50 protein-coding genes (2 of these 50 cut by a window edge) are annotated in these 57,671 nt (G+C 61.2%); 21 read left to right on the top strand and 29 right to left on the bottom strand.

What is annotated here, in order from left to right:
* The 5 genes from dnaB to OKW98_RS26535 all read left to right on the top strand — a co-directional run.
* A protein-coding gene (gene dnaB / locus OKW98_RS26555) for a replicative DNA helicase (RefSeq protein ID WP_237251995.1) crosses the window boundary here: on the top strand, window positions 1-154 show its end. It extends 1,244 nt beyond the left edge of the window; only the last 154 of its 1,398 coding nucleotides appear in the window; its start codon lies off the left edge, out of view; the stop codon is at window positions 152-154.
* 168 nt (window positions 155-322) lie between these two features.
* Window positions 323-2,641 carry a YgiQ family radical SAM protein gene (locus OKW98_RS26550; protein ID WP_265387346.1) on the top strand — a complete coding sequence of 773 codons (2,319 nt, stop codon included), beginning with the start codon at window positions 323-325 and terminating at the stop codon, window positions 2,639-2,641.
* Between the two features lie 246 nt (window positions 2,642-2,887).
* Entirely contained in the window at window positions 2,888-6,181 is a 3,294-nt protein-coding gene (locus OKW98_RS26545; protein ID WP_265387345.1) for a DUF2126 domain-containing protein, read from the top strand.
* 137 nt (window positions 6,182-6,318) lie between these two features.
* Entirely contained in the window at window positions 6,319-8,820 is a 2,502-nt protein-coding gene (locus OKW98_RS26540) for a circularly permuted type 2 ATP-grasp protein (RefSeq protein ID WP_265387344.1), read from the top strand.
* Window positions 8,820-9,716: a transglutaminase family protein gene (locus OKW98_RS26535; RefSeq protein WP_265387343.1), complete on the top strand. Its 897-nt coding sequence runs from the start codon at window positions 8,820-8,822 to the stop codon at window positions 9,714-9,716. The genes OKW98_RS26540 and OKW98_RS26535 overlap by 1 nt, the downstream gene beginning before the upstream one ends.
* Window positions 9,717-9,860: 144 nt before the next feature.
* On the opposite strand, the gene OKW98_RS26530 is transcribed toward OKW98_RS26535, so the two are convergent.
* On the bottom strand, window positions 9,861-10,091 hold the full coding sequence (locus OKW98_RS26530; protein WP_265387342.1) for a hypothetical protein: 231 nt from the start codon (window positions 10,089-10,091) through the stop codon (window positions 9,861-9,863).
* A gap of 425 nt (window positions 10,092-10,516) precedes the next feature.
* On the opposite strand from OKW98_RS26530, the gene azu reads away from it, so the two are divergent.
* Window positions 10,517-10,963, top strand: coding sequence for an azurin (gene azu / locus OKW98_RS26525; RefSeq protein WP_265387341.1), 447 nt, complete (start codon window positions 10,517-10,519; stop codon window positions 10,961-10,963).
* Window positions 10,964-10,966: 3 nt separating this feature from the next.
* Here the strand turns inward: azu and OKW98_RS26520 are convergent, their stop codons facing one another.
* The 4 genes from OKW98_RS26520 to OKW98_RS26505 form a co-directional block, all read right to left on the bottom strand.
* A complete protein-coding gene (locus tag OKW98_RS26520) occupies window positions 10,967-11,992 on the bottom strand; it encodes a DUF1338 domain-containing protein (protein WP_265387340.1) in 1,026 nt (341 codons plus the stop codon).
* A 292-nt stretch (window positions 11,993-12,284) separates the two neighbouring features.
* Window positions 12,285-13,112, bottom strand: a complete 828-nt coding sequence (gene nadE / locus OKW98_RS26515; protein WP_265387339.1) for an ammonia-dependent NAD(+) synthetase — start codon at window positions 13,110-13,112, stop codon at window positions 12,285-12,287.
* Between the two features lie 60 nt (window positions 13,113-13,172).
* Window positions 13,173-14,372: a nicotinate phosphoribosyltransferase gene (gene pncB, locus OKW98_RS26510; RefSeq protein ID WP_265387338.1), complete on the bottom strand. Its 1,200-nt coding sequence runs from the start codon at window positions 14,370-14,372 to the stop codon at window positions 13,173-13,175.
* 330 nt (window positions 14,373-14,702) lie between these two features.
* Entirely contained in the window at window positions 14,703-15,608 is a 906-nt protein-coding gene (locus tag OKW98_RS26505; RefSeq protein WP_265387337.1) for a LysR family transcriptional regulator, read from the bottom strand.
* A gap of 156 nt (window positions 15,609-15,764) precedes the next feature.
* Between OKW98_RS26505 and OKW98_RS26500 the strand changes: the two genes are divergently transcribed.
* The 8 genes from OKW98_RS26500 to OKW98_RS26465 all read left to right on the top strand — a co-directional run bounded on the left by OKW98_RS26500 (window position 15,765) and on the right by OKW98_RS26465 (window position 25,757).
* A complete protein-coding gene (locus OKW98_RS26500; RefSeq protein ID WP_265387336.1) occupies window positions 15,765-17,255 on the top strand; it encodes an aldehyde dehydrogenase family protein in 1,491 nt (496 codons plus the stop codon).
* 201 nt (window positions 17,256-17,456) lie between these two features.
* Window positions 17,457-18,740 carry an NAD(P)/FAD-dependent oxidoreductase gene (locus OKW98_RS26495; RefSeq protein WP_265387335.1) on the top strand — a complete coding sequence of 428 codons (1,284 nt, stop codon included), beginning with the start codon at window positions 17,457-17,459 and terminating at the stop codon, window positions 18,738-18,740.
* 356 nt (window positions 18,741-19,096) lie between these two features.
* Entirely contained in the window at window positions 19,097-20,230 is a 1,134-nt protein-coding gene (locus OKW98_RS26490) for an ABC transporter substrate-binding protein (RefSeq protein WP_265387334.1), read from the top strand.
* 185 nt (window positions 20,231-20,415) lie between these two features.
* Complete coding sequence (locus OKW98_RS26485; RefSeq protein ID WP_037015668.1) at window positions 20,416-21,330, top strand: ABC transporter permease subunit; 915 nt, start codon at window positions 20,416-20,418, stop codon at window positions 21,328-21,330.
* Between the two features lie 2 nt (window positions 21,331-21,332).
* Complete coding sequence (gene livM, locus OKW98_RS26480) at window positions 21,333-22,628, top strand: high-affinity branched-chain amino acid ABC transporter permease LivM (RefSeq protein WP_265387333.1); 1,296 nt, start codon at window positions 21,333-21,335, stop codon at window positions 22,626-22,628.
* A complete protein-coding gene (locus OKW98_RS26475) occupies window positions 22,628-23,503 on the top strand; it encodes an ABC transporter ATP-binding protein (RefSeq protein WP_133774501.1) in 876 nt (291 codons plus the stop codon). The genes livM and OKW98_RS26475 overlap by 1 nt, the downstream gene beginning before the upstream one ends.
* A complete protein-coding gene (locus tag OKW98_RS26470) occupies window positions 23,500-24,216 on the top strand; it encodes an ABC transporter ATP-binding protein (protein WP_065987777.1) in 717 nt (238 codons plus the stop codon). The genes OKW98_RS26475 and OKW98_RS26470 overlap by 4 nt, the downstream gene beginning before the upstream one ends.
* A 770-nt stretch (window positions 24,217-24,986) precedes the next feature.
* Window positions 24,987-25,757: an SDR family oxidoreductase gene (locus tag OKW98_RS26465; RefSeq protein ID WP_108119041.1), complete on the top strand. Its 771-nt coding sequence runs from the start codon at window positions 24,987-24,989 to the stop codon at window positions 25,755-25,757.
* A 279-nt stretch (window positions 25,758-26,036) separates the two neighbouring features.
* Here the strand turns inward: OKW98_RS26465 and OKW98_RS26460 are convergent, their stop codons facing one another.
* The 7 genes from OKW98_RS26460 to OKW98_RS26430 all read right to left on the bottom strand — a co-directional run bounded on the left by OKW98_RS26460 (window position 26,037) and on the right by OKW98_RS26430 (window position 31,349).
* Window positions 26,037-27,173, bottom strand: coding sequence for an AGE family epimerase/isomerase (locus OKW98_RS26460; protein ID WP_265387332.1), 1,137 nt, complete (start codon window positions 27,171-27,173; stop codon window positions 26,037-26,039).
* Window positions 27,174-27,399: 226 nt separating this feature from the next.
* Window positions 27,400-27,972, bottom strand: a complete 573-nt coding sequence (locus tag OKW98_RS26455) for a HupE/UreJ family protein (RefSeq protein WP_265387331.1) — start codon at window positions 27,970-27,972, stop codon at window positions 27,400-27,402.
* 49 nt (window positions 27,973-28,021) lie between these two features.
* A complete protein-coding gene (gene ureG / locus OKW98_RS26450; protein ID WP_074891382.1) occupies window positions 28,022-28,636 on the bottom strand; it encodes an urease accessory protein UreG in 615 nt (204 codons plus the stop codon).
* A 58-nt stretch (window positions 28,637-28,694) separates the two neighbouring features.
* Window positions 28,695-29,369: an urease accessory protein UreF gene (locus OKW98_RS26445; protein WP_265387330.1), complete on the bottom strand. Its 675-nt coding sequence runs from the start codon at window positions 29,367-29,369 to the stop codon at window positions 28,695-28,697.
* The gene (gene ureE, locus OKW98_RS26440; protein ID WP_265387329.1) at window positions 29,366-29,866 is read right to left on the bottom strand and encodes an urease accessory protein UreE; all 501 of its coding nucleotides are present in this window, start codon (window positions 29,864-29,866) and stop codon (window positions 29,366-29,368) included. The genes OKW98_RS26445 and ureE overlap by 4 nt, the downstream gene beginning before the upstream one ends.
* Before the next feature lie 380 nt (window positions 29,867-30,246).
* Window positions 30,247-30,879, bottom strand: a complete 633-nt coding sequence (locus OKW98_RS26435; RefSeq protein WP_192171470.1) for a TetR family transcriptional regulator — start codon at window positions 30,877-30,879, stop codon at window positions 30,247-30,249.
* Between the two features lie 248 nt (window positions 30,880-31,127).
* Window positions 31,128-31,349, bottom strand: coding sequence for a hypothetical protein (locus tag OKW98_RS26430; RefSeq protein ID WP_265387328.1), 222 nt, complete (start codon window positions 31,347-31,349; stop codon window positions 31,128-31,130).
* Window positions 31,350-31,665: 316 nt separating this feature from the next.
* Between OKW98_RS26430 and OKW98_RS26425 the strand changes: the two genes are divergently transcribed.
* Window positions 31,666-33,735 (top strand): AsmA family protein, encoded by a 2,070-nt coding sequence (locus OKW98_RS26425; RefSeq protein ID WP_265387327.1) that lies wholly within the window; start codon window positions 31,666-31,668, stop codon window positions 33,733-33,735.
* A gap of 216 nt (window positions 33,736-33,951) precedes the next feature.
* Here the strand turns inward: OKW98_RS26425 and OKW98_RS26420 are convergent, their stop codons facing one another.
* Entirely contained in the window at window positions 33,952-34,485 is a 534-nt protein-coding gene (locus OKW98_RS26420) for a ferritin-like domain-containing protein (RefSeq protein ID WP_265387326.1), read from the bottom strand.
* 317 nt (window positions 34,486-34,802) lie between these two features.
* On the bottom strand, window positions 34,803-35,141 hold the full coding sequence (gene osmE, locus OKW98_RS26415; RefSeq protein WP_265387325.1) for an osmotically-inducible lipoprotein OsmE: 339 nt from the start codon (window positions 35,139-35,141) through the stop codon (window positions 34,803-34,805).
* A gap of 186 nt (window positions 35,142-35,327) precedes the next feature.
* Here osmE and OKW98_RS26410 point away from each other — a divergent pair, with 186 nt between their 5' ends.
* Together OKW98_RS26410 and OKW98_RS26405 are read left to right on the top strand one after the other, a co-directional pair.
* Window positions 35,328-36,218: an esterase/lipase family protein gene (locus OKW98_RS26410; RefSeq protein ID WP_265387324.1), complete on the top strand. Its 891-nt coding sequence runs from the start codon at window positions 35,328-35,330 to the stop codon at window positions 36,216-36,218.
* Between the two features lie 58 nt (window positions 36,219-36,276).
* A complete protein-coding gene (locus OKW98_RS26405; RefSeq protein WP_265387323.1) occupies window positions 36,277-36,513 on the top strand; it encodes a hypothetical protein in 237 nt (78 codons plus the stop codon).
* A 23-nt stretch (window positions 36,514-36,536) separates the two neighbouring features.
* On the opposite strand, the gene OKW98_RS26400 is transcribed toward OKW98_RS26405, so the two are convergent.
* On the bottom strand, window positions 36,537-37,421 hold the full coding sequence (locus OKW98_RS26400; RefSeq protein ID WP_265387322.1) for a DMT family transporter: 885 nt from the start codon (window positions 37,419-37,421) through the stop codon (window positions 36,537-36,539).
* A 151-nt stretch (window positions 37,422-37,572) separates the two neighbouring features.
* Between OKW98_RS26400 and OKW98_RS26395 the strand changes: the two genes are divergently transcribed.
* Complete coding sequence (locus tag OKW98_RS26395; RefSeq protein ID WP_265387321.1) at window positions 37,573-37,863, top strand: PsiF family protein; 291 nt, start codon at window positions 37,573-37,575, stop codon at window positions 37,861-37,863.
* Window positions 37,864-38,051: 188 nt separating this feature from the next.
* Window positions 38,052-39,062 carry an AI-2E family transporter gene (locus tag OKW98_RS26390; protein ID WP_122625647.1) on the top strand — a complete coding sequence of 337 codons (1,011 nt, stop codon included), beginning with the start codon at window positions 38,052-38,054 and terminating at the stop codon, window positions 39,060-39,062.
* Window positions 39,063-39,903: 841 nt separating this feature from the next.
* On the opposite strand, the gene OKW98_RS26385 is transcribed toward OKW98_RS26390, so the two are convergent.
* Window positions 39,904-41,169 (bottom strand): Hsp70 family protein, encoded by a 1,266-nt coding sequence (locus OKW98_RS26385; protein WP_265387320.1) that lies wholly within the window; start codon window positions 41,167-41,169, stop codon window positions 39,904-39,906.
* 294 nt (window positions 41,170-41,463) lie between these two features.
* Between OKW98_RS26385 and cbpA the strand changes: the two genes are divergently transcribed.
* Both cbpA and OKW98_RS26375 read left to right on the top strand, forming a co-directional pair.
* The gene (cbpA, locus tag OKW98_RS26380; protein WP_265387319.1) at window positions 41,464-42,429 is read left to right on the top strand and encodes a curved DNA-binding protein; all 966 of its coding nucleotides are present in this window, start codon (window positions 41,464-41,466) and stop codon (window positions 42,427-42,429) included.
* Window positions 42,430-42,431: 2 nt separating this feature from the next.
* Window positions 42,432-42,728 (top strand): chaperone modulator CbpM, encoded by a 297-nt coding sequence (locus tag OKW98_RS26375; RefSeq protein WP_265387318.1) that lies wholly within the window; start codon window positions 42,432-42,434, stop codon window positions 42,726-42,728.
* A 232-nt stretch (window positions 42,729-42,960) separates the two neighbouring features.
* Here the strand turns inward: OKW98_RS26375 and OKW98_RS26370 are convergent, their stop codons facing one another.
* The 13 genes from OKW98_RS26370 to OKW98_RS26310 form a co-directional block, all read right to left on the bottom strand.
* Complete coding sequence (locus OKW98_RS26370; protein WP_265387317.1) at window positions 42,961-44,094, bottom strand: sensor histidine kinase; 1,134 nt, start codon at window positions 44,092-44,094, stop codon at window positions 42,961-42,963.
* Between the two features lie 247 nt (window positions 44,095-44,341).
* The gene (gene ureC, locus OKW98_RS26365) at window positions 44,342-46,042 is read right to left on the bottom strand and encodes an urease subunit alpha (protein WP_265387316.1); all 1,701 of its coding nucleotides are present in this window, start codon (window positions 46,040-46,042) and stop codon (window positions 44,342-44,344) included.
* A 141-nt stretch (window positions 46,043-46,183) separates the two neighbouring features.
* Entirely contained in the window at window positions 46,184-46,489 is a 306-nt protein-coding gene (locus OKW98_RS26360) for an urease subunit beta (protein ID WP_065987755.1), read from the bottom strand.
* Window positions 46,486-47,022, bottom strand: a complete 537-nt coding sequence (locus OKW98_RS26355; protein ID WP_265387315.1) for a GNAT family N-acetyltransferase — start codon at window positions 47,020-47,022, stop codon at window positions 46,486-46,488. The genes OKW98_RS26360 and OKW98_RS26355 overlap by 4 nt, the downstream gene beginning before the upstream one ends.
* Window positions 47,023-47,048: 26 nt before the next feature.
* Window positions 47,049-47,600: a GNAT family N-acetyltransferase gene (locus tag OKW98_RS26350; RefSeq protein ID WP_265387314.1), complete on the bottom strand. Its 552-nt coding sequence runs from the start codon at window positions 47,598-47,600 to the stop codon at window positions 47,049-47,051.
* Window positions 47,601-47,659: 59 nt separating this feature from the next.
* A complete protein-coding gene (locus OKW98_RS26345) occupies window positions 47,660-47,962 on the bottom strand; it encodes an urease subunit gamma (protein WP_020293711.1) in 303 nt (100 codons plus the stop codon).
* Window positions 47,963-48,158: 196 nt separating this feature from the next.
* Window positions 48,159-49,004, bottom strand: coding sequence for an urease accessory protein UreD (locus tag OKW98_RS26340; RefSeq protein WP_265387313.1), 846 nt, complete (start codon window positions 49,002-49,004; stop codon window positions 48,159-48,161).
* A gap of 49 nt (window positions 49,005-49,053) precedes the next feature.
* The gene (gene urtE / locus OKW98_RS26335; protein WP_265387312.1) at window positions 49,054-49,752 is read right to left on the bottom strand and encodes an urea ABC transporter ATP-binding subunit UrtE; all 699 of its coding nucleotides are present in this window, start codon (window positions 49,750-49,752) and stop codon (window positions 49,054-49,056) included.
* Between the two features lie 143 nt (window positions 49,753-49,895).
* Window positions 49,896-50,750: an urea ABC transporter ATP-binding protein UrtD gene (gene urtD / locus OKW98_RS26330; protein WP_265387311.1), complete on the bottom strand. Its 855-nt coding sequence runs from the start codon at window positions 50,748-50,750 to the stop codon at window positions 49,896-49,898.
* Entirely contained in the window at window positions 50,747-51,826 is a 1,080-nt protein-coding gene (gene urtC / locus OKW98_RS26325) for an urea ABC transporter permease subunit UrtC (protein ID WP_265387310.1), read from the bottom strand. The genes urtD and urtC overlap by 4 nt, the downstream gene beginning before the upstream one ends.
* Complete coding sequence (urtB, locus tag OKW98_RS26320) at window positions 51,826-53,415, bottom strand: urea ABC transporter permease subunit UrtB (protein ID WP_265387309.1); 1,590 nt, start codon at window positions 53,413-53,415, stop codon at window positions 51,826-51,828. Before urtB ends, urtC begins: the two co-directional genes overlap by 1 nt.
* A gap of 184 nt (window positions 53,416-53,599) precedes the next feature.
* Window positions 53,600-54,865, bottom strand: coding sequence for an urea ABC transporter substrate-binding protein (gene urtA / locus OKW98_RS26315; protein ID WP_265387308.1), 1,266 nt, complete (start codon window positions 54,863-54,865; stop codon window positions 53,600-53,602).
* Between the two features lie 250 nt (window positions 54,866-55,115).
* A protein-coding gene (locus tag OKW98_RS26310; RefSeq protein WP_265387307.1) for a dermonecrotic toxin domain-containing protein crosses the window boundary here: on the bottom strand, window positions 55,116-57,671 show its 3' portion. 927 nt of this gene lie beyond the right edge of the window; only the last 2,556 of its 3,483 coding nucleotides appear in the window; its start codon lies off the right edge, out of view; its stop codon occupies window positions 55,116-55,118.

The raw sequence follows: 57,671 nt of genomic DNA, 5'->3' as shown, positions 1-57,671 counted from the left end.
TCACCCCGAGACCGAACACAAAGGCATCGCCGAAATCATCATCGGCAAGCAGCGGAACGGCCCGATCGGGTTTATCCGACTGGCGTTCATCGGCAAGTACACCCGCTTCGAGAACCTCGCGCCGGGTAGTTACAACTTTGATGATGATGAATAAGTAGGGCTCTTGATCGTGACTCTGATGCTGGAAGGGCGCCAGAGTCGAGAGTCATGCCGATCACTTATCCGACTACTGTCGTCGGATTTGATCAAAATTTGTGCTATTCTCCGCGACCGCGAATTTCCACGCGAAAATCGCCCCCTGACACGAACATTGGTCATCGATATGCAAGCAGCCAAGCCGTTATTTGACTATCCGAAGTATTGGGCCGAATGTTTCGGACCAGCGCCTTTCCTGCCGATGAGCCGGGAAGAAATGGATCAGCTTGGCTGGGATTCCTGCGACATCATCATTGTCACGGGTGATGCCTACGTCGATCACCCTTCGTTTGGCATGGCAATCATCGGCCGGCTGCTGGAGTCCCAAGGCTTCCGCGTCGGGATCATTGCGCAGCCTGACTGGAAGTCAAAAGACGACTTCATGAAGCTCGGCGAGCCGAACCTGTTCTTCGGCGTCGCGGCCGGCAACATGGATTCGATGATCAACCGTTACACCGCTGACAAAAAGATTCGCTCCGACGATGCGTACACGCCGGGCGGCATGGCGGGCAAGCGCCCGGACCGTGCGAGTCTGGTCTACAGTCAGCGCTGCAAGGAAGCCTACAAGAACGTGCCGATCGTTCTGGGTGGCATCGAAGCATCGCTGCGCCGCATCGCTCACTACGACTACTGGCAGGACAAGGTTCGCAACTCGATCCTGATCGACGCCTGCGCCGATATCCTGCTGTACGGCAACGCCGAGCGGGCCATCGTCGAAGTGGCCACCCGCCTGTCCTATGGCGAGACGATCGAAAGCATCACTGACGTGCGCGGCACGGCATTTATTCGTCGTGACACGCCGGAAGGCTGGTACGAAGTCGACTCCACCCGTATCGACCGTCCAGGCAAGATCGACAAGATCATCAACCCGTACGTGAACACTCAAGACACCCAGGCCTGTGCCATCGAGCAGGAAAAGGGTGACGTCGAGGATCCGAACGAAGCGAAGGTCGTACAGATTCTGGCGAGCCCGCGCATGACCCGCGACAAGACGGTCATCCGTCTGCCGTCGATGGAGAAAGTGCGCGCCGACGCGGTGCTCTATGCCCACGCCAACCGCGTCTTGCACCTTGAGACCAACCCGGGCAACGCCCGCGCGCTGGTTCAGAAGCACGGCGATGTGGATGTCTGGTTCAACGCGCCGCCCATTCCCATGACCACCGAAGAAATGGACTACGTGTTCGGCATGCCCTACGCACGTGTTCCGCACCCGGTGTACGGCAAGGAGAAGATCCCGGCCTACGACATGATCCGTTTCTCGGTGAACATCATGCGCGGCTGCTTCGGCGGCTGTACGTTCTGCTCGATCACCGAGCATGAAGGCCGGATCATCCAGAACCGTTCCCACGAATCGATCATCCGCGAGATCGAAGAAATCCGTGACAAGGTCCCAGGCTTCACCGGCGTGATTTCCGACCTCGGCGGGCCGACGGCGAACATGTATCGCATCGCCTGCAAGAGCCCGGAAATCGAATCGGCGTGCCGTAAGCCGTCGTGCGTGTTCCCTGGCATCTGCCCGAACCTGAACACCGATCACTCGGCGTTGATTCAGCTGTACCGCAGCGCCCGTGAACTGCCCGGCGTAAAGAAAATTCTGATTGCCTCCGGTCTGCGTTACGACCTGGCGGTTGAATCGCCCGAGTACGTCAAGGAGCTGGTAACCCACCACGTCGGCGGTTACCTGAAGATTGCGCCTGAGCATACCGAAGAAGGTCCGCTCAATCAGATGATGAAGCCGGGCATTGGCAGCTATGACAAATTCAAGCGCATGTTCGAGAAGTACTCCAAGGAAGCGGGCAAAGAGCAGTACCTGATTCCTTACTTCATCGCGGCCCACCCGGGCACGACCGACGAAGACATGATGAACCTCGCGCTGTGGCTCAAGGGCAACGGCTTCCGTGCGGACCAGGTGCAGGCGTTCTATCCGTCGCCGATGGCCAGTGCGACGGCCATGTACCACTCCGGCAAAAACCCGTTGCGCAAGGTCACGTACAAGAGCGATTCGGTCACTATCGTCAAGAGCGAAGAGCAGCGCCGTCTGCACAAGGCGTTCCTGCGCTACCACGATGCGAAGGGCTGGCCGATGCTGCGTGAAGCGCTGGAGCGTATGGGCCGTGCCGATCTGATCGGGCCGGGCAAGCATCAGCTGATTCCGCTACACCAGCCGGAAACCGACACCTATCAGAGCGCGCGCCGCAAGAACTCGACGCCGGCCGGTAGCCACAAGGTTGCCAAGACCACCAAGATCCTGACGCAGCACACCGGCCTGCCTCAGCGTGCAAGTGACGGCAGCAAGCCTTGGGACAAGCGTGAAGAGGCCAAGGCTGCGGCGGCTGCTCGTAACAGGGACGCCGCCAAGGAGCGCGCTGATGCCGCCAAGGGTGGCAAAGGTGGCAAAGGCGGCAAAAGTAACAAGCCTTCGCGCCAGCCGGTGTTTCCACGGTAAGGCTCCCGCGCAACGCTTCTTCGCTCCAACAAAACGCCAGCTTTCGAGCTGGCGTTTTGCATTGCGGTGCAAATAACCCCATCCGCCTCATTTCCGTGCGACCCTTGCACCATTCGTTGAAGCTGGCGCGATTTTGGTGCTGTGCCTGGCTGAACAAGCTGCCTCTACGCCGGAGGCGCCTGATTTGCCGGGGTGGCATAAGTCTTGCGCAGCTCCGTTACCGTCCAGGCTCGCAGGAGGCACGCCGTGTCGATTCACATTGCCTTGCACCACGTTACGCATTACCGCTACGAACGCGCGGTAGAGCTGGGTCCGCAGATCGTCCGCTTGCGCCCGGCGGCCCATAGCCGCACGCGCGTGTTGTCGTACTCGCTGAAAGTCCTCCCCGAAAACCACTTCATCAACTGGCAGCAGGACCCGCAGGGTAATTACCTGGCGCGGTTGGTGTTCCCTGAAAAGACCAACGAGCTGCGCATCGAAGTGGACCTGGTCGCCGAGATGGCGGTCTTCAATCCGTTCGACTTCTTCCTTGAGCCCTACGCCGAGAAGATCCCGTTCACCTATGCCCGCGAAGAGCATCACGAGCTGCAGCCCTATCTGGAAAAGCTGCCGCTGACCCCAAGATTTAAGGCCTATCTGGACAGCATAGACCGCACGCCGATTCCGGCCATCGACTTTCTGGTGGGTCTCAACCAGCGTCTGGCCAATGACATCGGTTACCTGATTCGCATGGAGCCGGGCATTCAGACGCCGGAATACACCCTCGAAAACGCTTCCGGTTCCTGCCGTGATTCGGCCTGGCTGCTGGTGCAGCTGCTGCGTCACCTGGGCCTGGCCGCGCGGTTTGTGTCCGGCTATTTGATTCAGCTCAAGGCCGATGTGAAAGCGCTGGACGGACCGTCCGGCACCGACGTCGATTTCACCGATCTGCACGCCTGGTGCGAGGTGTATCTGCCGGGTGCTGGCTGGGTGGGCCTTGACGCGACGTCCGGCTTGTTTGCCGGTGAGGGTCACATTCCGCTGGCGTGCAGTCCCGAGCCTTCTTCGGCGGCGCCCATCAGCGGGCTGGTCGAACCCTGCAACACCGAGTTCAGCCACGAGATGTCGGTGGAGCGTATCTGGGAGGCGCCGCGCGTCACCAAGCCCTACACCGAAGAGCAGTGGCAGGACATTCAGGCGCTGGGACGCCAGATCGACAGCGATCTGATCGCCCACGACGTGCGCCTGACCATGGGCGGCGAGCCGACCTTTGTGTCCATCGACGACCGTGACGGCGATGAATGGAACACCGCCGCGCTGGGTCCGAAGAAGCGCCTGCTGTCTGCCGACCTGTACCAGCGCATGCGGGACCATTACGCGCCCCAAGGCATCGTTCATTTCGGTCAGGGCAAGTGGTACCCCGGTGAGCAGTTGCCGCGCTGGTCGCTTAACTGCTTCTGGCGTAAGGACGGGCAACCGGTGTGGCGCAACAATGCGCTGGTCGCTGACGAAACCCGGGACTATGGCGCCGACAGCGAGATGGCGGGCGCTTTTCTGCGCAGCGTTGCCGAGCGGCTGAAGCTACCGACGCGCTACGTCTTCCCCGCGTACGAAGACCGTTTCTACTACCTGTGGCGCGAGGGCGCGCTGCCCAAAAACGTCAGCGCCGAAGCTTCACGTCTTGAGGACCCCCTTGAGCGCGCCCGTCTGCGCAAAGTGTTTTCCCAAGGCCTGGACACGATCATTGGCCACGTGCTGCCGCTGGCGCGAACCGCCGCCGACGATCACTGGCAGAGCGGCCGCTGGTACCTGCGCGATGAGCATTGCCGTCTGGTGCCGGGTGATTCTGCCCTTGGGTATCGCTTGCCGCTGGCTTCGCAGCCGTGGGTCAAGGCGGCGGAATACCCGTACATCCACCCGACCGACCACAACCAGGCATTTGCCGAGTTGCCCGATCGCGACGAGGTTCAGTCGCGACTGGACAGCCTGTCGGAGCAGGGCGATCCGAGCGTCGACCACGAACCCGAGATCGACGAGTCAGCCGATTGGTTGACCCGCACTGCGCTCAGCGCGGAGGCGCGGGGCGGGCGGTTGTATCTGTTCATGCCGCCGCTGCAATCCCTTGAGGCCTATCTGGAATTGGTCGCCGCCATCGAAGCGACGGCCGAGGACATGCGCTGTCCGGTGTTGCTGGAAGGTTACGAGCCGCCGAGCGATCCGCGTCTGGCGAACTTCCGCATCACCCCGGATCCTGGTGTGATTGAAGTGAACGTGCAGCCGTCGTCCACCTGGGATGAGCTGGTCGAACGCACCGAGTTTCTCTACGAACAGGCGCGCCTGACCCGGCTGACCACCGAGAAATTCATGATCGACGGGCGCCACACCGGCACCGGCGGCGGCAACCATTTTGTTCTCGGCGGCGCCACGCCGGGCGACTCGCCCTTCCTGCGTCGGCCGGACCTGCTGCGCAGCCTGTTGAGCTACTGGCATAACCACCCGTCGCTGTCCTACTTGTTCTCTGGATTGTTCGTAGGCCCGACCTCGCAGGCACCAAGGGTCGACGAAGCCCGCAATGACTCGCTGTACGAACTGGAAATCGCTTTTTCGCAAATGCCCGAGCCGGGCGAAGAATGCGCGCCGTGGCTGGTGGACCGGCTGCTGCGCAACCTGCTGATCGACGTAACGGGTAACACCCACCGCGCGGAATTCTGCATCGACAAGCTGTACTCGCCCGACGGCGCCACTGGCCGGCTGGGCCTGCTGGAGCTGCGCGCGTTCGAGATGCCGCCGCACGCGCGCATGAGCCTCGCGCAACAGCTGTTGCTGCGGGCCCTTGTCGCGCGTTTCTGGCGCGAGCCCTATGCACCGGCGAAACTGGCGCGCTGGGGCACCGAGCTGCATGACCGCTTCATGCTGCCGCACTTCATCGAGCAGGATTTCGCCGACGTCATCGCCGAGCTCAATGACGCGGGTTACCCCGTGCGCGCCGAGTGGTTCGCGGCGCATCTGGAGTTTCGCTTTCCAAAGGTTGGCGATTACACCGTCAGAGGCATCGAGCTGGAACTGCGTCAGGCGCTGGAGCCGTGGCACGTGCTGGGCGAGGAGGGTGCAGCGGGTGGCGCGGTTCGCTACGTGGACTCGTCACTCGAGCGCTTGCAGTTGAAAGTCACGGGTCTGCCGCCGCAGCGTTACATGCTCACCTGCAACGGCGTGCCGGTGCCTCTGCGACCGACCGGGCGCGTGGGCGAGTTCGTCGCGGGGGTGCGTTACCGCGCCTGGCAGCCGACCAACGCCTTGCAGCCGACGATCCCGGTGCATGCGCCGCTGGTCTTCGACATCCTCGACACCTGGATGCAGCGCTCACTGGGGGGCTGCGAGTATCATGTCGCCCATCCCGGCGGGCGCAATTACGAAACCCTGCCGGTGAACGCCAATGAAGCGGAAAGCCGACGTCTGGCGCGGTTCTTCCGGGTCGGCCACAGCCCCGGCAAACTGGAGGTTCCAGCGCTGACCCTCAACGATGAATTGCCGATGACCCTGGACCTGCGCCTGCATCGGTAACCGCGCCGGCGACCTGACGTGGGGTCAGGTCGCCGTGCCGCCCGTTTAAAACATGGAAAGCGCCCCTGCGTGTCATGTTGTCTGCGCTAGTCTAAGCGCTGTTGATTCGAGTCCTTTTGTTGTCTGCCGAGCCTTCCATGCCTGACCTGCTTGACCACTATCCGCTCACCCCGGGTACCTATCACGAGATGCTCGATGCCAGCGGCGCCGTTCGGCCCCATTGGCAGCGTCTGTACGATCATCTCCAGCGCAGCACACCTGCGCAGCTCATCCAGCGTCAGGCGCTGCTCGCCCGGCAGATTCAGGAAAACGGCGTCACCTATAACGTTTACGCCGACCCCAAGGGTGCCGATCGGCCCTGGGAACTGGACATGCTGCCCCACGTGATTCCACTGGAAGAGTGGCAGCCACTGGCGGCCGGCATCGCCCAGCGTGCACGTCTGCTCAATGCCGTACTGGCTGATCTCTACGGCCCGCAGGAACTCATTGCCGAAGGTCTGCTGCCGGCGGAACTGGTGTTTGGCCACAACAATTTTCTCTGGCCCTGCCAGGGCGTGAAGCCCCCCGAAGGGACCTTCCTGCATGTGTACGCGGTGGACCTGGCGCGCACGCCCGATGGCCGCTGGTGGGTCACCGCCGACCGGACTCAGGCGCCATCGGGCGCCGGTTATGCACTTGAAAATCGTCTGATCGTGTCGCGGGCGTTTCCCGAGCTGTACCGGGATATGCAAGTCCAGCACCTCTCGAACTTCTTCCGGTCGCTGCAGGAAACCCTGGCGCGGCAGGCACCGACCAGCCACGAAGCACCGCTGGTGGTGTTGCTGACGCCCGGGCGTTTCAACGAGAGCTATTTCGAGCATCTGTATCTGGCCGGTCAGCTGGGCTATCCGCTGGTAGAAGGCAGCGACCTGACCGTGCGCGACGCCACGGTGTACCTGAAAACCCTCAGCGGTCTGCGTCGTGTTCACGCGATCATGCGCCGTCTTGACGACGACTTCTGCGATCCGCTTGAACTGCGTACCGATTCGGCGCTGGGCGTGCCGGGCCTGCTGCAAGCAGTGCGACAGGGCCGCGTGCTGGTCGCCAACGCGTTGGGCAGCGGCGTGCTGGAATCGCCCGGGCTACTGGGGTTTCTGCCAAAGATCAACGAACACCTGTTTGGCGAAGAACTGCTGCTGCCTTCGATCGCCACGTGGTGGTGCGGCGAGCCGCCGGTGCTGGCGCAGGCGCTGGAGAAGATGCCCGATCTGCTCATCAAACCCGCGTTTCCGTCCCAGAGTTTCGCCCCGGTGTTCGGCCGCGATCTCAACGAGGAAGAGCGTCAGGCTCTGGCTGCGCGCATGCAGGCCCGGCCCTATGCCTACGTCGCGCAGGAACTGGCGCAGTTGTCCCACGCGCCGGTCTGGCAGGGCGAGGACAGTCATCTGCAGCCCCGTGCCATCGGCATGCGCGTGTACGCGGTGGCGACGGCCGATGGCTACCGTGTCCTGCCGGGCGGACTGACCCGCGTGGCCGCCGATGCCGACGCCGACGTGGTGTCGATGCAGCGCGGCGGCGCAAGCAAGGACACCTGGATCCTCGGTGAGCGTCCGCTCGGCAGCGAACCGTGGAAACATCGCCATTCCCTGGGTGTGCACGACTTGGTACGTCGCGACCCGTATCTGCCGTCGCGGGTGGTGGAAAATCTGTTCTGGTTCGGCCGCTACTGCGAGCGCTGCGACAACAGTGCGCGCCTGCTGCGAATCATGCTCACGCGCTATGTCGACGGCGATGATCCGGTCGCCCTGCAAGCGGCGGTCGAGCTGGCCGAACGGTTGAATTTGCTGCCGCTCCAGGACGAAGAAGAACCGGGCGAGCTGCATGAGCGTTTGCTCGAAGCGCTGTTGGGTGACGACTGGCCGTTCAGCCTGCGCTCGAACTTGCAGCGCTTGCAGTGGGCGGCGTCTCAGGTGCGCGGCAAGCTGTCCCGCGAGAACTGGCAGGCGCTGGTTGAATTGCAGCGTGAAGCCATGAGCCTGGATACCGAGAGCCCTGATTTCGGCGAGCTGCTGGATTTCCTCAACCGCCTGGTGATGTCACTGGCGGCGCTGTCCGGTTTCGCCCTGGACGACATGACCCGCGACGAGGGCTGGCGCTTCCTGATGATCGGGCGGCGCATCGAGCGCTTGCAGTTTCTTTGCACGACGCTGGCAGCATTCCTGCGCAGCGAGGCAGTGTTTCATCAGGATGCTCTGGACGGGCTGCTTGAACTGGGCAATAGCGGCATCACTTACCGCTCGCGTTATCTGGCCCTGCCGCAGTTGATCCCGGTGCTCGATTTGCTGGTGCTGGACGATCAGAACCCCCACGCGGTGTTGTTTCAGCTCAAGCTGGTGGCCCGCTCGGTGAAGCGCATGAACGAGGATTTCGGCGTGCCCCATGACAACAGCCTCACGGCGCTGATCCAGCGGCTGTCGGTGTTCGACCTGGGCTGCCTGGAAGAAGGGCTGTTCGGCGAAAGCAGCGTAAAAGCGGCGCTGGATGGCCTGGCGGATTTGCTGCAGACCATTGGCGAGACCAGCGGCCACGTTTCTGACCGGCTCGCGCTGCGTCATTTCGCCCACGTCGACGACGTCAGCCAGCGCACGGTGTCGGTCTGATGAACAGCGCCCAGTATCAGATCCTCCACGACACGCACTACAAATACGACAGCCCGGTTTCCCTGGCCCAGCAGCTTGCGCATCTGTGGCCGCGCCGCAGCCGCTGGCAGCGTTGCCTGGAGCAGCATCTGGTCATCAGCCCGACGCCGACCATGCGCCGCGATGAGCTGGACGTTTTCGGCAACCCGCTGACCCGCCTGGCGTTCGAACGTCCCCATAATGAGCTTCAGGTCAATGCGCGCCTGCGCATTGAAGTGCTGGAGCGGCCGACGCTGGATTTCAATGGGTCCGCTTCATGGGACGAGACGCAGCATCGGCTGACCTACAGCGCGTCGAGAATGTCGCCGGATATCCTCGATGCCTGTCGCTATCGCTTTGAATCGCCTTACGTGCACCTGAAGCAGACGTTCGTCGAGTTCTCCGCCAGCTGCTTTCCCGCAGGGCGGCCGATGCTGCTGTGCGCGCAGGCGCTGATGGAGAAGATATTCGAAGAGTTCACCTTTGATGGCGAGGCGACTCAGGTTGCTACGCCACTGGTGGAAGTGCTGGAAACCCGTCGGGGTGTCTGCCAGGACTTTGCTCACTTGATGCTGGCGTGCGTGCGCTCTCGCGGCTTGGCGGCGCGGTATGTCAGCGGCTACCTGCTGACTCAGCCGCCGCCCGGTCAGCCTCGGTTGATCGGCGCCGATGCGTCCCACGCGTGGGTGTCGGTGTTCTGTCCGGTGCTGGGTTGGGTGGATTTCGATCCGACCAACAACGTTCAGCCGGCGCTTGAGCACATCAGTCTGGCGTGGGGGAGGGATTTTTCTGACGTGTCGCCGTTGCGCGGGGTGATTCTGGGGGGCGGGAGCCACGACCCGGAAGTGCGCGTGACCGTGTTGCCGATTGCGAAGTGAGGAGGGAGACGCATTGCAGGCGCGCGCTTGCCCGCGATAGAGGAGTGTCAGCCAATGGATGGATCACGGCGAAAATACTATCGGGAGCAAGCTCGCTCCTACAGATTTTCGCGTTCATCCATCCCATTGCGCTGAATCAGATGATCACTCGGCAGGCTTTTCTTCAGCGGAGCCTTTTACTTCAGCGGAGCCTTCAGCTTCGGTGGAATCTTCAGCTGCAGTAGCGCCTTCGGCGTTTTCGCCGTCTACGACTTCACCTTCTCCAGCCTCTGCTTCAGCCTTCTCGGCCTGCTTGCGCTGTGCTTTTTCCTCTTTCTTTTGCTCTTTAGCCAGATCGCGTTGACGTTTGGCGAAGGAATAGTTGGGTTTGGCCATGGGCAGTCCTCGAGGCAGACGATAAGTCAGCACATTCTGCCTGAGAATGGTGCAAAACCGGCGTGGTATTTTTCCTCACCCGGTCTTTGGTGCCGGCCACCGGGGCGCTATTGCCCGTCTCAGCCATTGAAAACCGCGCGTTGATAGACGCCGTAATCCTGGCTGGCACGGTCGTAATTACCCGAGGCACCGCAGGCGTAAGCGGCGAGCAAGCTGCGGAAAATGCTGGAGAGTTGCATGGGATCGTCCTGAAGATGGGTGACAGGGCGATCTTATGCAGCCATCGTAGTGCTGACTGTTTGATTGTCTCGATGGCCCTGATAGAGCGCGGCCAGAGGTGCTCAGCATTAACGGTTGATAAATTGTTTTAGCTTAGGGCAGTCTTTGTATACAAAATTCAAGGCTACCCCACCAGGAGACGCACCATGATTCGCAAGCTTGTCGCTGCATCCGTTCTGATTTTGGCCAGTGGGCACCTGCTGGCGGCCGAATGCTCGGTCGAAGTCGATTCCACCGACCAGATGACGTTCACCACCAAGGCGATCGAAATCGACAAGAGCTGCAAGCAGTTCACCGTCAACCTGAAACACTCCGGCAGCCTGCCGAAGGTCGTCATGGGGCACAACCTGGTCATCAGCAAATACGATGACATGTCGCAGATCGCAACAGACGGCATGAGCGTCGGCATCGATAAGGATTATCTGAAGGACGGTGACGCGCGCGTTATTGCCCACACCAAAGTGATCGGCGGAGGCGAGAAGGATTCGGTCACGTTCGACGTCTCCAAGCTAGACCCGGCCGAGAAATACGGCTTCTTCTGCTCGTTTCCGGGTCACATCGGCATGATGAAAGGCACCGTCACATTGAAGTGACCGCTAACCCTGCTTCGAGTCGGTCATCTTGAAGATGCCCTGCGCGTTGCTGCTGTCGAAGTTGAGATCGATCTTGCCGTTGTCAGGGTCGATCTTGCGCTGAATGAACTCCACGAATGAGCCTGGCACCTTGTGCGCCACCACGACGCCCTCGGCATTCAACAGCCCTCGGCTCACCGTGCAGGCCTTGTACGCGGTCTGCATGACCCTTCCCGAACCTGACACCTCGATGCTGTCCTTCATCGGCCGCTCGCGCCGATTCTGCTCTGCCACTGTCGCTTCCAGATCCACCACTCGATCGGTCAAGTGATTGAAGCTGTTGCCCTCGGTGGCGATCCACGCCATTTCCGCGCTTTCGCTCAGCAGTTGGTGATAGTCATCTTCCCGGACGACGCCGTGCTGGCGGCCAAACGCGCGATACAGCGCCGGCAGCAGGCGCGTGGCTTCCGCCAGGCTGCAATGCCGGGTGGTGCGCAGGCGATTCAGCACGCTCAGGTCTTCAGGGCTCAGCGGGTCACGGCTCGAACCGACGACACGGCTGACAGCGTCTTGAAACCCCTGGCTGAGACGCCCGGGATGCAGCTCGGAAACGAAGAACTGCGCGATGTCTTCGGGCAGGTCCATCTGGCGATAGCCCCAGCCGGTCATGTTCAGTTTGGTCAGCGGATAGGTGCGCACATCGGTGAAGCCCAGCGGCTCCAGCAGGCGCGAGAAGGCCTGACGACCGCGCGGTAATTCGCCGTTGCCTGCCCAATCGACGGTGCGGATGGCGCCATGATCAAACACCACCTTACGGCCGGCCTCGAACTGCTCATCCACATAACGAAGCCCGTCGGGCACGGCCTCTACCAACTTGTGGAACAGGCACAGGTTCAACGCTTCGGCGAGCCAGACCCGATGGACCGCCTCATCAGACCATGAAAAACCGCCCAGCGCCTGCGGCACCTCGACGCGATGTTCAAGCCATTCGGCAGCGGGCTTGCCGACGGTGGACGCAACGAGGGTGAAGAGGCCTTGGAAAGCAGTCATGGATAGCGGCTCTGGGCGGGAAAGTCAGAGCGCTATGTAAGCCGTGATGGCGAGCGCCATCAAGCGAAAAGAAATAACGGGTTCATTCCTTTTTTGAATGCAGCGCCGTTCGAACTGCGCTGCGGATCGCGTGAATCACTGTAGGAGCGCGCTTGCCCGCGAGTGAGTTGGGTCAGTTATGCACATGGCGACTGACAAAACGCTTTCGCGGGCAAGCGCGCTCCTACAGGATTTGCATGCGCTTAAGCGACTGGATTCACAGCCCAAAGGCGCGCTTCCGTTCCCGGAAGGATTACGGCGCGTACGGCAGATCCCGTTTGTGTTGGGTCTTGCGGTAAGTGCTGACAATGATCTCGGCGGTTTCCTGTTTGACCGGCTCGCCGTGCAGGAAGGCATCGATCTCTGCGTAGCTGATGCCGTGTGCCGCTTCGTCCGGTTTGCCGGGGACCAGTTCTTCGAGGTCGGCGGTGGGGACTTTTTCGACGAGGTTTTGCGGCGCGCCGAAGCTGCGGGCGATCGCGCGGACCTGGTTCTTCACCAGACCGCTCAACGGCGCCAAGTCGCAGGCGCCGTCGCCAAACTTGGTGTAGAAGCCCATGACCGCTTCAGCCGCATGGTCGGTGCCGATGACCAGCCCGCCTTTCACGCCAGCAATGGCGTACTGGGCAACCATCCGCGCCCGGGCCTTGATGTTGCCTTTGACGAAATCCACGGTACTGGCCGGCTGGCCCTCGAACGCCTTTATCTGATCAACCAGCGCTTTCACTGAGGGTGCGATGTCCACCGTGTGACGCTCGTCCGGGTTGATGAAATCCACCGATGCCGTGGCTTCGTGTTCGTCGTGCTGGATGTGGTACGGCAGGCGCACGGCGACGAACGTGTAGGCATGGTCGCCGGTGCTTTCACGCAGCTCGCGAATGGCGCGTTGGGCCATCAAACCCGCTGTCAGCGAATCAACGCCACCACTGATGCCCAGCACCAATACCTTCAGACGGGCGTTGTGCAGGCAGTCCTTGATGAATTGCACGCGGCGGCTGACTTCCGCCTGCAGCGCTTCGTCATTGGCGAAAGGCGGCTGGACGTTGAGCTGCCGGGCGATCTCGCGCTGTACGTCTTGCATGATTGACTCCTTGAGCAAAAAAGGAATGGCATGAAAAAAGGGCGTCGGTCGGTGCTCGACTCAGGCTGGCACCTTGAATACGTGGCGCAGGTAGGACACGAACTCCGGGTCCTTGCACTGGGTTTTGCCGGGCTCGTCGGAAATCTTGGCCACGGGCTGGCCGGCGCAGGCGGTCATTTTCAGCACAATGTTCATCGGCTTGATCCCCGGGATGTCAGCGGTCAGGTTGGTGCCGATCCCGAAACTGACATTGATGCGACCCCGCAGCGCGCGGAATATTTCCAGCGCCTTGGGCAGATTCAACCCGTCGGAGAACACCAGCGTTTTGCTCATCGGCTCGATACCGAGCTTCTGATAGTGCCGAATGCATTTTTCGGCCCACTGCACAGGATCGCCCGAGTCGTGGCGCAGGCCGTCGAAGAGCTTGGCGAAGAACAGGTCGAAGTCGCCGAGGAAGGCATTGGTGGTGATGCAGTCCGTCAGCGCAATACCCAGCAGGCCGCGGTACTCGCGCACCCAGCAGTCGAGCGCTGCAATCTGGCTGTCGATCAGACGCGGGCCGAGTTGCTGATGGGCCATGATCCATTCGTGGGCCATGGTGCCGAGGGGTTTGAGGTCGAACTTGCGCGCCAGATGCACGTTGCTGGTGCCGACGAACTGACCGGGGAAATCCTTTTTCAGCACTGAAACGACATCTTCCTGCACCGCAAAGGAGAACCGCCGGCGCGTGCCGAAGTCGGCGACTTTCAGTTCCGCCAGTTCATCGGCGGTGGCGGTTGCGGTCAGCCAGTCGAACTTGCGGTACAGCTGATCGCGGGCCTGGGTGAGCAAGGTTTCCGGGTTGCTGTGTCGGTTGCGCACTTCGCTGACGATGGCCAGGACGGGCACTTCGAAGAGGATAACGTGCAGCCAGGGGCCGGACAGGCGGATGCACAGCTCGTCGTTTTCGATGGTGGTCTGGACATAGCGCAGATTGAAGCGGAACAGCCCGAGAAAACGCAGGAAGTCGGGCTTCATAAAGTTGATGCGTTCGAGGAAACCGGTCTCCTCGACGCTCAGCGACAGGTCGCAGAGCTGCTCGATCTGATGGCGGATCTCGGCCAGATACGGCCTGAGGTCTTCACCGTTGCGGCAGCGAAACTCCCACTCCACTTCGACGTTGGGGTAGTTGTGAAGCACAGCCTGCATCATGCTCAGCTTATAGAGGTCGGTATCGAGCAGGTTCTGCACGATGCGGTCCGCGAAAGCGCTCTCACTCATTGTGTCGCTCCAGCCAGCAGCGGCCGCCAAGGTGCGGCCCGGGATTCAATTGGGTGTCGCATACAACCTTGCGGTAGCGCTGGGGCGGTACGTCCGGTTTGTTATTGACGATGGCCGACATAATGCCAGTCGTCGTGGAAGAGGGGCAGAAATGTTTCAGCGATCGTGGGACTGGCTTTAGCCGGGAAGGCGTCAGTCGTCACACCCCAGATTTGATGGTGAGCAAACGGGCCTCTTCCCGGCTGAAGCCGGTCCCACTAAAAGCCTTGCGTGCATCCAGTGGGGCTGGTGGAAACGCTAACTGTGGGACCGGCTTTAGCCGGGAAGCTGTCACTGAGGCGTTGGCTCGTTGAGCTGCTCGAGCATCCATTCCACAAACACGCGAATCTTCGGCACTTCGGCCGCGTGCTCGGGGTATGCCAGGTAATACGCATCCTGGCTGGGGAGGGCGTGTTGCCAGGGGATGATGAGCTTGCCGTCCGCCAGCTCTTCCTCAACCAGAAACCGGGGCAGCAGCGCGACGCCGCAGCCCACTTGCGCCGCGCGGATGCACATATAGATCGTTTCGAAGCGCGGGCCGTGATAGCTGTGCTCGGTCTGGTAACCCTGACTGTCGAACCAGTCATGCCAGGCCTGGGGCCGATGCGCGTTTTGCAGCAGGACCAGATCGGTCAGCTGCGTAGGATCGGTGAAGGGTTCGTCGGGCAGGCTGCCGGGGGCGCAGACAGGAATCAGCTCTTCACTGAACAGCTTCACGCTCTCGGCACCAGGCCGGGCACCACCGCCGAAATAGAATGACAGGTCGCAGCGGCTCTGGGCCAGGTCATCGCTTTCCTGCTCGTTGACCAAATCCAGATGAATATGCGGATGGCGCAAGCGCCAGCCCTTGAGTCGCGGCACCAGCCAGCGGGCGCCGAAGGTCGAGGGCGTCGACACGCGCAGGACTTCGGTTTCGCCGCCGTAGGAACGCAGGAAGTGCGTCGACATCTCCATCTGCGAGAGCACTTTGCGCACCTCGCCCAAGTACAGCGCGCCCGCTGGCGTCAGTTGCAGGCGCCGACGAACCCTGCGGAACAACAGGTGCTGCACCAATTCTTCCAACTGGGCGACCTGCTTGCTGACGGCGCTCTGGGTGAGGTTCAGCTCCTCGGCCGCACGGGTGAAACTCAGGTGACGGGTCACCGCTTCAAAACATTGCAGCGCGGTGACCGACGGGAGATGGCGTTTGCTCAGCATATTCGGCTCGTTCAGCGTCAGCATGAAAAAACGGAATGATATCTCGCTTAATCGTCGTTTGTTGCAGTGTCGCCGGCCAGCTATTACTAGAGGCTGACGAAATAACCAATATTTGGCATTCCGCTTTTGCGCTTACGATCAGTTTCAGGAGAAACCATGCTCAACGACCTGCTTACCCGACTCGGTGTCGATGCCGCGCTTTATCAACAGGGCGACAAGCCTGTTCACACGCCGATCGATGGCAGCCAGGTTGCGTCGGTGAGCTGGGAAAGCGCCGCCGAAGTCGAGCAGCGCATTACCCGCGCCGACCACGCCTTCGAAGCGTGGCGCAAAGTGCCTGCGCCTCGTCGCGGCGAGCTGATTCGTCTGTTTGGCGAAGCGCTGCGCAAGCACAAGACCGACCTGGGCGAACTGGTGTCGTGGGAAGCCGGCAAGATCACTCAGGAGGGGCTGGGTGAAGTGCAGGAAATGATCGACATCTGCGACTTCGCCGTCGGCCTGTCGCGGCAGATGTACGGCCTGACCATCGCTTCCGAGCGCCCGGGCCACCACATGCGTGAAACCTGGCACCCGCTGGGCGTCGTCGGCGTCATCAGCGCATTCAACTTCCCTGTCGCCGTCTGGTCGTGGAACACCGCCCTGGCGCTGGTTTGCGGCAACTCGGTGATCTGGAAACCGTCGGAAAAGACCCCGCTGACGGCGCTGGCCTGCCAGGCGCTGTTCGACAAAGTAGCGGCTGAATTCTCGGACGCTCCTCAGTACCTCACCCAATGCATCGTCGGCGGCCGCGAAGCCGGTGAGGCATTGGTCGATGACGCCCGTGTCGCATTGATCAGCGCCACCGGCAGCACGCGCATGGGCCGCGAAGTGGCGCCGAAACTCGCTGCACGTTTCGCCCGCAGCATTCTGGAACTGGGCGGCAACAACGCGATGATTCTGACGCCGAGTGCCGATCTGGATCTGGCCGTGCGCGCGGTGCTGTTCAGTGCCGTCGGTACGGCCGGCCAACGTTGCACTACCCTGCGCCGTTTGATTGCGCATTCGTCGGTGAAGGCCGAGTTCGTCGAGCGCCTGAAAGCGGCGTACGCCAAAGTGCGCATCGGGCATCCGCTGGAAGGCAATCTGGTCGGTCCGCTGATCGACAAGCAAAGCTATGAAAACATGCAGGAAGCGCTGGAGCAGGCGTTGAGCGAAGGCGGCAAGGTGTTTGGCGGCAAGCGTCAGTTGGAAGATAAATTTCCCAACGCTTACTACGTCTCGCCGGCCATCGTCGAGATGCCGGAACAGAGCGATGTCGTACGCAGCGAAACCTTCGCGCCGATTCTGTACGTGGTCGCGTACGAGGAATTCAGCGAGGCGGTGCGCCTGAACAACGACGTGCCCCAAGGTTTGTCGTCCTGCATCTTCACCACCGACGTGCGCGAAGCCGAGCAATTTATTTCGGCACTGGGCAGCGATTGCGGCATTGCCAACGTCAACATTGGCCCGAGTGGTGCAGAGATTGGTGGCGCGTTCGGTGGCGAGAAAGAAACTGGCGGTGGTCGCGAATCCGGTTCGGACTCGTGGAAAGGCTACATGCGTCGCCAGACCGCCACGGTGAACTACTCCCGCGAACTGCCGCTGGCGCAGGGCATTACGTTTGATTGATGCTTTGCGTAGGAGCGTGGCTTGTCCCGCGATCTGGCGCGCAGCGGCAGTGAGTTAAATGATCGTGCCCACGCTCTGCGTGGGCACGCATCGATAGGCGCTCTGCGCCCGTTCTTGGTGACGCGGAGCGTCGCTAGCTGCATTACCACGCGGAGCGTGGGAACGATCAATGGTCTGGCTGTCTCTCTCCGAGGTTTTGCGATGCCGTTACGCGAAGAATGTCTGTGGGAAACGCTGACGCCGCAAAGGCCGGAAGCGCCCGCGTTAAGCGGGGAAGTGACTGTCGATGTGTGCGTCATCGGCGCAGGCATCACGGGTTTGTCGGCGGCCCTTCATCTGCTTGAGCAAGGCAAGACCGTCGCCGTCGTCGAAGCCCATCGCACCGGGCAGGGCGGGTCCGGGCGGAACGTAGGACTGGTCAACGCCGGCCTGTGGATTCCGCCTGACGAAATTGAAGCCGGCTTCGGCGAAAAAGTCGGCAGCCAGCTCAACACCATGCTCGGCAATGCGCCGGCGCTGGTCTTCAGCCTGATCGAAAAATACGGCATCGACTGCCAGGCCACGCGCAAAGGCACGCTGCACATGGCGCACAACGCCAAGGGCGAACTGGACCTGCGCAGCCGTGAGGAACAATGGAAACGTCGCGGCGCGCCGGTGGAGTTGCTCACCGGCAAAGCCTGTCAGGAAGCAACCGGCACCACCGAGATCACTTGCGCATTACTCGATCACCGCGCAGGCACCATCAACCCGATGGCCTACACCAGCGGGCTGGCGGCGGCCGTCACGCAATTGGGCGGTCAGCGTTTCGATCACTCGCCGGTCAAACGCCTTGAGCGACAAGGCTCGCGCTGGTGCGTGATCACCGAAAACGGCGTGGTGCTTGCCGAGCAAGTGGTTATCGCGTCCAACGCCTATACCGAGGGCGAGTGGACGGCGCTTCGGCGCAACTTCTTTCCCGGCTATTACTACCAAGTGGCCTCGGCGCCACTGACCGAACACGCGGCGCAACAGATTTTGCCGGGCGGGCAGGGCTCCTGGGACACGCGCCAAGTGCTCAGCAGCATTCGTCGCGATGCCGATGGCCGGCTGTTGCTGGGCAGCCTGGGCAATGGCAATCAGAAGCCCGGCTGGTTCTTGAAGGCATGGGCCGATCGCGTCCAGCAGCATTATTTCCCGTACCTCAAGCAGGTTGAGTGGGAATGCACCTGGACAGGCTGCATCGATTTCACGCCCGATCACTTGCTGCGCATGTTCGAGCCTGCACCAGGACTGGTCGCTGTCACCGGTTACAACGGACGCGGCAACACCACCGGGACGGTGGTCGGCAAAGCATTTGCCGATTATCTGTGCAGCGGCAACGCCAGTGTTTTACCCATCCCCTTTGCGCAGATGCAGCCGCTGGCAGCCGTAGGAATGCGCAGTGCTTTGTACGAGGCTGGCTTTTCGCTATACCATGCGGGCCAATGCCTCAGAATCGTGATCTGAGAAGAACTCTCTCTCCAGAACAACGCTTCTTCCTACATCCACTACCCTCAAATGGTGCGGCCCGTAGCGGATTCGCACCGACGGTGTGCAGTTCGGTGACGCAGGCTGTTACAACAGGGTTGTACAGGTGAGGATGGCGCGGTTGCGCGCCTGCCCCAATAGGGTTGCTCTTTTAAAGTCGCGAGGTTGCACCTTGCGCGGTTTAGACGGTTGCACGCCCTGTGAAAAAGGGCAGAAATCAGTCGGATAGCGACAAAACGACGAGTTTCTCAAGAATAAAAAACCGATGGCACGCCACTTGCTCGCAGCAGCTCTGTGGTCGCAGTGCTAATTAAAAAACCCAGGAGCACCAACTCATGTCGCAGACGTTCTACAGAAAAGGCTTTCTCGCACTCGCCGTGGCTACTGCCATGGGTGCGGCTTCATTTGCGCAGGCCGACATCAAGATCGGCGTTGCCGGCCCGATGACCGGTGCCAACGCCTCATTCGGCGAGCAGTACATGAAGGGTGCTCAAGCAGCTGCCGACGCCATCAACGCTGCGGGCGGGGTGAACGGGGAGAAAATCGCACTGACCGCCTACGATGATGCGTGCGAACCGAAACAGGCCGTTGCCGTTGCCAACAAGGCCGCGTCTGACAAAGTCGCCGGCGTTGTCGGTCACTTCTGCTCCTCCTCGACCATCCCGGCGTCGGAAGTCTATGACGAAGCCGGCATCATCGCGATCACCCCTGGCTCCACCAACCCGACCGTCACCGAGCGCGGCCTGAGCGCCATGTTCCGCATGTGCGGGCGTGACGATCAGCAAGGCATCGTTGCCGGCGACTACATCGTCGACGTGCTCAAGGGCAAGAAGATCGCCGTCATCAACGACAAAGACACCTACGGCAAAGGCCTGGCAGACGCCACCGCCAAGCAGCTGACCAAGCGCGGCGTCAAGCCAGTGCTGGAAGAGGGTCTGACCCGTGGCGAGAAAGACTTCAGCGCCCTGGTCACCAAGATCCGTTCCGTTGGCGCTGACGTCGTTTATTTCGGCGGCCTGCACCCGGAAGCCGGTCCACTGGTTCGCCAACTGCGTGAACAAGGCCTGAAAGACGTCAAGTTCATGTCCGACGACGGCGTCGTCACCGACGAACTGGTCACCACCGCTGGCGGCGCGCAATACGTCGACGGCGTGTACATGACCTTCGGCGCCGACCCGCGCATGCTGCCAGACAGCAAGGCTGTGGTTGAGCAGTTCCGCAAATCCGGCTACGAGCCTGAAGGCTACACCCTCTACGCGTACGCTTCGGTTCAGGCCCTGGCGGCTGGCTTCAACGGCGCCAAGTCGAACAAAGGCGAAGACGCTGCCAAGTTCCTGAAAGCCCACCCTGTCAAAACCGTCATGGGCGAGAAAGCCTGGGACACCAAGGGCGACCTGAAAGTCTCTGACTACGTGGTTTACCAGTGGGACAAGGACGGCAAATACCACCAGCTCGAAAAGCAGAAGTGAGTTAAGCGCTTAGTCGGATTGGTTGTTTCCCGGGGGAGAGCCGGGACACAACCTGATCCGGTAATCGGCGCTGTCTGACGGCGGCGCCGGATTTCTTCTGTTGCCACTGTGCGTGCCGCTCTATTCCTCACGAGGGAGTGGTCGCCGCGCGCCAGGTTGGCCTTTCAAGTTCGTGAGCGTGCGTGATGGACGGTATTTTCCTGCAGCAAATGGTCAACGGCCTGACACTGGGCTCGGTCTATGGCCTGATCGCCATCGGTTACACGATGGTCTACGGCATCATCGGCATGATCAACTTCGCCCACGGCGACGTGTACATGATCTCCGCCTACCTCGCAGCCATCGGCCTCGCCGTGCTGTCGTTCTTCGGCGTTGAGTCATTCCCCTTTCTGATTCTCGGCACACTGATCTTCACCATTGTGGTGACCGGTGTGTACGGTTTCGTCATCGAGCGAGTGGCGTACAAGCCGCTGCGTAACTCGACCCGTCTGGCGCCGCTGATCAGTGCGATCGGCATCTCCCTGATTCTGCAGAACTACGCGCAGATCGCTCAGGGCCCACGCCAGCAAGGCGTACCGACCCTGCTCGAAGGCGCCATGCGCTTCGATGTCGGCAGCGGTTTCGTACAGATCACCTACACCAAGATCTTCATCCTGATCGCCGCCTTCGTCGGCATGGGTGTACTGACCTACATCATCAAGTACACCAAGCTGGGCCGGATGTGCCGCGCCACGCAGCAGGATCGCAAGATGGCCTCGATTCTGGGCATCAACACCGACCGGGTCATTTCCTACGTGTTCGTCATCGGCGCAGCCATGGCGGCATTGGCCGGCGTGCTGATCACCATGAACTACGGCACCTTCGACTTCTTCGCCGGCTTCGTCATCGGCATCAAGGCGTTTACCGCAGCAGTGCTCGGCGGCATTGGTTCGTTGCCGGGCGCCATGCTCGGGGGGCTGATCCTGGGGGTTGCCGAGTCGCAGTTCTCCGGTCTGATCAACTCCGACTACAAAGATGTGTTCAGTTTCGGCCTGCTGGTAGTGATTCTGATCTTCCGTCCCCAAGGCCTGCTGGGTCGCCCACTCGTGGCGAAGGTATAACCATGTCTGCACCTACTAAACCCATTGATATCAAACAAAGCCTGATCGACGCGGTGATCGCCGGGCTGCTGGCGCTGATCGTGTTCGGCCCGATCGTCGGCATCGTGCTGGACGGCTACGGCTTCAACCTGCAACCCGGCCGCGTCGCCGTGCTGGTGGGCGTGGTCGTTGTCGGTCGCTTCTTCATGAGCCTGTTCCTGCAGACGCCGAAGGGCGTGGCCATCGCCCAAAGCTTTGAAAATTCGGGCTCTGGCGTTCACGTGCTGCCTCCGGGATACAAGACGCGTCTGCGCTTTATCATTCCGCTGATGATCCTGATCGCGGTGATTTTCCCGATCTTCGCCGACAAGTACGTGCTGACCGTGGTCATCCTTGGCCTGATCTACGTGCTGCTGGGCCTGGGCCTTAATATCGTGGTCGGCCTCGCCGGTCTGCTCGATCTGGGTTACGTGGCCTTCTATGCGATTGGCGCGTACGGCCTGGCACTGGGTTATCAGTATCTGGGCCTGGGGTTTTGGTCGGCGTTGCCGCTGGCAGCCATTGCGGCGGCGCTTGCCGGTTGCATCCTCGGCTTTCCGGTGTTGCGCATGCACGGGGATTACCTGGCGATCGTGACCCTGGGGTTCGGCGAGATCATTCGTCTGGTGCTCAATAACTGGCTGTCGTTCACCGGCGGACCGAACGGCGTGGCAGTGCCGGCGCCGACCTTCTTCGGCCTGGAATTCGGACGTCGCGCCAAAGACGGCGGCATCCCGATCCACGAATATTTCGGCTTCGAGTACAACCCGGATCTGAAATTCATCTTCATCTACACCGTGCTGTTCCTGGTCGTGCTGGCTGTGCTGTACGTCAAGCACCGCCTGACGCGCATGCCGGTCGGGCGCGCATGGGAAGCATTGCGTGAGGACGAAATCGCCTGCCGCTCCATGGGCCTGAACCACGTGCTGGTCAAGCTTTCGGCCTTCACCATCGGCGCCTCGACGGCGGGTCTGGCCGGCGTGTTCTTCGCCAGCTATCAAGGCTTCGTCAACCCGACCTCGTTCACCTTCTTCGAGTCCGCGCTGATCCTCGCCATCGTCGTGCTGGGCGGCATGGGCTCGACCGTCGGCGTGGTTATCGCCGCCTTTGTGCTCACCGTCGCGCCGGAACTGCTGCGCAGCTTCGCGGAATACCGCGTCTTGCTGTTCGGCATCCTCATGGTGCTGATGATGATCTGGCGTCCCCGTGGCCTGATTCGTATCAGCCGTACCGGCGTGCAGCCACGCAAAGGCGTGCTGGCCAACGTGGAGGGCGCGTGATGAGCGACGAAATCGTTCTGTCCGTCGACAACCTGATGATGCATTTCGGCGGCATCAAGGCTCTCAGCGATGTCAGTCTGCAAGTGCGGCGCAACTCGATCTTCGCCCTGATCGGCCCGAACGGCGCCGGCAAGACCACAGTATTCAACTGCCTGACCGGTTTCTACAAAGCCACTGGCGGGCGTATCGAGCTCAATGCGCGGGGCAAGAAAACCAACGTCATTCAGCTGCTCGGCGAGCAATTTCGCGCCGCCGACTTCGCTTCGCCCAAGCGCTTCGGCAGCCGGCTGTACTACAAGATGTTCGGCGGCACGCACCTGGTAAACCGCGCGGGGCTCGCGCGAACTTTCCAGAACATTCGCCTGTTCAAGGAAATGTCTGTCGTCGAGAACCTGCTGGTCGCACAGCACATGTGGGTTAACCGCAACATGCTCGCCGGCATCCTCAACACCAAGGCCTATCGCAAGGCCGAAGACGACGCCATGAACACTGCGTTCTACTGGCTCGAAGTGGTGGATCTGGTGGACTGCGCCAACCGTCTGGCTGGCGAGCTTTCCTACGGCCAGCAACGCCGTCTGGAGATCGCCCGCGCCATGTGCACGCGGCCGCAGGTCATCTGCCTGGACGAACCGGCAGCCGGCCTGAACCCTCAGGAAACCGAGGCGTTGAGCGGCATGATTCGCCACCTGCGCGACGATCACGACATGACCATCGTGCTGATCGAGCACGACATGGGCATGGTCATGGGCATTTCCGACGACATCGTCGTGCTTGACCACGGCAACGTGATCGCCAAGGGTAAACCGGAGCAGATCCGCAATGATCCGAAAGTGATCGCCGCGTACCTGGGCGCTGATGAAGAGGAGTTGGTATGAGTAAGCCGATCCTCGAACTGAAAGAGATCGACGTGTATTACGGGCCGATTCAGGCCCTGAAGAAAGTCTCGATGCACATTGACGAGGGCGAGACGGTCAGCCTGATCGGCTCCAACGGCGCGGGTAAATCCACGCTGCTGATGTCGATCTTCGGCCAGCCGCGCGCCGCTAGTGGCCAGATCATCTACCAGGGCACCGACATTACGCACAAGTCGTCGCACTACATCGCGTCCAACGGTATCGCGCAATCGCCGGAAGGCCGCCGCGTGTTCCCGGACATGTCGGTGGAAGAGAACCTGATGATGGGCACCATCCCCATCGGCGACAAACACGCGAGCGAGGACATGCAGCGTATGTTCGAGATGTTCCCGCGCCTTAAAGAGCGTCGCAACCAACGAGCGATGACGATGTCCGGCGGCGAACAGCAAATGCTCGCCATCGCCCGTGCGTTGATGAGCCGTCCCAAGTTGCTGCTGCTGGACGAGCCGAGCCTGGGTCTGGCGCCGATCATCGTCAAACAGATCTTCGCGACGCTGCGTGAGCTGGCGCAGACCGGCATGACCATCTTCCTGGTCGAGCAGAACGCCAACCATGCGCTGAAGCTGTCGGACCGCGCTTACGTGATGGTTAATGGCGAGATTCGCCTGACGGGCACGGGTAAGGAGTTGCTCACCAACGAGGAGGTCAGGAACGCTTATCTCGGCGGTCACTGATGCCCGATTACTGCTGTTAAAACAAGCCCCGGGTGGATAACTTTCGGGGCTTTTTTATGAGGGATCCGAATTGTGGAAAACAATTTTGGGCATCTGCGAAGACGCGACATATAGCCGCTGCAAATCGCTGTTTTGTCACGCTTTTGACTTGTTCAGTTTTACTGTGGAGGTGACTGTGAATAAGTTGGGAGCAGCTGGCTGAAGGCCTTTGTTTACGGGGCTTACAGCGTTCTGATCAATATTTGACCAGTTGTTTCGGGCGGTATTTAGGTAAGGTTTGTCAACGTTGTTGTGGCTGGTTTTTTATACAGTCTTTATACAGTGTCGGCCTGTGGATAAGTCTGTGTGCAACCGTTGGAAAGACCGCCGCAGATAGCGCATTCTCTGGTCTCGAAGAAGCATTCCTGTCCGCGCACCCAAGTCCTGGGAAATTCGACGGCAGATGGCACATTGCCGGTCAAGTAAAAACATCGTTCAGGTTACCCACACGCCCCGTATGCCGGGATTCTCGCCTTTTTGAGTTGCCCCCAGAAAATGTATGCCTGACTGTGGATAAGGTGGGTAAAAGTGCCTGCAGGCCAGAGCGCATATGGTCTTGGAGCGACTGGTTGTTTTTTGTACAGCGAAGCGGGTGCGTGACGATGTTCGTGATGGCGCTTGATCCGGCCCCGTCTGCGCGGGCATTCTCCAGAACCTTCCTACACGCAACACCGCTTGCGTGACATTTCCGCTTGGCTGGATAAGCCCTCATCGTTAGTCAGGAGAAAGAAATGACCTCTACCGTATTCATTACCGGTGCCACTTCCGGGTTTGGCGAAGCCTGCGCCCGACGTTTTGCTGAGGCGGGCTGGTCGCTGGTGCTGACCGGTCGCCGTGAAGACCGCTTGCAGGCGCTGAGCGCCGAGCTGTCGAAACAGACCAAGGTGCACACGCTGACACTGGACGTGCGCGATCGCGCGGGCGTGGAGCGCGCTGTGGAAAGCCTGCCGGCTGAATTCGCGAAGATTCGCGGCCTGATCAACAACGCTGGCCTGGCGCTGGGGATTGATCCTGCACCCAAGTGCGATCTGGATGACTGGGACACCATGATCGACACCAACATCAAAGGGCTGGTGTACACGACGCGCACGCTGCTTTCGCGTCTGATCGCTTACGGCCGCGGTGCCAGCATCGTCAACCTTGGTTCGGTGGCAGGGAATTATCCGTACCCGGGCGGCAACGTGTATGGCGGCACCAAGGCGTTCGTCGGGCAGTTCTCGCTGAACCTGCGCAATGACCTGATCGGCACCGGCGTACGGGTGACCAACCTTGAGCCGGGCTTGTGCGAGAGCGAGTTCTCGCTGGTGCGTTTCGGCGGCGATCAGGCCAAGTACGACGCCACCTACGCAGGCGCCGAGCCGATCCAGCCCCAGGACATCGCCGACACCATCTTCTGGATCATGAACACGCCGGCCCACGTCAACGTCAACAGCCTGGAACTGATGCCCGTGAGCCAGACCTGGGCCGGGTTCGCGATTGATCGCAGTCGTGGCGAGAAGTAAGCAGTTTTATAGAAGACTGTGATCGATCGTTCCCACGCTCTGCGTGGGAATGCGCTAACCGACGCTCCGCGTCGCCGGTTGCCGGGACGCGGAGCGTCCTGGGCTGCGTCCCCACGCAGAGCGTGGGGACGATCGTTAGGCCGAACCTGAGCCGGCTTGCTGGCGAACCGGGAATGTCAGACGCACAAATGCCACTGATCCACCGCATTCGCCAGCAAGCCGGCTCCTACAGGGCCGAGGTCAGCGTCATAACGGGTAAAGTCCCAAATCTGCGGTGTCTCAGCCGCTGAAAAACTCGGCCAGCCCGATGTAGCAGGTCGCCAAGTGATAGGGCGTCGTGGAAGGCATGTCGCTGCGGCTGATCTGCCCCTGGCTGTCGAGGCACTCGTTCCAGCCGGTGGGGTGCAGGAACTGCGCTTGTAGCGCTTTCAATTGGCGCGCCAGCAAGTGCTCGCTATCAGGCCGCAGCGTCAACGCGCGCAAGTACTCAGCCTGAGCCCAGATGCGCTGCGTGCCGTCTTTCACCGAACCGTCCACTTCCAGCATCGCCGCGACGGCGCCGTTCGTTTGATCGACGCCCTGTGCCTCGGCGTGGGCGAACGCAGTCTCCAGCGACCGATACAGCGGCGTGCCCCGCAGACGCGCGGACGACGCCAGCAAGTAGAACCATTCGAACTGGTGCCCCGGCTCGGACCAGTTATCCACAGCGTCCAGCGGTTTCTCCAGCATCACCCCGTGCTCGACATCGACAAAGCGGCGCTGCATGGCTTCCACCAAGGCATCCAGCGCCGCCTGCGTGTCAGCATCATCGCGTACGGCCAGTGTGCCGAGAAACGCTTCGGCCAGGTGCATCAGCGGGTTTTGCAGCGGGCCGGCGTTCAGCGAAGACCAATCCTCGGCCAGCACGGATTCGTACAAACCGTCGCCATCGGCAAAGCGCTCGGCGACCACGTTCAGCGCGGCGTTGAGTACCGACTCCACCAACGGCTCACGGACTTGGCCCCAGTAATGCGCGCAGGCAAAGACGATGAAGGCGTGGGTGTAAAGGTCCTTGCGGCGGTCCAGCGGCGCGCCCTGTGGATCGATGCTGTAGAACCAGCCGCCGTGCTCGGCATCGTGAAAATGCTGCTGCAACGAACGAAACAGCGCGGCCGCGCGGGCAGCGGCGTCGGGCATGTCGGGGTGATCGATCAGGCTTGAAAACAGAAACAGCTGACGCGCACAGGCCATGGCCCGGTAGCGCTGCGGTGGCAGAGGCCGATGCTGGGCGTCGACTGCCTCGAACGGCAGCGCCATCTCGGCATTCCACCCCGGGCCCTGCCACAACGGCACGACCACGCCCATGAAGTGTTGTTGCACCTCGGCGAATGCGGCGGACAGTTCAGACTTGGCGGTGGGGAAGGAAGCGTCAGGCATTGGATGGCGTCACGGCAGGGGCAGATTGCGCGACATGGTAGCAGGCGGTAAGGATCTTGCGTCAGTTGCGGGTATCAGGAGCAGGGCGCTTGGCTACGCCGATGATCCGTGTTCGACACCGGTCCAGTGTAGGAGCGCGCTTGCCCGCGATATCGGTGTGTCAGAAACCTATTTGTCGCTGACAGATCGCAATCGCGGGCAAGCGCGCTCCTACAATGGGTCTCATCTAGCCCGCGAACAACCAGACGCCCGTCGCGGCCGACAGAGCCCCGGCGATCCGTACCACTGGCGTTGCCGCTGTTGGCAGAAACCGCACCACGGCATAACCCGCTGCGTGCAGCGCAGCCGTCGCGCCGACGAAACCCAGCGCATAACCCCAAGGGCTCGACATCTCCGGCAGCTCCAGACCATGGGCCACGCCGTGGAACATCGCAAACAGCGCCGTCGCCGCCACGGCCACGAACAGTGGCGGACGTACGGCCAGCGCCACCGCCAGGCCCAGTGCAAACACCGACGCCGCAATGCCGCTCTCCAGACCCGGCAATGCCAGCCCTTCAAACCCGAGCAATCCGCCGATCAGCATGGTGCCGACGAACGTGCACGGCAGCGCCCAGCGCGCCGCGCCTTTTTGCTGTGCAGCCCAGAGCCCCACGGCAATCATCGCCAGCAGGTGATCGATACCGCCCAGTGGATGGCTGATGCCGGCCACCAGGCCGCTTTCATCGTGGCCAGGGTGCGCGAAGGCCAGCGCCGGAACGAGCAGCAGCGCCAACGCGCCAAATACTTTTTTGCAGTTCATGAATGAATTCCTTCCTTCACTTGGGTGTGAGTCACTTGGGTGTGCGAAATCAGGCCGCAGTCAGCAGGCCCTGGCGCTCGATGAACGCGATGATCTGCTCCAGGCCGTGACCGGTTTTCTGGTTGCTGAACACGAACGGCTTGTCGCCGCGCATCTTCTTCGTGTCGCGGTCCATCATCTCCAGCGATGCACCCACCAGCGGCGCGAGGTCGATCTTGTTGATCACCAGCAGATCGGATTTGCAGATGCCGGGGCCGCCCTTGCGCGGCAGCTTGTCGCCCGCCGACACGTCGATCACGTAAATGGTGAGGTCCGACAGCTCCGGGCTGAACGTCGCGGACAGGTTGTCGCCGCCCGACTCGACGATGATCAGGTCCAGCCCCTCGAAGCGCCTGTTGAGCTGGTCGACGGCTTCCAGGTTAATCGAAGCGTCTTCGCGGATCGCCGTGTGCGGGCAGCCGCCGGTTTCCACGCCGATGATGCGCTCAGGCGCCAGTGCTTCGTTGCGCACCAGAAAGTCAGCGTCTTCACGGGTGTAGATGTCGTTGGTGACCACCGCCAGGTTGTAGCGATCGCGCAGGGCCAGGCACAGCGCGAGCGTCAGCGCGGTCTTGCCGGAACCGACCGGACCGCCGATGCCGACGCGCAAAGGTTGGCTGTTCATTCGTTCTCTCCGTTAAGCGTGTTGTGCGGTTCGAGGCGCTGCGGCGATGGCGGCGACCTCATGATCGGAACAGGCGGCTGTACTGCCGCTCATGGTTCATGCTCGCCAGCGCCAGACCGAATGGCGCGCTGCCGATGTGTTCAGGGTTCAGTGCGGTGGCGTGTTGCTGAGCCTTTTGCAGCAGAGGCAATAGCTCGCTGGTCAGGCGCTGGGCGGCTTGCTGCCCCAGCGGGAGGGTCTTCATCAGCACTGCCAACTGATTTTCCAGCCAGCTCCAGAGCCAGGCGGCGAGTGCGTCCTGAGGACTGATCTGCCAGGCGCGCGCGGCCAGTGCCCAGCCCAGCGCCAGATGCGGCTCGCCTATGCGATGCAGAAAATCCCGGGCGGGTTGATCCATTTCCGGCAGGCCGTTGAGCAATTGCTGCAGGGAGTAGCCCATCTGGCGGCTTTCGAGGTGCAGCTCACGGGTTTCCCGGCTGGCGCGGTGGGCTTCGCTCAGCTCACGCAACGTCTCCCAGTCTTCTTCGGCAGCCGCCGTGCAATGGGCCAGCAGCAGCGGCGCCTCGAAGCGCGCAAGGTTGAGCAGCAACTGGTCGCCAATCCAGCGGGCGGCGCTGGCCGAATCGTGAACGGTCGATTGCTCGACCGCCATTTCCAGGCCCTGGGAATAGCTGTAGCCGCCGATTGGCAGCTGGGGGCTTGCCAGACGCAGCAGCGCCCAGGCGGCGTTCACGTGCGCACGCCGAATTGATGAATACGCGGCGCGTAGTTGAAGTCTTCCTCACCGGCGCGCGAGTGGTGATGGCCGCCGCCATAGGCGCCGTGCTCAGGCTGGAAGGGCGCTTCGAGGGATTCGGTGGTGGCGCCCAGTTGATCGAGCATGGCCTTGAGCACGTAGTCGTCGAGCAGACGGAGCCAACCGTCGCCCACTTGCAGCGCCACATGGCGATTGCCCAGGTGATACGCCGCGCGGGTCAGCTCGAAGGCATTGCTGCACGTCACGTGCATCAGTTGCTCGGGGCGCGCGCAAACACGCACGATCCGGCCGTCTTCGGCCTTGAGAAAGTCGCCGTCACGCAGCGGCGGCTGACCGCGTTCGAGGAACAGCCCGACGTCTTCACCCTCGGCACTGAAACAGCGCAGCCGGCTTTTGCTCCGCGCCTCGAATATCAAATGCAGCTCTGCGGCCCATTCAGCCTGAGGTTCGATCCGTTGATGAATCACCAGCATCAGTCAGCTTCCAGCAATGTGCGATGCAGGGGCTAGAGCAAGTGGCTTGCCAACAGACGGGCCGGGCAGAATTTGCCTGAATACGGTGCAGAGGGCCGATATTCCAGAGGCGCGACGCTCAGTGGTGGGGCGCTGCGAAAGTTTGCGCACCGGCATGGTGCGTTTGAGTGGTGACGCCACTAACCGGGACGGCGCTGGAATCTTCTGCGGTGGACGCTAGGTCTTCGCGGGCAAGCGCGCTCCTACAAGGGATCGCGTTCCAAACTCAGGTTTTCATCGCCTGCGACAACGACTTCAACGTCCTCACCGTGATCCATGCTTAATACCGCAACCCACTTTAGGAGCGCGCTTGCCCGCGAATGGCCTTCGCAGGCGCTGAATCACTCAGTACTGCCCAATCCCTGCCAGCGCTTGGCGCCGATGAAGATGAAGCGCAGCTGCTGGGTGATTTTCGCGCGGGGAGTCAAGTGGGCGGCCAATGCCGGGGGCGGCGGGTCGATCAGTTCTGGCAGCATGGCGAACACGCTCTTCACCACCAGGTCGGCCATGACCGAAAGGTCGTCGGTGTTCAGGTGCTGGAATTTGGGCATTGACGCCAGGTCGGTCGCGAGGTCGGCGATGATGCCTTCGCGCAGTGCACCGAGCGCCTGACGGACTTTCAGCGAGCCGCCGTATTGCTCGCGCGCCAGGAACAGAAACTGCGAGCGGTTGGCGGCCACGACATCCAGAAAGATGCGAATGGAGGCATCAATGATGCCGCTGTCGATGTTGTGGTTGTGGCGCACGCGGCGGATGGTTTCGCGGAAGGTCTGGCCGACCTCGCTGACCAGCGCCAGGCCCAGGTGGTCCATGTCATCGAAATGCCGATAAAAACCGGTGGGCACGATGCCGGCGGTTTTCGCCACTTCGCGCAGGCTCAGACTGCCGAAACCGCGCCCGCTCTCCATCAGGCCCCGGGCTGCATCGAGCAGGGCGTGGCGGGTCTGCTGTTTCTGTTCGGCGCGGGGCAGCATCGGGCGTGTTTCTGATGGAGGCATGGGCCGCAACTCTAGCAAATGCGTTTGTGTGGCGTCGAACCCGGTTTTACGTCGGGCAATAAAAAGCCCGGCGATCAGGGCCGGGCTGTTCTCATGTTTTTTGTCGTGCCGATTTTTGCGTGGTCTGACCGGCCTCTTCCCGGCTGAAGACGGTCCTACGGGGTGTGCGCGTCTTCCGTAGGACCGGCTTTAGCCGGGAAGCTGTTGAATGCCGAGGGTATCGATCAGGAAACGCGTTGATACTGCTGAATCAGCCGATCAGGGCCGTTGTCGGCTACGCGCTGGTATTGATTGATCAATCGATCCGGGCCGTCCTGCGCAACGGTCGGCAAACCGGAATGCTGCGCCGCCTTCGCTTCGCCGAGGATCGCTTGTTCGCTGGCAGGCATCGCGAACGCGCTCGAGGCAAGTAGGGAGAGGGTCAGGGCAATCAATTGGCGTTTCATGGAAGGATGCTCGGGTGTAAGGAGTTGTGTGAACGTGCTGGCGATTTTACCGCTGCCCTGTGGATAAAGAAGTTCAGCGGGCTGATGGTGACCATCGACAGAAATGATGCGAATCCCGACCCCATGCGCGGCGGGCCTTTCAGCGCGTTTCAGGTCAGTCGCCGAGCAGGTCTGGACTGACGGTATCGGCAGCCTGCGGAACTTTTCACGTCGCTAATACAGATTCGATCAAACCGATGGGGCTTTTCTCAGTCGAACCGTTACGACGTACGACACGCGCCCTGGACGGCGCGTCGGTTTTTGGGGAGACAACGCAATGACGCGAGGCCGTAAAATCTTTGCCTGGACAGCCGCAATCCTGCTGCTGTTGCTGGTGATTCTGATCATTGTGATCGCGACGTTCGACTGGAACCGGCTCAAGCCGACCATCAACGAGAAGGTGTCTGCAGAACTGCATCGTCCCTTTGCCATCAACGGCAATCTGGCCGTGAGCTGGCACCGTGAGCCCGACGAAGGCGGCTGGCGCGCCTGGGTGCCTTGGCCGCATGTGTCGGCGGAAGATATTTCACTGGGCAATCCCGAGTGGTCGAAGACGCCGCAGATGGTCACGCTCAAACGCGTCGATCTGCGCTTGTCTCCCCTGTCATTGCTGGCACAGCGCGTGGTCATCCCGCGCATCAACCTGACCGAGCCCAACGCGAAAATCGAGCGTCTGGCCGATGGCCGCGCCAACTGGGTGTTTGATCTGCCCAAGAGTGACCCGAACGCCAAGCCATCGAGCTGGGTGGTCGACATTGGCTCGATCGGCTTCGATAAAGGCTTCGTGAGCTACAACGACCAGAAGATCAACACGGCGGTCGATGTGGTCATTGATATGCTGGGCAAGCCGATCCCCTATGGCGACATCGTCGGCAGCAGCGAGGCGAAGAAGGTCCAGGACAAGGGCGCTTCGGCCCAGGACTACGCCTTTGGCTTTACCGCCAAAGGCCAGTACCACGGCCAGAAGCTCAACGGCAGCGGCAAGGTGGGTGGGCTGCTGGCGTTGAAAGATGCCGCGCTGCCCTTCCCGGTGCAGGCTGACGTCAGTGCTGGCGCCCTGCGGGTCGCTATCGCGGGCACCGTGACCGATCCGCAGAACCTGGGCGCACTGGACCTGAGGCTGAAACTGTCCGGCGACAGCCTCAGCAACCTGTATCCGCTGACCGGCGTAACCCTGCCGGACTCCCCGCCGTACTCCACCGATGGTCGCCTGGTCGCGAAACTGCACGACCCTGCGGGCGCGTCGTTCCAGTACAAAGCCTTCAACGGCAAGATAGGCGACAGTGACATCCACGGCGACCTGGGCTTTGTCGCCAGCGAACCGCGTCCCAAGCTGACCGGCGCGCTGGTGTCCAATCAGTTGCTGATGGCGGATCTAAAGCCGCTGATCGGCGCCGACTCCAACGCCGAGCAGAAAACCCGTGGCGGCGAGAGCAAACAGCCGACGGGCAAAGTGCTGCCGGTCGAAGAGTTCAAGACCGACCGTTGGGCGGCCATGGACGCCGATGTCGAGTTCACGGGCAAGCGCATCGTGCAGAGCGCCGACCTGCCGTTCACCGATCTGTACACCCACGTGGTGCTCAATGACGGCGTGCTGAGCCTGCAGCCTCTGCGCTTCGGCGTGGCGGGCGGCAAGCTCGACGCCGACATCAAGCTCAACGGTCACACCCAGCCGCTGGAGGGCCGCGCCAAGCTGTCGGCTCGCGGCTTCAAGCTCAAGCAGTTGTTCCCGACCTTCGAACCGATGAAAACCAGCTTTGGTGAGCTCAACGGTGATGCGGACCTCAGTGGCCGTGGCAATTCGGTGGCCGCCTTGCTGGGCACCTCCAACGGCGATCTGAAGATGCTGATCAACGACGGCGCTGTCAGCCGAGGCCTGATGGAGATTGCCGGCCTGAACGTCGGTAACTATGTGGTCGGCAAGCTGTTCGGCGACAAGGACGTGAAGATCAACTGTGCGGCCACTGATGTAGGCTTCAAGGACGGCCTGGCGAGCACCAGGGTGTTTTTGTTCGACACCGAAAACGCGATCATTTACGTCGAAGGTACGGCGAACATGAAGACCGAGCAGCTGGACATGAAGATCACGCCTGAATCGAAAGGCTTCCGGGTCTTCTCCCTGCGTTCGCCACTGTATGTACGCGGGCCGTTCAGCAAGCCTAATGCGGGTGTCGAGTCCGGCCCGCTGTTGCTGCGGGGCGCCGGTATGGTGCTGTTGGGCGCGGCTGTAGGTCCGGCAGCAGCGTTGCTGGCGCTGGTGGCGCCGAGCAATGGCGACGCGCCTAACCAATGTACCGGGTTGCTGGAGCAGATGCGGTCAGGCAAGGCGCCGAAGACGGTGAAGTAAAGCCGCCGGAGACGCGGTGAGGTGATCAGTCTGGTGGAGATTGGCGAGGCGCGTCGCAGTGATTCAACGGGCGCGTTCGCCAGCAAGCCGGCTCCTACAGGATCACCGTGAGCTTGTAAGAGCCGGCTTGCTGGCGAACCCTGCAGACCACGCTGAAACGTAACCCACAAAAAAGCCAGGGCATATGCCCTGGCTTCTTGCGTTGCGTGCTGCGTATCAGAGGCCGTCGAGCAGGTCGGCCATGTCGTCGGCGTGCTCTTCTTCCTGCGCCAGGATCTCTTCGAAGATGCGGCGAGTGGTTGGGTCCTGATCGCCGATGTACTGAATGATTTCGCGGTAGCTGTCGATCGCGATGCGCTCGGCCACCAGGTCTTCAGTGATCATCTCTTTCAGCGTGTTACCGGCCACGTACTGCGCGTGGGAATTCTTGCTCAGCAGGTCCGGGTTGAATTCCGGCTCGCCGCCCAGCTGCACGATACGCTCGGCCAGTTTGTCAGCGTGCTGGAGTTCTTGAGTGGCGTGTTCCAGAAACTCGTCAGCGGCGGCGTGGGACTTGATGCCCTTGGCCATGAAATAGTGACGCTTGTAACGCAGGGTGCAGACCAGTTCGGTCGCCAGCGATGAGTTCAACAAACGCAGGACCTCTTCACGGTCACCGTTGTAGCCTTCAGTGACGGCGCCGTCTTCAACGTTTTTGCGCGCGCGCTCTCGCAACGTGGCGACATCGGTCATAGGGTGCAGATTGATCATCAGATTTCTCCAGGGCTGTTCCGGTTTTTTTCCGTCGCGCTCTGTTGCGCCATGCCTATGGCAGGCGCCCGGCAGGATCGGGGTCTTAAGGTGTGAGTGGTGGGCACTGGCAAAAGTTTGATTTTTGTTCGGGGACTTTTTGACGCGGGGTCAGATTGTCGCGGGGTGAGACTGATGTGCAGACAAGAGGGGGGGCACGTACTTCAGGATGGATCGCCCATGATCACGACAGTGCCGGGCATCCTTGCGATGCCTCGGCGTTCGTGATCGCGAGCAGACTCATCCAATCAAGACCCATTCAAACGAATGGCATCAGATCACATGGCGCGTTCGTTGGCGTCACGCTGTTCGCAGGTCATGAAACCCTTGCTGTTGACGCGGCCATTGTTGTCGAAGGTGACGTAGTACGCCTGCTGATGGCCTTCGCGGTTCAGCACGTAGTTGTTGCAAGTGCCTGGGTGGGCGCGACGCTGAATGGTGGTCGATGGCGTGCCGCCGATGGTCAGGACTTGTTCCTTGGTCATGCCTTCTTCAACTTGCTTGACCAGCGGTGCGTTGCGATAGGTCGCGTAATCAACCGGGTTCGGCATGGTGGTCGATGCGCAACCAGCCAATGCGGCCATGGAAATCACTACTGCCAGGGATTGCTTGAACATTCGAATCGCTCCGCGAAAAAGGCCATTGTTGGCCCGATGCTGTTAGGAGCGTTGAAGATACAAAAGAGTTCGATCAAATTGATGGCGATGGGGCATTACCTATTTCTGTCATGTTTCATGAATGTTTCCCGGCTACCGTCACCTCACTCCCTCCATCAACGACGCTCGCTCAGGAATCGCTCCTCCATGCCTCAACAACTGGCCACGCGTTACCCCATCGTCCTGGTGCCGGGGTTGATGGGTTTCGTGAAGTTGGTGGTCTATCCGTACTGGTTCGGCATCGTGTCGGCGCTGAGTCGGGGCGGTGCGCAGGTGATCCCGGTGATGGTCTCGGCGGTCAATTCCACCGAGATCCGCGGCGAGCAACTGCTGGCCCGCGTGCAGGAAATTCTCCTGGAAACCGGCGCAGCCAAGGTCAATCTGATCGGTCACAGTCAGGGCGCGCTGACCATTCGGTATGTCGCTGGCGTGCGCCCGGACCTCGTCGCCTCGGTCACCTCAGTCGCGGGGCCCAACCATGGCTCGGAACTGGCCGATTACTTTGAAGCGCATTACCCGCCCCATACCGCCAAAGGACTTGTGGTCAACGCTGCCATTCGCCTCACCACACTCATCGCCAGTCTTCTCGACACCGGTTATCGCGGCACGCGTCTGCCTGTGGATGTCGACGCTGCGCACCATTCGCTGACCACCAGCGGGGTAGCGCGATTCAACCGGCTGTTTCCTCAAGGGTTGCCAAAATACTGGGGCGGGCAGGGCGCCGAGGTGGTCAACGGCGTGCGCTATTACTCGTGGTCAGGGACCCTGCAAACAGGGCGCACCGACCGCGGCAAGAACGTCTTCGATACGTCAAATCTCACCTGCCGAATATTTGCTCGCACGTTCACGAAAGAGCGAGGTCAATCTGATGGCATGGTCGGGAGATGCAGTTCCCACCTGGGCAAAGTCATCGGTGATGACTACCCGCTCGACCATTTCGACATCGTCAACCAGCACTTCGGGCTGGTGGGCAAGGGAGCCGATCCCGTGGGGTTGTTCCTTGAACATGCCGCGCGTCTCAAAGCCGCCGGTCTTTGACTTATTTGGCCGTTGTTCGTGATCAGTCGACCCGTGAGGTCGCGTAGGAAGTGATGGGATGAGCGATAAAGAGCTGTATGAAATCGAGTACACGCTGGCCGGTGAGCACCATGTCGATCTGATTGAAAACCTCGACGTGCCAATCATCGAGGTCGTGCACGAGCTGGCGCTCAAGCACAACGTGGCCGTTGAAGATGACCCCTTCGATACAGGTGAAAGCACCATCGGTCTGCCCCATGTGCTGGGCATTACCGACGTGTCGATTCACGCTGCGCAGGAGCACGACAAAGCCTGATCGGTGTCATCCGACGGACAGGTTTAACGGATCGCGGCCTTGCGCAGCGGTGTGGTCCAGCGTTCTGCCAGGATCACCCCGCCCAGCGTCAGGGCTCCGCCGATGAAGTGATAGGACGCCAGCTGCTCGCCCAGTGCGAGCGCGGCAACCAGCGCCGTCAGGATCGGCACCAGGTTGAAAAACAACGTGGTACGGCTTGGCCCCAGGATGGAAATTGCTTTCATCCACAGCAGCGGCGCGAGCATTGAAGTCGGTATGCACGCGTAGAGCACCAACGGAATGTTGCTCGCGTTCAGGCCGGTCTTCGGTGAAATCACAAACAGCGGAAACAGCGCAATGATCGCCACCAGAATCTGCAGATAGAGCAGCTGCAATGGCGGCATGCGCAACTGCCATTTCTTCAGCAGCGTGCTGTAGGTCGCATACGCCAGTGTCGCGACGAGCATCATGACGTCGCCGATGTTGATGCCATGGGCAATCAGCAAACTCCAGCTCCCTTGGGACACCACCCCCAACACGCCCGCAAACGACACGATTGCGCCAACCAGCGCGCCTGCGGTCAGCCGGGTACCAAGGCTGGCGATCGACATGCCCAGGGTCATCACCGGCACCAGCGACAGAATGATGCCCATGTTGGTGGCCGTCGTAATGTTCGCCGCGTAGTACGCCAGGCTTTGATAAACCGCCATCCCCAGCACGCCCAGCACCACGACCTTGCCGATGATGGGTTTGATCTGCGCCCGGTTGCGCAGCACGGGGCCGAGCAGGAATGGCGTGAACAGCAAACCCGCCAGCAACCAGCGATAGAAACCGATCTCGGCCGGGAAAATACGCCCGGCCGCTGCCTTGGTGATGACGTTGTTGCCGGCCCAGATCATGACGGTGAGCAGTGGATAAAGGTATTGCATGAGCGAACCGGCTTTTAAATGAGGCGCCATTATCGGCCTGCCAGTCCGCACGTCCAGCGCACGCTGCGCATTTGCAGAAATATGCAGCAACATTCTTTGGCTACACTGCTTTGAAAGCCATGCAGGTGCGTGGCGCTTCCGGAGAAACCCGATGACGATGCTGCGTATTCCTCTGCTGGTAATGGGCTTGCTGTTGAGCGCCCAGGGTTTTGCTGCCACTGCGCAACAAAACAAAATGACCACCTGCAACGCCGATGCCTCGGCGAAAACCCTGAAGGGCGATGAGCGCAAGGCGTTCATCAGCACCTGCCTGAAGGCCGCGCCTGCGCCTGCCGCCACTCAGCAGGAAAAGATGAAAACCTGCAACGCCACGGCCGGCACCCAGGCGCTCAAGGGCGATGCGCGCAAGGCCTTCATGAGCGATTGTCTTAAAAAGAAATAATTTCCTGAGCCAATGACGGGCGTCGAAATACGGCGCCAGCCCCTGTACTTTCTGCGATTGCGGCCGATGATCTGGTCTGCAATCGCAGCCTCCCCACGCTTGAGCCCTCAAGGGCTTTCGCGTCGCTGGTTCTCCACTCAGAACGCTGGCAGACTGCCCATCCTTCACGCCGCTCGTTTTGAGGCTGTATGCCAACGTTTACGCCCCGTCAAGTCTATCTGGCCAGTTGCATTCTCGTGTTCGGCGGGCTGCTGCTGGTGCTGCCGCTCAACCTTCTGCCCAGTCTGCTGGCGGGTCTGCTGGTGTATGAGTTGGTCGACATGCTCACGCCGCAGCTGCAACGGTTGATTGCCGGCGAGCGTGCGCGGTGGCTGGCGGTGGCGTTGCTGGGGACGCTTGTGGTGACTGTTTTGGCGCTGCTGTTTGCCGGCGCGATCAGTTTCCTGCTGCACGAGGCGGAAAACCCCGGCGCGTCGCTGGATAAATTCATGATTCTGGTGGACCGCGCCCGTGGTCAGTTACCGCCCTTCATCGACAACTACCTGCCGGCCAGCGCCACCGAGTTTCAGGTGTCGCTCAGCGCCTGGCTGACCAAGCACCTGGGCGAGCTGCAACTGCTCGGCAAGGGCGCGGCGCACATGTTCGTGACCTTGCTGATCGGCATGGTGCTGGGCGCGATCATCGCCCTGCAGCGCATCCCCGATGTCACCAAGCGCAAGCCCTTGGCGGCGGCGCTGTTCGAGCGCCTGCACCTGCTGAGTCAGGCCTTTCGCAATATCGTCTTCGCGCAGATCAAGATCTCGCTGCTGAACACGGCGTTCACTTCTATATTCCTGGCGGTGATCCTGCCGTTGTGTGGCGTGCACCTGCCGCTGACCAAAACCCTGATCGTACTGACCTTCCTGCTGGGCTTGCTTCCGGTGGTCGGCAACCTGATGTCCAACACGCTGATCTTCATCGTCGGCATGTCGTTGTCGATCTGGGTGGCGATGGCGGCGTTGGGGTATCTGATCGTGATCCACAAGGTCGAGTACTTCCTCAACGCACGTATCGTCGGCGGGCAGATCAGCGCCAAGTCGTGGGAATTGCTGCTGGCGATGCTCATCTTCGAAGCCGCCTTCGGCCTGCCGGGTGTCGTGGCAGGGCCGATTTATTACGCGTACCTGAAGAGCGAACTGCGCCGGGCGGAGTTGGTGTAGCGACTGCTGCTCAACAGATGTGCCCCCTTTTCACGGCTGCACGCGGTGTTTTAGTCGGACCGGCTGCAGCCGGGAAGAGGCCTTCATGAACACCCTCGATTTCGCGGCGTGACACCCGACGCCTTCCCGGCTAAAGCCAGTCCTACAAGAGCACGCGGTGTTTTAGTGGGACCGGCTTCAGCCGGGAAGAGGCCTTCATGAACACCCTCGATTTCGCGGCGTGACACCCGGCGCCTTCCCGGCTAAAGCCAGTCCTACAAGAGCACGCGGTGTTTTAGTGGGACCGGCTTCAGCCGGGAAGAGGCCTTCATGAACACCCTCGATTTCGCGGCGTGACACCCGACGCCTTCCCGGCTAAAGCCAGTCCTACAAGAGCGCGCGGTGTTTTAGTCGGACCGGCTGCAGCCGGGAAGAGGCCTTCATGAACACCCTCGATTTCGCGGCGTGACACCCGACGCCTTCCCGGCTAAAGCCAGTCCTACAAGAGCACGCGGTGTTTTAGTGGGACCGGCTTCAGCCGGGAAGAGGCCTTCATGAACACCCTCGATTTCGCGGCGTGACACCCGGCGCCTTCCCGGCTAAAGCCAGTCCTACAAGAGCACGCGGTGTTTTAGTGGGACCGGCTTCAGCCGGGAAGAGGCCTTCATGAACACCCTCGATTTCGCGGCGTGACACCCGACGCCTTCCCGGCTAAAGCCAGTCCTACAAGAGCACGCGGTGTTTTAGTGGGACCGGCTTCAGCCGGGAAGAGGCCGGTTTGTGCACCATAAAATTTGCGGCGTGACACCCGACGCATTCCCGGCTAAAGCCGGTCCCACTTAAAAAGCGGGACAGCGGGGAATCAGCCGTAGCGCTTTTTCGCTTCGATCGCCAGGCCGCTGCCGATGCTGCCGAAGATGTTGCCTTCAACGTGTCGGGCCTTGGGCAACATGGCGGCGACGCTGTTGCGCAGGGCCGGGATGCCGCTCGATCCACCGGTGAAGAACACGGTATCGACATCGGTCACGCCAACGCCTGCCTGATTCAACAGGTTAGTGACACTGCCGCGCACGCGTTCGAGCAACGCATCAATGGACGATTCGAACAACTGGCGGGTCAGATCGACACTCAGGCCAGGCTCGACGCGGTCCATCGGCACCAGGCGATTATCCGCCTGAGTCAGCTGGATCTTCGTCTCTTCGACTTCCATCGCCAGCCAGTGGCCAGCGCGTTGATCAATCAACTTGAACAGCCGATCAATGCCCTGGGTGTCTTCGATGTCGTAGCGCATGCTGCCCAGCGCCAGTTGCGACTTTTGCGAATACACCGAGTTGATCGTGTGCCAGGTCGCCAGGTTCATGTGCGTGCTGGTCGGCATGTACGCGCCGCTTTTCATCCGGCTGCCATAGCCAAACAGCGGCATCACGCCCTGCAGGCTCAGCTGCTTGTCGAAGTCGGTACCGCCGATGTGCACGCCACCGGTAGCAAGAATGTCGCTGTGGCGGTCATTGATCAGACGGCGCTCCGGCGACAGACGCACCAGCGAGAAGTCCGACGTACCGCCGCCGATGTCGACGATCAGCACCAGCTCTTCACGGTCCAGGGTCGACTCGTAGTCGAACGCCGCTGCGATGGGCTCGAACTGAAAGGACACGTCCTTGAAGCCGATCTTGCGCGCCACGTCGGCCAGCGTGTCTTCAGCCTCCTGATCGGCGGCAGCGTCGTCATCGACGAAATGCACCGGGCGGCCCAGCACCACTTGCTCGAAGGAATGACCGGCGGCGGCTTCGGCACGCTTTTTAAGTTCGCCGATGAACAGCCCGAGCAGGTCCTTGAACGGCATCGCCGTACCGAGCACGCTGGTGTCGTGCTTGATCAGCTTGGAACCCAGCAGGCTCTTGAGCGAGCGCATCAGCCGGCCTTCGTAGCCCTCAAGGTATTCGTGAAGGGCGAGGCGACCGTAGACCGGGCGGCGCTCTTCGATGTTGAAAAACACCACCGAAGGCAGCGTGATCTTGCCGTCCTCCAGCGCGATCAGCGTTTCCGCTCCGGGACGCAGCCAGCCGACCGTGGAGTTGGACGTGCCGAAGTCAATACCAAGGGCACGGGCCGGGGATGGAGTGCTCATCTGCTTTGCATACCAGTCGAAAAACGGCCGCGCAGTGTATGCGAGTGCGCGCCGGATGCGTAGCGCGAAACGTCGGTTTATCGCCCGTCCGGCATCTATTTCCCGCTCCTGCCTTGAACTGCGCCCCCGCGCCCCAATCTAGCAGGCAACTCTTCATTATTTTGGCCGGTCTGGACAGCGTTTCATTTCGCGCGACTGCGTGCCGATAACCTTGCAACGTTCAACGCAGCCAGCGTTCCCATGTGAAACGCGCTGCGGACTGAGCTGGATATTCCAGAATTGGGTGACCGTCAGATGGACTTCAAAGACTATTACAAGATCCTTGGCGTAGAGCCGACGGCGGACGAGAAGACAATCAAGACCGCCTATCGCAAACTCGCGCGCAAGTATCACCCCGACGTCAGCAAAGAGCCTGGCGCGGAAGACAAATTCAAAGAGGCGTCCGAGGCGTATGAAGCGCTAAGCGACCCGGAGAAACGCGCCGAATACGACGAGATCCGCAAATACGGCAGTCAGGGCCGGTTCCAGCCGCCGCCTGGCTGGCAGGGCCGTGGCGGCGCGGGCGCGGGCGCGGGGCAGGGCTATGGTGCCGGTGACTTCGAGAACGGCGACTTCTCCGACTTCTTCAGCTCTATCTTCGGCAATCGTGGTGGTCAGCAAGGCGGTCGGGCGCAGAGCCCGGGGCGTCGAGGGCAGGACGTGGAGATGGAACTGGCGGTGTTTCTGGAGGAGACTCTTTCCACCGAATCCAAACAGATCAGCTTCAACGTCCCGCAACACAGCGCCAGCGGCCAGCGCATGGCGGACATCACCAAGACGCTGAATGTGAAGATCCCGGCGGGTGTCACCGATGGCGAGCGCATTCGCCTCAAGGGGCAGGGCGCTCCCGGCGTGGGCGGTGGCGAGAAGGGCGATCTGTATTTGATCATCCGTCTGGCGCCGCACCCGATGTTCGACGTTGAGGGCCATGACCTGATCATCACGGTGCCAATCGCGCCGTGGGAAGCAGCCCTCGGTACCAAGGTCGCCGTCCCGACGCTGACGGGCAAGATCAACCTGACCCTCCGTCCTGACAGTCAGAACGGGCAGCGGCTGCGAGTCAAAGGCAATGGCCTGTTGAACAAACAGGGCCAGCGCGGCGATCTGTACGCACAACTGAAAATCGTCATGCCCAAATCCACCGATGAGGCTACCAAGGCGCTGTGGGAGAAGCTGGCCGAGCAGGCCGCGTTCGATCCGAGGGCTCAATGGAGTAACTGATCATGAGCGACACCCTGGTCATAGACATGCAGGAGTTCTGTCAGGTGGTCGATATGCCGGCCGCCTTCGTCATCGAGATTGTCGAGCACGGCATTCTCGAACCCCAGGGAAGGCAGCCGGACGACTGGCTATTCGACAGTGCAGCGCTGTCGATTGCCAGGCGTGCAGTGAAATTGCATCACGAATTGCAGCTGGAATGGGACGGCGTCGCCCTGGCGCTTAGCCTGCTCGAAGAGCTTGAGCGCGTGAGAGCAGAAAACCGCCTGCTCAGGCAGCGGTTGGGACGGTTTCTGGACTGATGAGCTGTTGAATGGGCTGACGCCATCGCGAGCAAGCTCACTCCTGCAATGGCCTGATGTTGTCGACACGATGTGTGATCGACACAAATCTGTAGGAGTCGGCTTGCTGGCGAATGCGGTGGGTCAGCGGCATCTGAGGTGACTTACAGGGCAGGTTCGCCAGCAAGCCGGCTCCTACGGTATGAGGTGTATCAACTGCGCCAAGGCTGACTGCCTGACCGGGGTCCGCTTGCTAGCCTTTCTTCGGCAATTCCACGGTAAACGTCGTGCCGTCCCCTACGTTGGATACCACCGTGATGCTGCCGCCATGTGCACTCACCACTTCCTTCACGATGAACAGACCCAGGCCAAGACTGGTGGACGTGTTATGAACGCCGGCCTTTTCGTTGGCCGAGCGCACCAGCGGGTCGAAGATGCTGCCGATGGCTTCCTCGGCGATAGGCTCGCCGCCGTTATTCACCGAGAGGCTCACATGGTTTTCGCTGCCGGTAAGCGTCACGCTGACCCGACGCGTCGCGGCGCCATGTTGCAAGGCATTGCCAATGAGGTTTTGCAGCATTTGCGCGATGCGTGTGTGATCCCACTCGCCTCGTGTGTCCCCGGTGCTGGTGAACACTGCATTGCAATCGGGCTGTCCTGCCGTAGCCGCGTCGATGGCTTCGCGGCAGGCGAGGGTCATCTCCATCGGCTTGCGCTCTACCGGCAGCGTCACGCCCAGACGACTGCGGACGAATTCCAGCAGATCGTTGATCATCGTGCCCATCAGCAGGCCGCTGCTTTTGATGCGCTTGATGTACGCAAGATCGGCGTCTGCCAGCGTGGTCTTGCGCATGAGCACTTCGGACGACATACCAATGGCCTGCAAGGGCGCGCGCAGGTCGTGACCGAGAATGGCGAGAAAGATGTCGCGGGAGCGCGTCACGCGATCGGCGTAGGCGGCCGTCGACTCGGCCAGCGCTTCATCGATGGCTTCGTTGAAGCGAATCATGTCGGTGAGGTGACTGGACTGGGGTTCTGTCTGGCTTTCAGCCCAGAAGCGCACGACCGTGGCCCGAAGGTGGCGAAACTCTGAAGTCATCTGCACCAGATCAAACCCGACGACATGCCGCAGCGCGCCATGACTGGCAGCGGCCTGATCGAGTGTCGGTGTCTTGCCGATGTCTTCGCCCTGAGCCTTGGCGAGGCGCTCGGCTTTGGTCTGGGCGGTGTTCATGTCACGCGCAGCCGCCAGCAGGATCGCCTCAGCGTGGTCGCGCAGCTCGACTGAACTCATCTGGGCAGCTGCGGGCGTCAGCGTGGCAGCAAACCGTTCCCACTCATCGACGATGCGATCCACGTTCTGAACGATGAAGTCCGAAAGACGCATGGGGGGGACTACCTTGCTGGCGGGGCGCTGAATGAGAGCGCGCATAGTAACGCCATGTGGTTGCAGGACGCATCACGGATTTGCACGCTTTCATTGTAGGAGCGTGGCTTGTCCCGCGATCGGCGACAAAGTCGTCGTGAAAAGCGGCGATCACGGAATAGCTGGATCATCGCATTCATGGATTTCACTGGCGCTGCGCACCAGATCGCGGGACAAGCCACGCTCCTACAAGAACGGACTAATGCCCTTAAAACAGAAAATACCGCTGCGCCATCGGCAGGACCTCGGCCGGCTCGCACCACAACAGCACACCGTCGGCCTTCACCTGATAGGTCTGCGGGTCCACGTCGATGTTCGGCAAGTAGTCGTTGTGGATGAGGTCGGCCTTGGTCACGCTGCGGCAGCCCTTGACCACGCCGATCTGTTTCTTGAGCCCCAGTTGTTCCGGCACGCCTGCATCGAAGGCCGCCTGGCTGATGAAGGTCAGGCTGCTGGCGTGCAATGAGCTGCCGTAGCTGGCGAACATCGGCCGGTAGTGAACCGGCTGTGGGGTCGGAATCGAGGCGTTAGCGTCGCCCATCAGGCTGGCGGCAATCGAGCCGCCCTTGAGGATGAGGGTCGGTTTCACGCCGAAAAAGGCCGGGCGCCAGAGCACCAGGTCCGCCCATTTGCCCACTTCCACCGACCCCACTTCATGGCTGATGCCGTGGGTGATCGCCGGGTTGATCGTGTATTTGGCGATGTAGCGTTTGGCGCGGAAGTTGTCGTTGCCTTCTCCGTCACCGGGCAGCGGGCCGCGCTGGCGTTTCATTTTGTCGGCAGTCTGCCAGGTGCGCATGATCACTTCGCCGACGCGGCCCATGGCCTGGCTGTCGGAGCTGAGCATCGAAAACGCGCCCAGATCGTGGAGGATGTCCTCGGCAGCAATGGTCTCGCGGCGGATGCGGCTCTCGGCGAACGCGACGTCTTCGGCAATGCTTGGGTCCAGGTGATGGCAGACCATCAGCATGTCCAGGTGCTCGTCGATGGTGTTGCGGGTGAACGGCCGGGTCGGGTTGGTCGAGCTTGGCAGCACGTTGGCGAAGCCGCAGGCCTTGATGATGTCCGGTGCATGGCCGCCGCCGGCGCCTTCGGTGTGGTAGGTGTGAATGGTGCGGTTCTTGAACGCCGCCAGGGTGGTTTCGACGAAGCCCGACTCGTTCAGCGTGTCGGTGTGGATCGCCACTTGAACGTCGTACTGATCGGCGACGCTCAGGCAGTTGTCGATGGCTGCGGGCGTGGTGCCCCAGTCTTCGTGCAGCTTGAGGCCGATGGCACCGGCCTTGACCTGTTCGATCAGCGGCTCGGGCAGGCTGACGTTGCCCTTGCCGGTGAAGCCGATGTTCATGGGGAACGCTTCGGCGGCCTGCAACATGCGCATCATGTGCCACTTGCCGGGCGTGACCGTGGTCGCGTTGGTGCCCGTCGCCGGGCCGGTGCCGCCGCCGATCATGGTGGTGACGCCACTCATCAGCGCTTCTTCGATCTGCTGCGGGCAGATGAAGTGGATGTGCGTGTCGACGCCGCCGGCGGTGAGGATCATGCCTTCGCCGGCGATGACTTCAGTCGCGGCGCCGATGGCGATGGTCACGCCGGGCTGAATGTCGGGGTTGCCGGCTTTGCCAATGGCCGCAATGCGCCCGTCCTTGAGGCCGACGTCGGCTTTGACGATGCCCCAGTGATCGATGATCAGCGCGTTGGTGATCAGCGTGTCGACGACTTCGGCAGCAACGCCCTGGCCCTGGCCCATGCCGTCACGAATGACCTTGCCGCCACCGAATTTCACTTCCTCGCCATAGACGGTGAAATCCTGCTCGACCTCGATCCACAGCTCGGTGTCGGCCAGACGCACACGGTCGCCGACAGTGGGGCCGAACATGTCGGCGTAGGCTTGTCGGCTGATCTTCATACTTCGTTCCTCGAATCAAAGCGGCAAGCCTCAAGCGGCAAGCGGCAAGTAAAAGCGAATGTTGTGTACGCCGCGGACTGCTGTGCTTGGCGCTTGTGGCTTGGCGCTTGCAGCTTGACCTGGCTGGAAAGTGAACGCGTTTTACAGTTCACCCATAACTCTTCCGGCAAACCCGAATACCCGCCGCAACCCGGCCAGGTCCACCAGTTCCACTTCCCGCGCCTGCCCCGGCTCGAAGCGCACGGCGGTGCCGGCCGGGATGTTCAAGCGCATGCCCCGGCTGGCGGCGCGGTCGAAGGTCAGGGCGTCGTTGGTTTCGAAAAAATGAAAGTGTGAGCCGACCTGAATCGGCCGGTCGCCGCTGTTGGCGACGCTAAGGGTGATGGTCCGGCGACCGGCGTTGAGCTCGATGTCGCCGGGCTGGATCTGGTATTCACCAGGAATCATGCGCTCTTCCTCGACAGTAACTTGTAGTAAATGGCCGTGGCCTTGTATTCGCCGTCGGGGTTGCAGGCGTAGTCCGGCAGCAAGCCAGACAGCTCGTAACCCAGCGCGCGATAGAAATCTTCGGCATCGGAACCCGCCAGTGTGTCCAGAAACAACAGCCCGCGCTGATGCTGCTGCGCTGCCTGTTCCACGGCGGTCATCAACTGCGTTGCCAGCCCGCGCCGGCGCGCCTGGCTGAGCACCAGCAATTTCTGCACCTCGGCGCGGTTCAGGCCATTGGCCTTCTGGCACAGCGCCAGTTGCACCGTCGCCAGCACCTGGTCTTCCTCTGCCACCACCCAGAGCAGAACATTGCCTTGCTCGACCTCGGCCTTGACGCCGTCCCACCAAGTGGCCGCCTCTTCAGCGGCGAGATCGGCCATGAACCCGACCGAGGCCCCGTGGTGGACGGCGTCCAGCAGCAACGCCACCAAACCTGGGCGGTAATGCGCGAAGCTTTCTGGCGTGACGCGGCGTAAGTGGGCGGCATTCATGGGCGAAATCCTTTCAGAATGAACATTCACGCGACAGGCGTGATGCCGGGCGCTTGCGAGGGTGGAGCAGAGGCGCCGGGCGACAGGTCCAGCTGCATGAACGTCAGGTCCAGCCAGCGGCCGAACTTGGTGCCGACCTGTGCCATTTGTCCGGTGGTAATGAACCCTTCGTGCTCGTGCAGGTGAATCGACGCCGCGTTACCACTCTCGATGGCCGCGACCATCATGTGTTTATCGCAGGCGCGAGCGCGTTCGATCAGCGCTTTCATCAGCAGCGGACCCAGGCCGTTGCCGCGTTGATCGGCACGCACGTAGACCGAGTGCTCGACGGTGTGGCGAAACCCTTCGAACGGCCGCCAGTCGCCGAACGACGAATAGCCCAGCACCTGATCGTCGGCATCGACCGCCACCAGAATCGGGTACGCCTGGGACTGGCGCGCAGCGAACCAGGCTTCGCGGTTGGCAAGGTCCACCGGCTGCTCGTTCCAGATCGCCGTGGTGTTGAGCACTGCGTCGTTGTAGATGGCCAGCACGGCCGGCATGTCAGTCAGCAAAGCGTCACGAATCGAATAGGTCATGTGCGTTTCCACGGGTTCCTGTGTGGCAGTTTCGACGGGCATCTCAGGTTCAGCCCGGTTCAGGCAATCGGCTGATGCACGGTGACCAGCTTGGTGCCGTCCGGAAAGGTGGCCTCGACCTGGATTTCCGGAATCATTTCCGGGATGCCTTCCATCACCTGCTCACGGGTCAACAGGGTGGTGCCGTAGTGCATGAGGTCAGCGACGGTCTGGCCGTCCCGGGCACCTTCCAGCAGGGCGGCGGAGATGAAGGCCATCGCTTCCGGGTAATTGAGCTTCACACCGCGTGCCAGCCGCCGCTCGGCAACCAGGCCTGCGGTGAAGATCAGCATCTTGTCTTTTTCGCGTGGGGTCAGATCCATGGGTGTTGTCCGTTATTAATTTCCGAATAGAGAAATCGCCGCAAACTCTGTAGGAGCGTGGCTTGTCCCGCGATCTGACGCGAAGCGGCAGTCATGGCCGTCCTTCGATCTGTCATGAGGACCGTATGGGCCGGTTTACGACGACTTCGTCGCCGATCGCGGGACAAGCCACGCTCCTACAGATGGCCAGTTTCGTTTAGGTGCTCCAAATCCTCGGTGCCACCGCTTCCCGCCCCAACAGGGCAGGGCGCAGCAGTTTCCATAATTCAATCAGCCAGGCCCGAGCATGCAGGGCTTCGTCGGCCAGGCAGCGGGCGATGATCAGCCCGGGCAACTGGCTCAGGTCGCCCCGTACGGGTGAATGCTCAGCCAGCTCGCGGCAGCGCTCCATCAATTCAGCGTCGATTTCCCCGGTCACGATCAGCGTCGCGAACACTGGCTTGCCGGCCAGGCCGATGGGCGAATCCAGCAAGCCGTCATCGCCAACGATGCGCTGGCGCTCGTGCCACAACAGCTTGCCGTCATGCCGGATATCCAGATGCGCCTGAAAATGGCCCTGATCGAAACGCTCGCCGCTGGCCGGCCGGCCCAGCGCAACCACGTCCCAGTAGAGCAGCCGGGCGTCGCCTTCGAGGTCGATCCGCGTGGTCAGTTCGGCCTTGGCCTCGCTGAACACGATGCTCTCCTGCGGCAGCCATTCCAGCGTGCCGCCTGCAGCCACCTTGATTTCAAGCTGTTGATAAGCCGGCCCTGCAGCGCGGTACCACTTCGCCGCGCCGGGGCTGGTCAGTTGCGCCCAGGCGTTGGCGCCGACGCTGGCGCTGATGTCCAGCCGATCGCCGCCGGCAATGCCGCCCGGCGGGTGAACGATGATGTGTTGGCAGACCTGCGGGCCTTCGGCATACAAGTGCTTTTGCACCCGCAACGGACCTTTGTGGCGCCGCTGGGTCGGGCGCGTGCTGTCGCCGAAACGCCCATACGCCAGCTCCAGCTCGGCATGCCAGCTGGGGGTGAACAGGGCGGTGTGGGCAGGAAGATTCATAAGTCGATTTTCGTGTTATCGAAGGTTCGTACCTTAGCTGATCGGCGCATCAAATGGTGACCAGACCCCGAACGCCTTCAGCCTCCATGTTTTCGCCACGGCCCTGCTGAACGATCTCGCCGCGGGACATGACGATGTACTGATCGGCCAGCTCGGCGGCAAAGTCGTAGAACTGCTCGACCAGCAAAATCGCCATGTCACCGCGCGCCGCGAGCTTTTTGATCACCGCGCCGATCTCCTTGATCACCGAGGGCTGAATGCCTTCGGTGGGTTCGTCGAGAATCAGCAGGCGCGGGCGACTGGCCAGGGCGCGCCCGATCGCCAGTTGCTGTTGCTGGCCGCCAGACAGGTCACCGCCGCGCCGATGCTTCATCTGCAGCAGCACCGGGAACAGATCGTAAATAAACGCCGGGACTTCCTTGGCCTCGGAGCCGGGAAACCGCGAAAGCCCCATCAGCAGGTTTTCCTCAACGGTCAGTCGGCCGAAAATTTCCCGGCCCTGGGGCACGTAGGCGATCCCGGAATGAACGCGCTGGTGGGGCTTGAAACCGGTGATCGGCTTGCCTTCCCACTGCACCACGCCTTCTTTGGCGGGCAGCAGCCCCATCAGCACTTTCAACAGCGTGGTCTTGCCCACGCCGTTACGACCGAGCAGGCACGTGACCTCGCCGATGTTCACGTCAAACGACAGGCCGCGGAGGATATGGCTGCCGCCGTAGAACTGGTGGAGCTTTTCGACTTGGAGCATGGCCATTTTCTCAAGAAATCCTATGATCGTTCCCACGCTCTGCGTGGGAACGCCGCATCAGACGCTCTGCGTCTGCCTGGTGACGCGGAGCGTCACCGGATGCATTCCCACGCGGAGCGAGGGAACGATCAGCAGTCGGCGGTTCACCGCCCCAGATACACCTCAATCACCCGTTCATCCGCCTGCACGTCTTCCAGCGATCCTTCCGCCAGTACGCTGCCCTGGTGCAAGACGGTGACGTGGTCGGCGATGCTGCCGACAAAGCCCATGTCGTGCTCGACCACCATCAGCGAGTGCTTGCCGGCCAGGCTCTTGAACAGCTCGGCGGTGAACTCGGTTTCGGCGTCGGTCATGCCAGCAACGGGCTCGTCGAGCAGCAGCAGTTGCGGGTCCTGGACCAGCAACATCCCGATCTCCAGAAACTGCTTCTGGCCGTGGGACAACAGCCCGGCGGGGCGCGACATCGACGCCGTCAGGCGAATGGTTTCCAGCACCTCGTCGATGCGGTCGCGCTGTTCGCCGTTGAGCTTGGCCCGCAGGCTGGCCCACACCGATTTGTCGGTTTTCTGCGCCAGCTCCAGGTTTTCGAACACGCTCAGCGCTTCGAACACCGTGGGCTTTTGAAACTTGCGGCCGATTCCCGCCTGGGCGATCTGCACTTCGCTCATCTGGGTCAGGTCGAGAGTTTCCCCGAACCAGGCCTTGCCGTGACTAGGTCGGGTCTTGCCGGTGATCACGTCCATCAGCGTGGTCTTGCCCGCGCCGTTGGGCCCGATGATGCAGCGCAGCTCGCCGACGCGGATGTACAGATTCAGATCATTGAGGGCCTTGAAACCGTCGAAGCTGACGCTGATGTCTTCCAGCGTCAGGATCGTGCCGTGCAAGGTGTTCAGCCCTTTGCCGGCGACCTGGCCAAGGCCGATGGCATCGCGGCTGGTACCGGCGTCGCTGTTCGGGTCGAGCACCGGATCGAATGCAGGCGTCGGAGTGCTTTTCATGGCTCGCCCCTTTTCTTGATCAGACCGATCACCCCTTTGGGCAGGTACAGCGTCACCACGATGAACAGCGCGCCGAGGAAGAACAGCCAGTATTCAGGGAAGGCCACGGTGAACCAGCTCTTCATGCCGTTGACCACGCCGGCGCCGAGCAGCGGGCCGATCAGCGTGCCGCGACCGCCCAAGGCCACCCAGACTGCCGCCTCAATGGAGTTGGTCGGCGACATTTCGCTCGGGTTGATGATGCCGACTTGCGGTACATACAACGCCCCGGCCAGGCCGCACAACACCGCGCTCAACACCCACACGAACAGCTTGAAGCCGCGCGGGTCGTAGCCGCAGAACATCAGGCGGTTCTCCGCATCGCGCACGGCGGTCAAGACACGACCGAACTTGCTGCGCGCCAGACGCCAGCCGACAAACAGGCTGCCCGCCAGCAACACCACGGTCAGCAGAAACAACACCGCACGTGTGCCTTGAGACGTAATGCTGAACCCCAGAATGCTGCGAAAGTTGGTGAAGCCGTTGTTGCCACCAAAGCCGGTTTCGTTGCGGAAAAACAGCAGCATGCCGGCGAAGGTCAGGGCCTGGGTCATGATCGAGAAGTACACGCCCTTGATCCGCGAGCGGAAGGCGAAGAAGCCGAACACCAGCGCCAGTAATCCTGGCGCCAGCACCACCAGGCACATGGCCCAGAGGAAATGCTGCGTGCCGACCCAGTACCACGGCAGTTCGGTCCACGACAGAAAGGTCATGAACGCCGGCAGGCTGTCGCCCGACGCCTCGCGCATCAGGTACATGCCCATCGCATAACCGCCCAGCGCGAAGAACAGCCCGTGGCCCAGGGACAACAAACCTGCGTAACCCCAGACCAGGTCCAGCGCCAGCGCGACAATCGCGTAGCAGAGGATCTTGCCCACCAGCGTCAGCGTGTAGGCCGACACCTGCAGGCTGTTGCTTTCAGGTAGCAGGGACAACAACGGCAGGGCGATCAGCAGGGCAAGAATCACCACGCCGACTGCGACCGTGATTTTGGTGCCAGCGCGTTGCGCGGCCGTGACCATCAATGGCTGATTCATCAGTCGATCACCCGTCCTTTGAGTGCGAAGAGGCCTTGCGGACGTTTCTGAATGAACAGAATGATCAGCGCCAGGATCAGGATCTTGCCCAGCACGGCGCCGATCTGCGGTTCAAGGATCTTGTTGGCAATGCCCAATCCAAAGGCCGCCGTGACGCTGCCGGCCAGTTGACCGACACCGCCGAGCACGACCACGAGGAAGGAGTCGATGATGTAGCTCTGGCCCAGGTCAGGGCCGACGTTGCCAATCTGACTCAGCGCCACGCCACCCAGGCCGGCAATGCCGGAGCCGAGCCCGAAGGCCATCATGTCGATGCGTCCGGTGGGCACGCCGCAGCACGCTGCCATGTTGCGGTTCTGGGTGACGGCGCGCACGTTGAGGCCCAGGCGCGTCTTGTTCAGCAGCAGCCAGGTCAGCACGACGACGAACAGGGCGAAGCCGATGATCACGATGCGGTTCCAGGGCAGCACGAGATTGGGCAGCACCTGAATGCCGCCCGACAGCCATTCCGGATTGGCGACTTCGACGTTCTGCGCGCCGAACACCACGCGGATCAGCTGGATCAGCATCAGGCTGATGCCCCATGTCGCCAGCAGTGTTTCCAGCGGGCGACCGTACAGGTGGCGAATGACCGTGCGTTCCAGGGCCATGCCGATGCACGCGGTGACGAAAAACGCGATCGGCAGCGCCACCAGCGGATAAAGCTCGAGGGCGCCGGGCGCGTAACGCTGAAACATCATCTGCACGACGTAGGTGGCGTAGGCGCCGAGCATCAGCATCTCGCCGTGGGCCATGTTGATCACACCGAGCAGGCCGAAGGTGATCGCCAGTCCCAGCGCCGCCAGCAGCAGAATCGACCCGAGCGACAGGCCGGCGAAGGCTTGCCCGAGGATCTCGCCGAACATCAATTTGCGTTTGACCTGAGCCAGACTCGTCTCCGCCGCCAGACGCACGCTGGGGTCGGTTTCGACGTTGGGTTCGAGCAGGGTTTCGAGACGGGTGCGGGCCAGTGGATCACCGGTTTCACCGAGCAGACGTACGGCGGCGAGGCGCACGGTGGGGCTGACATCAACCAGTTGCAGGTTGGCCAGCGCCAGGTTCAGGGCCGAGTGAACGCTGTCGTCCTGTTCGCTGGACACTTGTTGCACCAGCAAGGGCAACTGCGCCGGGCGGGCGCTTTTCTGCAGGATTTGCGCGGCGGCCAAACGAACTTTCGGGTCAGCAGCCAGCAGTTGATGGCTGGCCAGCGCGGTATTGATCAGGCCGCGAAGGCGGTTGTTCAGGCTGATGGCCTGGGGCGCATCGGGGTTGGGTGCATCGGCCAGCGCGGGGGCGTCGGGGGCAACGGCGATGAAGTTGTCGCCGTTCTGAATGAACGCCCGGTTGCTGCTGTCAGCGGCAACGCGGCCATCCTGCAGGGCAACCAGCAATTCGACACGCGCCGGGTCAGGCTTGGCGGCCCAGCTTTCCAATAATTGTGCGCGTTCTGAAGAGTCGGCCGCGACAAAGTCGCCGGCATCGCTGGCGTGGGCGGCGAAGGGCAGCCACAGGCACAGCGCGAGAAGAAGGTGGTGGAAGTATCTGGGCATATCGTGTCCTGGAAGCACCCGCATGACTCACCGTCATGCGAGGAACCTGTAGGAGCGCGCTTGCCCGCGAACGCGATGTGTCTGTGACATAAATAGCGACTGACACATCGCGTTCGCGGGCAAGCGCGCTCCTACAAGGGAATTGTGTCGGGCTGAAATCAGTGCCAGCCCGACAACGCGTCGCTTAGTTACTCTTCACCGCGTAGTCAGGCTTCTTGTCGTTGCCCGGAATGAACGGACTCCACGGCTGGGCGCGAATTGGCTCTTTGGTCTGCCAGACCACGTTGAACTGACCGTCGGCCTGGATCTCGCCGATCATCACCGGCTTGTGCAGGTGGTGGTTGGTCTTGTCCATCGTCAGGGTGAAGCCCGACGGCGCGGCGAAGGTCTGACCGGCCATGGCTTCGCGAACTTTATCCACGTCCGTGGACTTGGCTTTCTCGACCGCTTGCGCCCACATGTGGATACCGACGTACGTGGCTTCCATCGGATCGTTGGTCACGGCCTTGTCGGCGTTCGGCAGGTTGTGCGCCTTGGCGTAGGCCTTCCAGTCGGCGACAAACTTAGTGTTGACCGGGTTCTTCACCGACTCGAAGTAGTTCCATGCGGCCAGGTTGCCCACCAGCGGTTTGGTGTCGACGCCGCGCAGTTCTTCTTCGCCGACCGAGAACGCCACCACCGGTACGTCGGTGGCTTTCAGGCCCTGATTGCCCAGCTCTTTATAGAACGGCACGTTGGAGTCGCCGTTGACGGTGGAGATCACAGCGGTCTTGCCGCCTGCGGAGAACTTCTTGATGTTCGACACGATGGTCTGGTAATCGCTGTGACCGAACGGGGTGTAGACCTCTTCGATGTCCTTGTCTGCGACGCCTTTGGAGTGCAGGAACGAGCGCAGAATCTTGTTGGTGGTGCGCGGGTACACGTAGTCGGTGCCCAGCAGGAAGAAGCGCTTGGCGGCGCCGCCGTCTTCGCTCATCAGGTATTCAACTGCAGGAATCGCCTGCTGGTTAGGCGCCGCGCCGGTGTAGAACACGTTCGGCGACATCTCTTCGCCTTCATACTGCACCGGGTAGAACAGCAAGCCGTTCAGCTCTTCAAACACCGGCAACACCGACTTGCGCGAGACCGACGTCCAGCAGCCGAACACCACGGCGACTTTGTCCTGGGTCAGCAACTGACGGCCTTTCTCTGCAAACAGCGGCCAGTTCGACGCCGGGTCGACCACCACCGGCTCGAGCATCTTGCCGTTGACGCCGCCTTTGGCGTTGATTTCATCAATGGTCATCAGCGCCATGTCCTTGAGCGAGGTCTCGGAGATGGCCATGGTGCCGGACAAAGAATGCAGAATGCCGACCTTGATGGTCTCGGCCGCCTGAGCGGTCCAGGTCAAACCCATCGCTGCGATCGATGCAGACAGAGTGAACGCTTTCAGCAAACTACGACGCTTCATTGGCTAGCTCCATTATTTGATTTTTTTAGATGACGGCTGTTTGCGGTGCAGAAGTTGGGTCTGCTTAGGCTTTAGCAAAGGCTGGGCCAAGCTGCGCACGTCGCAAAACGGAATGAAAACGTCGCAGGTCCGGACCGCGTCGCACCAATGTAGGTCGGTGCGGGGCGGGTGGTGCGTCGGGCGCGCTCAACTGGTGCGGTACCGTCGGGCGCCGTGCGATTAACTGGCCTGACGCAACCAGAAAGTGCGGCTACCTCACGAAAATCTCACGCTCCCCCGTAAACAGATCAAAGGTTTCGTACACCAGCTTCTCCGGCGCTGTGAAATAAGCGAAAGCCTGTCCGTTCACTTCTCGAAATGCACTGAGTTGCAGGCGAGTGCCGGGCGGGATAGCGACGTGGTCGGCAAGGAAGCCCGAGAACATATTCTTCTTCGGAACCGATGGCGCAAAGATCAGAAACACCGGATGGGTATTGCTCCCAGCCTGGTCAGTTACGAAGCTGTCCAGGCTCCAGCGCACGGCATTCCCACGGCTGATTGACGCCGACTGCACGCCGGCGTCGACGAACACCGCGCCGAGCTCGCGTCGCAAATGCTGCAGGCTTTCGTCGGTCACGTGCGCGGCGCGGAACGCATTGCCGCTCCATGAACGCAGGCGGTAGAACTGGTTGAGAAACACTTGCGTGCGGTGCGTTCGCGCTCCGCTTCTCAGGCGTTGGTTGATCTCCGCTGAACCGGCTTCGATGTAGTCGAGCAGCTCGGGATACAGTTCCGCTCTTGCGCTTCCGGCCACGGTAAGGAATCTGGGTTCATCAAGGGAAGGTTGAGGGATGGGAGTACCATCAGAGGGGGTAGGCCAATTTTTGAGTAACACACTCAGTTCATGCCGGGCTTGTCGATCGGCCTGCGGGCTCAGGCGCACGACCGGTTGCGAGACCTTGCTCCAGCCCCCGGTTCTGGACCGTATGACATATTCTTCCTCATGGATCAGCAGCGCTGGATCCCGGGGATGGGGTCGATACAGGCGACACCGCCCGAACAGGTTGAAGCGTCGACCGACGTAGCCTTTTTCAGTCCCTAAGCTGATCTCGGTGAATTTGTCCGGGTCCAGCCGCGTGATCATGCCCGACTCGGCAAAGTGAGGCGCCCCGGAGGGTGACAGCAGATAGCCAATCTGCACCTGTCCGTCGCGTCCGGTACGGCGAACCAGATGCGGACGTTTTATCCTCGCCAGTTGAGGGCCCTTCAACGTCGCAGCACTTGCGCGACCGATACCTGCAGTCAGCAAATACCCGGTCGCGGCCATCAACTCTTGCGCAGCACCCTCCCAATCGTTTTCATCGACTTTCTGAAAGCCGCTCCAGGCGCGGCCCAGGCCCATTCCAAGGGCGAGGGGAATCATGACGGGGGCGGGCAATAGCAACAGCGCAATACTCATGGCCATGTCAAAGGTTTGCGTCCGGGCATCACCACTGCCGGGCTGGCTCAACTGGGATCTCGCCTCCTCTTTCAGTTGGCGGATCCTGACCGCGAAATGCTCGTTGAACGGGTCGCCGTTCTGCTCCACGAACACCACCGGATTCAACAAGCTGGACGGGATGGGAACCGGCGTCGGCAGCGAGGTCACCGCGTCTGGAAAGCGCCAGTGCTTGAACCACTCTTCGTATTCGAGGAGCACCCGAGCCAGTCGCCTGTCGGCCAGTGGCAGCAACCTCGCCACGTAGGATTTGTACACGTCGCGTTCCAGAAACGCGCGTGTGAGGTGGAACATACCGTCGAAGGATCGGAACACAACGTTATCCGGCGCGTTGAGTGTGCAAAGAACCACAGGCCCCTTTTCAAATGTGCCGACCGGGGCAATCAGCATGATGTCCGGAATCTTGACCCCGCCGATGTGCAGGAATCGCACCTCGATCTTCGCCGCGTCCACCTCACGACGCTGCTGCGGATCGGGACCGTCCAGGACCGCCTTGATCCAGCGCAGGCGGTTTTCAGGAAACCCGCTCAGCTGACTCTCCCTGTACGCCATGGCTAGCCGCGCCAACAGCAACTCTCGATGCTCACGCTGCAACTGATCAGCATAATCAGAGTGATCAAGATGTTCGGCAAGGTAGTCGTCCAGTCGCTTGGGAATATCGATTCGCGCCAACAGTTCTTTCACGAAAGCCCCGGAGAGTCTCGGTATCTCTGCACCGTGTTTGTCGGCAGCCCGTAACTCGATGGCGTGCTGGGTGTTCGTCCGTAGGGCATCTTCGTGGGCCAATGCGTGCAGCGAGTGGGTCTGCGATCGAGTTTTCGTTTCTGTCGGGATGGAGGGGTAAAAGAGGGACGGGGCGAGATGCTGGAACGTTGCCGTTATCTGAATTTTTCGAGGCGACAGTTGAATGCTTTTTTCTGCCAGTGCGGCGCTGACCGTTGCATCGACGTACGCCTTGATGACGTGGGTGCTGTCAGCTTGCGGCGTGTTGAAGTGGTCCAGGCTGATGCGCCGGATGGTCTGAATAGACTGAGCGTAAGCCGTCGCATCGCGGGTCCATTCGACCTGTTGTTCCTCATTCATTTTTTCCCACCAGTCGGGCATCTGCTCGCGAACCACATCACAATCCAGCTGGCGCTCGATGCGGTCGTTATCGAACAGTTGATCCGAGGCCATCAACTCGAGAATGAGGCGTTGAAAAGACGGCTGATTGAGGTTCAGGGACTGAGCGATGTGCACCGCGTGGTCGAAGTCGGCCTTCTGTTTGAGGATCTGCGACGTCAGCAGCAGGCTCATGAAATTATTACCCAGCTTCTGCAAGCCCCAGCG

Source organism: Pseudomonas sp. KU26590, assembly GCF_026153515.1.
Taxonomy (GTDB): domain Bacteria; phylum Pseudomonadota; class Gammaproteobacteria; order Pseudomonadales; family Pseudomonadaceae; genus Aquipseudomonas.
Note: the sequence above shows the minus strand (reverse complement) of the source record. Positions and strands in the feature narration are given on the sequence as shown.

Excerpts from the sequence above, each read along its gene's own strand:
- OKW98_RS26550 (WP_265387346.1), top strand. The coding sequence starts at position 323 with ATGCAAGCAGCCAAGCCGTTATTTGACTATCCGAAGTATTGGGCCGAA.
- OKW98_RS26540 (WP_265387344.1), top strand. The coding sequence starts at position 6,319 with ATGCCTGACCTGCTTGACCACTATCCGCTCACCCCGGGTACCTATCAC.
- OKW98_RS26535 (WP_265387343.1), top strand. The coding sequence starts at position 8,820 with ATGAACAGCGCCCAGTATCAGATCCTCCACGACACGCACTACAAATAC.
- OKW98_RS26530 (WP_265387342.1), bottom strand. The coding sequence starts at position 10,091 with ATGGCCAAACCCAACTATTCCTTCGCCAAACGTCAACGCGATCTGGCT.
- azu (WP_265387341.1), top strand. The coding sequence starts at position 10,517 with ATGATTCGCAAGCTTGTCGCTGCATCCGTTCTGATTTTGGCCAGTGGG.
- OKW98_RS26520 (WP_265387340.1), bottom strand. The coding sequence starts at position 11,992 with ATGACTGCTTTCCAAGGCCTCTTCACCCTCGTTGCGTCCACCGTCGGC.
- nadE (WP_265387339.1), bottom strand. The coding sequence starts at position 13,112 with ATGCAAGACGTACAGCGCGAGATCGCCCGGCAGCTCAACGTCCAGCCG.
- pncB (WP_265387338.1), bottom strand. The coding sequence starts at position 14,372 with ATGAGTGAGAGCGCTTTCGCGGACCGCATCGTGCAGAACCTGCTCGAT.
- OKW98_RS26505 (WP_265387337.1), bottom strand. The coding sequence starts at position 15,608 with ATGCTGAGCAAACGCCATCTCCCGTCGGTCACCGCGCTGCAATGTTTT.
- OKW98_RS26500 (WP_265387336.1), top strand. The coding sequence starts at position 15,765 with ATGCTCAACGACCTGCTTACCCGACTCGGTGTCGATGCCGCGCTTTAT.
- OKW98_RS26495 (WP_265387335.1), top strand. The coding sequence starts at position 17,457 with ATGCCGTTACGCGAAGAATGTCTGTGGGAAACGCTGACGCCGCAAAGG.
- OKW98_RS26490 (WP_265387334.1), top strand. The coding sequence starts at position 19,097 with ATGTCGCAGACGTTCTACAGAAAAGGCTTTCTCGCACTCGCCGTGGCT.
- OKW98_RS26485 (WP_037015668.1), top strand. The coding sequence starts at position 20,416 with ATGGACGGTATTTTCCTGCAGCAAATGGTCAACGGCCTGACACTGGGC.
- livM (WP_265387333.1), top strand. The coding sequence starts at position 21,333 with ATGTCTGCACCTACTAAACCCATTGATATCAAACAAAGCCTGATCGAC.
- OKW98_RS26475 (WP_133774501.1), top strand. The coding sequence starts at position 22,628 with ATGAGCGACGAAATCGTTCTGTCCGTCGACAACCTGATGATGCATTTC.
- OKW98_RS26470 (WP_065987777.1), top strand. The coding sequence starts at position 23,500 with ATGAGTAAGCCGATCCTCGAACTGAAAGAGATCGACGTGTATTACGGG.
- OKW98_RS26465 (WP_108119041.1), top strand. The coding sequence starts at position 24,987 with ATGACCTCTACCGTATTCATTACCGGTGCCACTTCCGGGTTTGGCGAA.
- OKW98_RS26460 (WP_265387332.1), bottom strand. The coding sequence starts at position 27,173 with ATGCCTGACGCTTCCTTCCCCACCGCCAAGTCTGAACTGTCCGCCGCA.
- OKW98_RS26455 (WP_265387331.1), bottom strand. The coding sequence starts at position 27,972 with ATGAACTGCAAAAAAGTATTTGGCGCGTTGGCGCTGCTGCTCGTTCCG.
- ureG (WP_074891382.1), bottom strand. The coding sequence starts at position 28,636 with ATGAACAGCCAACCTTTGCGCGTCGGCATCGGCGGTCCGGTCGGTTCC.
- ureE (WP_265387329.1), bottom strand. The coding sequence starts at position 29,866 with ATGCTGGTGATTCATCAACGGATCGAACCTCAGGCTGAATGGGCCGCA.
- OKW98_RS26435 (WP_192171470.1), bottom strand. The coding sequence starts at position 30,879 with ATGCTGCCCCGCGCCGAACAGAAACAGCAGACCCGCCACGCCCTGCTC.
- OKW98_RS26430 (WP_265387328.1), bottom strand. The coding sequence starts at position 31,349 with ATGAAACGCCAATTGATTGCCCTGACCCTCTCCCTACTTGCCTCGAGC.
- OKW98_RS26425 (WP_265387327.1), top strand. The coding sequence starts at position 31,666 with ATGACGCGAGGCCGTAAAATCTTTGCCTGGACAGCCGCAATCCTGCTG.
- OKW98_RS26420 (WP_265387326.1), bottom strand. The coding sequence starts at position 34,485 with ATGATCAATCTGCACCCTATGACCGATGTCGCCACGTTGCGAGAGCGC.
- osmE (WP_265387325.1), bottom strand. The coding sequence starts at position 35,141 with ATGTTCAAGCAATCCCTGGCAGTAGTGATTTCCATGGCCGCATTGGCT.
- OKW98_RS26410 (WP_265387324.1), top strand. The coding sequence starts at position 35,328 with ATGCCTCAACAACTGGCCACGCGTTACCCCATCGTCCTGGTGCCGGGG.
- OKW98_RS26405 (WP_265387323.1), top strand. The coding sequence starts at position 36,277 with ATGAGCGATAAAGAGCTGTATGAAATCGAGTACACGCTGGCCGGTGAG.
- OKW98_RS26400 (WP_265387322.1), bottom strand. The coding sequence starts at position 37,421 with ATGCAATACCTTTATCCACTGCTCACCGTCATGATCTGGGCCGGCAAC.
- OKW98_RS26395 (WP_265387321.1), top strand. The coding sequence starts at position 37,573 with ATGACGATGCTGCGTATTCCTCTGCTGGTAATGGGCTTGCTGTTGAGC.
- OKW98_RS26390 (WP_122625647.1), top strand. The coding sequence starts at position 38,052 with ATGCCAACGTTTACGCCCCGTCAAGTCTATCTGGCCAGTTGCATTCTC.
- OKW98_RS26385 (WP_265387320.1), bottom strand. The coding sequence starts at position 41,169 with ATGAGCACTCCATCCCCGGCCCGTGCCCTTGGTATTGACTTCGGCACG.
- cbpA (WP_265387319.1), top strand. The coding sequence starts at position 41,464 with ATGGACTTCAAAGACTATTACAAGATCCTTGGCGTAGAGCCGACGGCG.
- OKW98_RS26375 (WP_265387318.1), top strand. The coding sequence starts at position 42,432 with ATGAGCGACACCCTGGTCATAGACATGCAGGAGTTCTGTCAGGTGGTC.
- OKW98_RS26370 (WP_265387317.1), bottom strand. The coding sequence starts at position 44,094 with ATGCGTCTTTCGGACTTCATCGTTCAGAACGTGGATCGCATCGTCGAT.
- ureC (WP_265387316.1), bottom strand. The coding sequence starts at position 46,042 with ATGAAGATCAGCCGACAAGCCTACGCCGACATGTTCGGCCCCACTGTC.
- OKW98_RS26360 (WP_065987755.1), bottom strand. The coding sequence starts at position 46,489 with ATGATTCCTGGTGAATACCAGATCCAGCCCGGCGACATCGAGCTCAAC.
- OKW98_RS26355 (WP_265387315.1), bottom strand. The coding sequence starts at position 47,022 with ATGAATGCCGCCCACTTACGCCGCGTCACGCCAGAAAGCTTCGCGCAT.
- OKW98_RS26350 (WP_265387314.1), bottom strand. The coding sequence starts at position 47,600 with ATGACCTATTCGATTCGTGACGCTTTGCTGACTGACATGCCGGCCGTG.
- OKW98_RS26345 (WP_020293711.1), bottom strand. The coding sequence starts at position 47,962 with ATGGATCTGACCCCACGCGAAAAAGACAAGATGCTGATCTTCACCGCA.
- OKW98_RS26340 (WP_265387313.1), bottom strand. The coding sequence starts at position 49,004 with ATGAATCTTCCTGCCCACACCGCCCTGTTCACCCCCAGCTGGCATGCC.
- urtE (WP_265387312.1), bottom strand. The coding sequence starts at position 49,752 with ATGCTCCAAGTCGAAAAGCTCCACCAGTTCTACGGCGGCAGCCATATC.
- urtD (WP_265387311.1), bottom strand. The coding sequence starts at position 50,750 with ATGAAAAGCACTCCGACGCCTGCATTCGATCCGGTGCTCGACCCGAAC.
- urtC (WP_265387310.1), bottom strand. The coding sequence starts at position 51,826 with ATGAATCAGCCATTGATGGTCACGGCCGCGCAACGCGCTGGCACCAAA.
- urtB (WP_265387309.1), bottom strand. The coding sequence starts at position 53,415 with ATGCCCAGATACTTCCACCACCTTCTTCTCGCGCTGTGCCTGTGGCTG.
- urtA (WP_265387308.1), bottom strand. The coding sequence starts at position 54,865 with ATGAAGCGTCGTAGTTTGCTGAAAGCGTTCACTCTGTCTGCATCGATC.